General features: G+C 35.4%; 63 protein-coding genes, 3 tRNA genes and 1 other RNA gene (2 of these 67 cut by a window edge). 38 read left to right on the forward strand and 29 right to left on the reverse strand.

The window, feature by feature from the left end:
- The 7 genes from D1868_RS01665 to D1868_RS01695 form a co-directional block, all read right to left on the reverse strand.
- Positions 1-321, reverse strand: the 5' portion of a protein-coding gene (locus D1868_RS01665) for a NusA-like transcription termination signal-binding factor (RefSeq protein WP_156005046.1). 111 nt of this gene lie to the left of the window's left edge; the window shows 321 of its 432 coding nt (coding positions 1-321); its start codon is at positions 319-321; its stop codon lies off the left edge, out of view.
- 8 nt (positions 322-329) lie between these two features.
- Positions 330-641 (reverse strand): 50S ribosomal protein L30e, encoded by a 312-nt coding sequence (locus tag D1868_RS01670; RefSeq protein ID WP_156005047.1) that lies wholly within the window; start codon positions 639-641, stop codon positions 330-332.
- A gap of 5 nt (positions 642-646) precedes the next feature.
- Positions 647-1825: a DNA-directed RNA polymerase subunit A'' gene (rpoA2, locus tag D1868_RS01675; RefSeq protein WP_156005048.1), complete on the reverse strand. Its 1179-nt coding sequence runs from the start codon at positions 1823-1825 to the stop codon at positions 647-649.
- A gap of 6 nt (positions 1826-1831) precedes the next feature.
- Positions 1832-4474: a DNA-directed RNA polymerase subunit A' gene (gene rpoA1, locus D1868_RS01680; RefSeq protein WP_156005049.1), complete on the reverse strand. Its 2643-nt coding sequence runs from the start codon at positions 4472-4474 to the stop codon at positions 1832-1834.
- Positions 4467-7844 (reverse strand): DNA-directed RNA polymerase subunit B, encoded by a 3378-nt coding sequence (locus D1868_RS01685; protein WP_156005050.1) that lies wholly within the window; start codon positions 7842-7844, stop codon positions 4467-4469. Before D1868_RS01685 ends, rpoA1 begins: the two co-directional genes overlap by 8 nt.
- 5 nt (positions 7845-7849) lie before the next feature.
- On the reverse strand, positions 7850-8104 hold the full coding sequence (locus D1868_RS01690) for a DNA-directed RNA polymerase subunit H (RefSeq protein ID WP_156005051.1): 255 nt from the start codon (positions 8102-8104) through the stop codon (positions 7850-7852).
- 62 nt (positions 8105-8166) lie between these two features.
- A complete protein-coding gene (locus tag D1868_RS01695) occupies positions 8167-9438 on the reverse strand; it encodes an NAD(P)-dependent malic enzyme (protein WP_231112516.1) in 1272 nt (423 codons plus the stop codon).
- Positions 9439-9556: 118 nt separating this feature from the next.
- On the opposite strand from D1868_RS01695, the gene infB reads away from it, so the two are divergent.
- Entirely contained in the window at positions 9557-11362 is a 1806-nt protein-coding gene (gene infB / locus D1868_RS01700; protein ID WP_196770290.1) for a translation initiation factor IF-2, read from the forward strand.
- Here infB and ndk read toward each other — a convergent pair.
- Positions 11352-11777 carry a nucleoside-diphosphate kinase gene (gene ndk, locus D1868_RS01705; protein WP_269194909.1) on the reverse strand — a complete coding sequence of 142 codons (426 nt, stop codon included), beginning with the start codon at positions 11775-11777 and terminating at the stop codon, positions 11352-11354. The genes infB and ndk overlap by 11 nt on opposite strands.
- The gene (locus D1868_RS01710; protein WP_156005054.1) at positions 11774-11962 is read right to left on the reverse strand and encodes a 50S ribosomal protein L24e; all 189 of its coding nucleotides are present in this window, start codon (positions 11960-11962) and stop codon (positions 11774-11776) included. Before D1868_RS01710 ends, ndk begins: the two co-directional genes overlap by 4 nt.
- A gap of 64 nt (positions 11963-12026) precedes the next feature.
- Between D1868_RS01710 and D1868_RS01715 the strand changes: the two genes are divergently transcribed.
- The 6 genes from D1868_RS01715 to D1868_RS01740 all read left to right on the forward strand — a co-directional run bounded on the left by D1868_RS01715 (position 12027) and on the right by D1868_RS01740 (position 16580).
- Positions 12027-12278 (forward strand): 30S ribosomal protein S28e, encoded by a 252-nt coding sequence (locus D1868_RS01715; RefSeq protein ID WP_156005055.1) that lies wholly within the window; start codon positions 12027-12029, stop codon positions 12276-12278.
- 4 nt (positions 12279-12282) lie between these two features.
- The gene (gene upp, locus D1868_RS01720) at positions 12283-12933 is read left to right on the forward strand and encodes a uracil phosphoribosyltransferase (RefSeq protein WP_156005056.1); all 651 of its coding nucleotides are present in this window, start codon (positions 12283-12285) and stop codon (positions 12931-12933) included.
- 38 nt (positions 12934-12971) lie between these two features.
- Complete coding sequence (gene gatB, locus D1868_RS01725; RefSeq protein WP_156005057.1) at positions 12972-14399, forward strand: Asp-tRNA(Asn)/Glu-tRNA(Gln) amidotransferase subunit GatB; 1428 nt, start codon at positions 12972-12974, stop codon at positions 14397-14399.
- Between the two features lie 66 nt (positions 14400-14465).
- The gene (locus tag D1868_RS01730; RefSeq protein ID WP_156007915.1) at positions 14466-15194 is read left to right on the forward strand and encodes a phosphoribosyltransferase family protein; all 729 of its coding nucleotides are present in this window, start codon (positions 14466-14468) and stop codon (positions 15192-15194) included.
- The gene (locus D1868_RS01735; protein WP_156005058.1) at positions 15191-15733 is read left to right on the forward strand and encodes an MBL fold metallo-hydrolase; all 543 of its coding nucleotides are present in this window, start codon (positions 15191-15193) and stop codon (positions 15731-15733) included. The genes D1868_RS01730 and D1868_RS01735 overlap by 4 nt, the downstream gene beginning before the upstream one ends.
- A 184-nt stretch (positions 15734-15917) precedes the next feature.
- Entirely contained in the window at positions 15918-16580 is a 663-nt protein-coding gene (locus D1868_RS01740) for a 2,5-diamino-6-(ribosylamino)-4(3H)-pyrimidinone 5'-phosphate reductase (protein WP_156005059.1), read from the forward strand.
- A 35-nt stretch (positions 16581-16615) separates the two neighbouring features.
- Here the strand turns inward: D1868_RS01740 and tes are convergent, their stop codons facing one another.
- The 4 genes from tes to purB all read right to left on the reverse strand — a co-directional run bounded on the left by tes (position 16616) and on the right by purB (position 20872).
- Complete coding sequence (gene tes, locus D1868_RS01745) at positions 16616-18364, reverse strand: tetraether lipid synthase Tes (protein ID WP_156007916.1); 1749 nt, start codon at positions 18362-18364, stop codon at positions 16616-16618.
- Between the two features lie 68 nt (positions 18365-18432).
- Complete coding sequence (locus D1868_RS01750) at positions 18433-19239, reverse strand: thiamine-phosphate kinase (RefSeq protein ID WP_156005060.1); 807 nt, start codon at positions 19237-19239, stop codon at positions 18433-18435.
- A gap of 153 nt (positions 19240-19392) precedes the next feature.
- Positions 19393-19490, reverse strand: a tRNA-Thr gene (locus D1868_RS01755).
- Between the two features lie 32 nt (positions 19491-19522).
- Complete coding sequence (gene purB, locus D1868_RS01760) at positions 19523-20872, reverse strand: adenylosuccinate lyase (protein WP_156005061.1); 1350 nt, start codon at positions 20870-20872, stop codon at positions 19523-19525.
- A 47-nt stretch (positions 20873-20919) separates the two neighbouring features.
- On the opposite strand from purB, the gene D1868_RS01765 reads away from it, so the two are divergent.
- The 5 genes from D1868_RS01765 (at position 20920) to D1868_RS01785 (ending at position 26593) form a co-directional block, all read left to right on the forward strand.
- Positions 20920-21924, forward strand: a complete 1005-nt coding sequence (locus tag D1868_RS01765) for a formate--phosphoribosylaminoimidazolecarboxamide ligase (protein WP_156005062.1) — start codon at positions 20920-20922, stop codon at positions 21922-21924.
- Positions 21924-22979 carry a formate--phosphoribosylaminoimidazolecarboxamide ligase family protein gene (locus tag D1868_RS01770; protein WP_156005063.1) on the forward strand — a complete coding sequence of 352 codons (1056 nt, stop codon included), beginning with the start codon at positions 21924-21926 and terminating at the stop codon, positions 22977-22979. Before D1868_RS01765 ends, D1868_RS01770 begins: the two co-directional genes overlap by 1 nt.
- 143 nt (positions 22980-23122) lie before the next feature.
- A complete protein-coding gene (locus tag D1868_RS01775) occupies positions 23123-24136 on the forward strand; it encodes an adenylosuccinate synthetase (protein ID WP_156005064.1) in 1014 nt (337 codons plus the stop codon).
- 4 nt (positions 24137-24140) lie between these two features.
- Entirely contained in the window at positions 24141-25550 is a 1410-nt protein-coding gene (locus D1868_RS01780) for an NAD(P)/FAD-dependent oxidoreductase (RefSeq protein ID WP_156005065.1), read from the forward strand.
- 74 nt (positions 25551-25624) lie between these two features.
- Positions 25625-26593 carry an Lrp/AsnC family transcriptional regulator gene (locus tag D1868_RS01785; protein ID WP_231112423.1) on the forward strand — a complete coding sequence of 323 codons (969 nt, stop codon included), beginning with the start codon at positions 25625-25627 and terminating at the stop codon, positions 26591-26593.
- Here the strand turns inward: D1868_RS01785 and D1868_RS01790 are convergent.
- From D1868_RS01790 to D1868_RS01815, 6 genes are all read right to left on the reverse strand, one after another.
- Positions 26556-27371, reverse strand: a complete 816-nt coding sequence (locus tag D1868_RS01790; protein WP_156005066.1) for a prephenate dehydratase — start codon at positions 27369-27371, stop codon at positions 26556-26558. The genes D1868_RS01785 and D1868_RS01790 overlap by 38 nt on opposite strands.
- A gap of 94 nt (positions 27372-27465) precedes the next feature.
- The gene (ilvA, locus tag D1868_RS01795) at positions 27466-28677 is read right to left on the reverse strand and encodes a threonine ammonia-lyase (RefSeq protein ID WP_156005067.1); all 1212 of its coding nucleotides are present in this window, start codon (positions 28675-28677) and stop codon (positions 27466-27468) included.
- 27 nt (positions 28678-28704) lie between these two features.
- On the reverse strand, positions 28705-29214 hold the full coding sequence (locus D1868_RS01800) for an HIT family protein (protein WP_156005068.1): 510 nt from the start codon (positions 29212-29214) through the stop codon (positions 28705-28707).
- Between the two features lie 60 nt (positions 29215-29274).
- Positions 29275-30246, reverse strand: a complete 972-nt coding sequence (gene radA, locus D1868_RS01805) for a DNA repair and recombination protein RadA (RefSeq protein WP_156005069.1) — start codon at positions 30244-30246, stop codon at positions 29275-29277.
- Positions 30247-30306: 60 nt separating this feature from the next.
- The gene (locus D1868_RS01810) at positions 30307-30867 is read right to left on the reverse strand and encodes a hypothetical protein (RefSeq protein WP_156005070.1); all 561 of its coding nucleotides are present in this window, start codon (positions 30865-30867) and stop codon (positions 30307-30309) included.
- Complete coding sequence (locus D1868_RS01815) at positions 30846-31850, reverse strand: NOL1/NOP2/sun family putative RNA methylase (RefSeq protein WP_156005071.1); 1005 nt, start codon at positions 31848-31850, stop codon at positions 30846-30848. Before D1868_RS01815 ends, D1868_RS01810 begins: the two co-directional genes overlap by 22 nt.
- 6 nt (positions 31851-31856) lie before the next feature.
- Here D1868_RS01815 and cyaB point away from each other — a divergent pair, with 6 nt between their 5' ends.
- From cyaB to D1868_RS01835, 4 genes are read left to right on the forward strand one after another with little or no spacing between them, the layout of a single operon-like run.
- Positions 31857-32411, forward strand: a complete 555-nt coding sequence (gene cyaB / locus D1868_RS01820) for a class IV adenylate cyclase (RefSeq protein ID WP_156005072.1) — start codon at positions 31857-31859, stop codon at positions 32409-32411.
- A gap of 31 nt (positions 32412-32442) precedes the next feature.
- The gene (locus D1868_RS01825) at positions 32443-33213 is read left to right on the forward strand and encodes an SAM hydrolase/SAM-dependent halogenase family protein (RefSeq protein ID WP_231112517.1); all 771 of its coding nucleotides are present in this window, start codon (positions 32443-32445) and stop codon (positions 33211-33213) included.
- Positions 33168-33686: a nicotinamide-nucleotide adenylyltransferase gene (locus D1868_RS01830; protein WP_156005074.1), complete on the forward strand. Its 519-nt coding sequence runs from the start codon at positions 33168-33170 to the stop codon at positions 33684-33686. Before D1868_RS01825 ends, D1868_RS01830 begins: the two co-directional genes overlap by 46 nt.
- Positions 33687-33728: 42 nt before the next feature.
- Positions 33729-34652, forward strand: coding sequence for an acyl-CoA thioesterase (locus tag D1868_RS01835; protein ID WP_156005075.1), 924 nt, complete (start codon positions 33729-33731; stop codon positions 34650-34652).
- Here D1868_RS01835 and D1868_RS01840 read toward each other — a convergent pair.
- Together D1868_RS01840 and D1868_RS01845 are read right to left on the reverse strand one after the other, a co-directional pair.
- Positions 34641-35204, reverse strand: coding sequence for an endonuclease dU (locus D1868_RS01840; RefSeq protein ID WP_156005076.1), 564 nt, complete (start codon positions 35202-35204; stop codon positions 34641-34643). The genes D1868_RS01835 and D1868_RS01840 overlap by 12 nt on opposite strands.
- Positions 35176-36366 carry a Cdc6/Cdc18 family protein gene (locus D1868_RS01845; protein ID WP_156005077.1) on the reverse strand — a complete coding sequence of 397 codons (1191 nt, stop codon included), beginning with the start codon at positions 36364-36366 and terminating at the stop codon, positions 35176-35178. The genes D1868_RS01840 and D1868_RS01845 overlap by 29 nt, the downstream gene beginning before the upstream one ends.
- A 426-nt stretch (positions 36367-36792) precedes the next feature.
- On the opposite strand from D1868_RS01845, the gene D1868_RS01850 reads away from it, so the two are divergent.
- From D1868_RS01850 to rnpB, 7 genes are all read left to right on the forward strand, one after another.
- Positions 36793-36880 (forward strand) — tRNA-Ala (locus D1868_RS01850).
- Positions 36881-36935: 55 nt separating this feature from the next.
- Complete coding sequence (locus D1868_RS01855; RefSeq protein ID WP_156005078.1) at positions 36936-37301, forward strand: hypothetical protein; 366 nt, start codon at positions 36936-36938, stop codon at positions 37299-37301.
- Positions 37302-37312: 11 nt separating this feature from the next.
- Positions 37313-37504 (forward strand): hypothetical protein, encoded by a 192-nt coding sequence (locus tag D1868_RS01860; protein ID WP_156005079.1) that lies wholly within the window; start codon positions 37313-37315, stop codon positions 37502-37504.
- Entirely contained in the window at positions 37443-37751 is a 309-nt protein-coding gene (locus tag D1868_RS01865; protein WP_156007918.1) for a transcription elongation factor, read from the forward strand. Before D1868_RS01860 ends, D1868_RS01865 begins: the two co-directional genes overlap by 62 nt.
- Positions 37717-38472 carry a phosphoglycerol geranylgeranyltransferase gene (locus D1868_RS01870; protein WP_156005081.1) on the forward strand — a complete coding sequence of 252 codons (756 nt, stop codon included), beginning with the start codon at positions 37717-37719 and terminating at the stop codon, positions 38470-38472. Before D1868_RS01865 ends, D1868_RS01870 begins: the two co-directional genes overlap by 35 nt.
- A 2-nt stretch (positions 38473-38474) precedes the next feature.
- Positions 38475-38657, forward strand: a complete 183-nt coding sequence (locus D1868_RS01875) for a preprotein translocase subunit Sec61beta (RefSeq protein ID WP_156005083.1) — start codon at positions 38475-38477, stop codon at positions 38655-38657.
- Positions 38658-38666: 9 nt separating this feature from the next.
- An RNA gene (rnpB, locus tag D1868_RS01880) (RNase P RNA component) lies at positions 38667-38978 on the forward strand.
- Between the two features lie 238 nt (positions 38979-39216).
- On the opposite strand, the gene D1868_RS01885 is transcribed toward rnpB, so the two are convergent.
- On the reverse strand, positions 39217-39726 hold the full coding sequence (locus tag D1868_RS01885; RefSeq protein WP_156005085.1) for a DUF367 family protein: 510 nt from the start codon (positions 39724-39726) through the stop codon (positions 39217-39219).
- A gap of 55 nt (positions 39727-39781) precedes the next feature.
- Here D1868_RS01885 and D1868_RS01890 point away from each other — a divergent pair, with 55 nt between their 5' ends.
- Positions 39782-40033, forward strand: a complete 252-nt coding sequence (locus D1868_RS01890) for an Lrp/AsnC ligand binding domain-containing protein (protein ID WP_156005087.1) — start codon at positions 39782-39784, stop codon at positions 40031-40033.
- A gap of 8 nt (positions 40034-40041) precedes the next feature.
- On the forward strand, positions 40042-41322 hold the full coding sequence (locus D1868_RS01895) for a TiaS agmantine-binding domain-containing protein (RefSeq protein ID WP_420824484.1): 1281 nt from the start codon (positions 40042-40044) through the stop codon (positions 41320-41322).
- On the opposite strand, the gene D1868_RS01900 is transcribed toward D1868_RS01895, so the two are convergent.
- Positions 41323-41408: transfer RNA gene (locus D1868_RS01900), tRNA-Arg, on the reverse strand.
- A 221-nt stretch (positions 41409-41629) separates the two neighbouring features.
- Between D1868_RS01900 and D1868_RS01905 the strand changes: the two genes are divergently transcribed.
- Genes D1868_RS01905 through D1868_RS01930 form a run of 6 tightly spaced genes read left to right on the forward strand, consistent with a single transcriptional unit; the run spans position 41630 to position 47222 of the window.
- A complete protein-coding gene (locus D1868_RS01905) occupies positions 41630-43450 on the forward strand; it encodes a ribosome biogenesis/translation initiation ATPase RLI (protein ID WP_196770291.1) in 1821 nt (606 codons plus the stop codon).
- A 32-nt stretch (positions 43451-43482) separates the two neighbouring features.
- On the forward strand, positions 43483-44643 hold the full coding sequence (gene fbp / locus D1868_RS01910; RefSeq protein ID WP_156005093.1) for a fructose-1,6-bisphosphate aldolase/phosphatase: 1161 nt from the start codon (positions 43483-43485) through the stop codon (positions 44641-44643).
- Between the two features lie 45 nt (positions 44644-44688).
- Positions 44689-44919: a 30S ribosomal protein S17e gene (locus D1868_RS01915; protein WP_156005095.1), complete on the forward strand. Its 231-nt coding sequence runs from the start codon at positions 44689-44691 to the stop codon at positions 44917-44919.
- A 3-nt stretch (positions 44920-44922) separates the two neighbouring features.
- Positions 44923-45186 carry a Urm1-like protein gene (urm1, locus tag D1868_RS01920; protein ID WP_156005097.1) on the forward strand — a complete coding sequence of 88 codons (264 nt, stop codon included), beginning with the start codon at positions 44923-44925 and terminating at the stop codon, positions 45184-45186.
- A 53-nt stretch (positions 45187-45239) separates the two neighbouring features.
- Complete coding sequence (locus D1868_RS01925; RefSeq protein ID WP_156005098.1) at positions 45240-45581, forward strand: hypothetical protein; 342 nt, start codon at positions 45240-45242, stop codon at positions 45579-45581.
- Between the two features lie 18 nt (positions 45582-45599).
- Positions 45600-47222: a DNA-translocating ATPase CedD gene (locus D1868_RS01930; protein ID WP_156005099.1), complete on the forward strand. Its 1623-nt coding sequence runs from the start codon at positions 45600-45602 to the stop codon at positions 47220-47222.
- On the opposite strand, the gene thsB is transcribed toward D1868_RS01930, so the two are convergent.
- Positions 47219-48880: a thermosome subunit beta gene (thsB, locus tag D1868_RS01935; RefSeq protein ID WP_156005100.1), complete on the reverse strand. Its 1662-nt coding sequence runs from the start codon at positions 48878-48880 to the stop codon at positions 47219-47221. The two genes, D1868_RS01930 and thsB, sit on opposite strands and share 4 nt — an antisense overlap.
- Positions 48881-48948: 68 nt before the next feature.
- The gene (locus D1868_RS01940) at positions 48949-49563 is read right to left on the reverse strand and encodes a TFIIB-type zinc ribbon-containing protein (protein ID WP_156005101.1); all 615 of its coding nucleotides are present in this window, start codon (positions 49561-49563) and stop codon (positions 48949-48951) included.
- A gap of 64 nt (positions 49564-49627) precedes the next feature.
- Here D1868_RS01940 and D1868_RS01945 point away from each other — a divergent pair, with 64 nt between their 5' ends.
- Genes D1868_RS01945 through psmB form a run of 3 tightly spaced genes read left to right on the forward strand, consistent with a single transcriptional unit; the run spans position 49628 to position 51849 of the window.
- Complete coding sequence (locus D1868_RS01945; protein WP_156005102.1) at positions 49628-49930, forward strand: ribonuclease BN; 303 nt, start codon at positions 49628-49630, stop codon at positions 49928-49930.
- Positions 49917-51218 carry a histidine--tRNA ligase gene (gene hisS / locus D1868_RS01950; protein WP_156005103.1) on the forward strand — a complete coding sequence of 434 codons (1302 nt, stop codon included), beginning with the start codon at positions 49917-49919 and terminating at the stop codon, positions 51216-51218. Before D1868_RS01945 ends, hisS begins: the two co-directional genes overlap by 14 nt.
- 37 nt (positions 51219-51255) lie before the next feature.
- On the forward strand, positions 51256-51849 hold the full coding sequence (psmB, locus tag D1868_RS01955; RefSeq protein ID WP_156005104.1) for an archaeal proteasome endopeptidase complex subunit beta: 594 nt from the start codon (positions 51256-51258) through the stop codon (positions 51847-51849).
- 27 nt (positions 51850-51876) lie between these two features.
- On the opposite strand, the gene D1868_RS01960 is transcribed toward psmB, so the two are convergent.
- On the reverse strand, positions 51877-52263 hold the full coding sequence (locus D1868_RS01960) for a DNA-directed RNA polymerase subunit G (protein ID WP_156005105.1): 387 nt from the start codon (positions 52261-52263) through the stop codon (positions 51877-51879).
- A 57-nt stretch (positions 52264-52320) separates the two neighbouring features.
- On the opposite strand from D1868_RS01960, the gene D1868_RS01965 reads away from it, so the two are divergent.
- Both D1868_RS01965 and tgtA read left to right on the forward strand, forming a co-directional pair.
- Positions 52321-52752, forward strand: coding sequence for an Lsm family RNA-binding protein (locus D1868_RS01965; RefSeq protein WP_156005106.1), 432 nt, complete (start codon positions 52321-52323; stop codon positions 52750-52752).
- Positions 52753-52754: 2 nt separating this feature from the next.
- The gene (gene tgtA / locus D1868_RS01970; protein ID WP_156005107.1) at positions 52755-54248 is read left to right on the forward strand and encodes a tRNA guanosine(15) transglycosylase TgtA; all 1494 of its coding nucleotides are present in this window, start codon (positions 52755-52757) and stop codon (positions 54246-54248) included.
- Here tgtA and D1868_RS01975 read toward each other — a convergent pair.
- Genes D1868_RS01975 through D1868_RS01985 form a run of 3 tightly spaced genes read right to left on the reverse strand, consistent with a single transcriptional unit; the run spans position 54192 to position 56597 of the window.
- Positions 54192-54917 carry a proteasome assembly chaperone family protein gene (locus D1868_RS01975; RefSeq protein ID WP_156005108.1) on the reverse strand — a complete coding sequence of 242 codons (726 nt, stop codon included), beginning with the start codon at positions 54915-54917 and terminating at the stop codon, positions 54192-54194. The two genes, tgtA and D1868_RS01975, sit on opposite strands and share 57 nt — an antisense overlap.
- Entirely contained in the window at positions 54910-55416 is a 507-nt protein-coding gene (locus D1868_RS01980) for a PUA domain-containing protein (protein WP_156005109.1), read from the reverse strand. Before D1868_RS01980 ends, D1868_RS01975 begins: the two co-directional genes overlap by 8 nt.
- Positions 55413-56597 (reverse strand): proteasome-activating nucleotidase, encoded by a 1185-nt coding sequence (locus D1868_RS01985; protein ID WP_156005110.1) that lies wholly within the window; start codon positions 56595-56597, stop codon positions 55413-55415. Before D1868_RS01985 ends, D1868_RS01980 begins: the two co-directional genes overlap by 4 nt.
- A 69-nt stretch (positions 56598-56666) precedes the next feature.
- On the opposite strand from D1868_RS01985, the gene D1868_RS01990 reads away from it, so the two are divergent.
- Positions 56667-57161 carry a multiprotein bridging factor aMBF1 gene (locus tag D1868_RS01990; protein ID WP_156005111.1) on the forward strand — a complete coding sequence of 165 codons (495 nt, stop codon included), beginning with the start codon at positions 56667-56669 and terminating at the stop codon, positions 57159-57161.
- Positions 57158-57671: the start of a GTPase gene (locus tag D1868_RS01995; RefSeq protein WP_156005112.1), read on the forward strand. The gene runs 554 nt beyond the window's last position; the window shows 514 of its 1068 coding nt (coding positions 1-514); the start codon lies at positions 57158-57160; its stop codon lies off the right edge, out of view. The genes D1868_RS01990 and D1868_RS01995 overlap by 4 nt, the downstream gene beginning before the upstream one ends.

Raw genomic sequence — 57671 nt, forward strand, 5'->3', positions numbered from 1 at the left:
CGTAATATAAACTGTTTTCTTAGAATTAGACTCTACTAACTTTATGGTTTTAACCCTAGCTGGAGCCATAAGGTTCTTTATTAAATCCTCTAGATTATCACTATAACCTACTATTTCAACTGATTTACCTAGAAGTTTCTCCAGTTTCTTTACATTACTTCCATTTTTACCTATAGCTATTCCCATATTTTCTGGGTTTATAAGAAATATAATCCTGTTGTTTTTCTCATCAATAATACAATCCCTAGCTGTAACTTTAGTTATATCTTGAAAAAGCGACATATATCTTAATTCTTCTGATGTTAATTTTATCTCAGGCACTATTTAATTCACCTCAATTTATTTTGAAAAATTTTTGATTCACCCTCATCAATAACACCTATTGCAGACACAATAAACGGCTTACCACAAAGAGTACCTAATTCTAACGCACTACCCTTATATTCATAATAAGGTATACCAGCAAGTTTAGCATAATGAATTAAATCATCTTTCAAGTCTTGACTTAAGGTGCTAGCAATTATTATACCTTTAACTTTTCCTAACTTTAGCATTTTTAAAGTCCTTTTAGTACCTAGAATAACTTTTCCAGTCCTCAGAAGAGTTCTAAGTTCCCCTTCAAAACTTATACTCTCAGACATCTATATCACCTTACATTAGGTTTCATGGACAACTCCACAATTCCAGTACCCAATCTTATCGGTTGCCCGATTATAATGTTTTCTACTACACCTTTAAATTCTTCGACTTCACCTCTGGCTGAAGCGTCAAGTAAGTGTTTCACCGTGACTTCGAATGCAGCCCTAGCTAGTACACTACTTTTTTCACCAGTTACTCCATGCCTACCTATCTGTCTCACTGTACCTGTTCTAGTCATCACATCAGCTACTAGCAATATATGTCTCATATCTACGTCCAAACCTTGTTCATCAAGTACTTTCTTTATTTCTCTAGCTATTAGCTCCCTCGCAGCTTCAATACCGAATATCTCCGCTATTTCATGAATGTTATTAGTTTGTAACTTTGAAATGTCTATCCCCTTAATACCTATTAGCCCCTCCACATTAGAACCGTCTGTTATTATAACATATTCATCGTCCTTTTTCTGAACGATAGCTCTTTTTATACCTTTAACTCCCTTAATTTTGGAGTTCAGAATCTTCTCTCTCATTTTAAATAATCCGGTTATACTATCTATTTCTTCGAAGTATATAGTGAACGTATTCTCATCGATGTCTTCAGTTCTAATTTTTCCTAATTTCAGTTTGTAAATTGTCTTCTTTACTTCTTCTGCAGTAAGCCCTTTATCTCTTAACATATCTTCATCAAGCTGTAAAGTAATTGACATAGAAGATATATCCAAACTAACTGACGCTATAACGTTCTCTACTTTTGTATACTCGATTTTTCTCGCTATTTCTAGTACTTTCTCCTTGTCATATTTGTACTCATCTGTTAAATAAATTGTCATTATTGGAGTTGAAGGAGTCTTTCTTACGTCCACTATTTCTATTAATCTTGGTAAGCCTAGTGTAACGTTGAGTTCTCTTATACCTGCATAATGGAACGTTCTCAACGTCATCTGCGTCCCAGGCTCACCTATTGATTGGGCAGCGACCACACCTACAGCTTCACCTGGTTCGACTAGTGAGGACTCGTATTCCTTAATAGCTAATTCAATTATACGATCTACTTCATCTTGACTCACTTCGATTTCGAGTTTGTATAAAGTATCTCTCAGATCCTGGATTACTTTATCTGGTAATTTTGATTTAATCTCTTCTAATTTTTTATCAATATAGTTCTTCATTTGTTCGGAAACCATGATTACTCACTTCCTCCAACCTATGACCCTTTCAACTATTCTATTTATATCTACCGACTTACCATGAGCACTATACATTGGATGGACTTCATCATCGCCATAAGATACTTCCATTACTTCACCATATAAAGATCTTACTGTTCCGTCGTATTCAACTCTTAAGTCTGATAGTGCGTTTATAAGTCTTCTTTGCATGTATCCGCTTTGCGAAGTCTTCACTGCAGTATCTACTAATCCTTCTCTACCTCCAGCAGCATGATAGAACATTTCTATTGGCGTTAATCCTCTAGTAAATGAGTTGTGAACGAAACCTCTTGAGTCCGGCGAAATGTCGCCAGCCTTGAAGTGAGGTAAAGTTCTGTTCATATACCCTCTCTTTAATCTTTCTCCTCTAACCGACTGTTGTCCTAACATGGCAGTCATCTGTGTAATGTTTAACTCGCTACCCCTAGCTCCAGTTATGGCCATGATGTAAGCATTATTAAACGGATCTAGATACTTAGTAGCAATTTCACCTGCTATTTTTCTTAATTTGTCTAATGTATCTAGAATATAATCCTCCAGGCTTTCCTCTAACGTTCTACCTGGAATTGGTTCTAGCTTACCTTCATTATATTTCTTAATTAAATCGTTAACTTGGTTATATGCATCAGCTGTACTCTGATCTATTTCTTTTAACGCCTCTGGTGGAATTGTTACGTCATCCAAGGTCATAGTAAATCCTCTTAACTCTATATATCTTATAAACATCTTGAAGACGTTATCCATTATCCACTTACCATATTCTGTACCATATTCTTTAATTAACCAATGTAGAATGCTTTCGGGCTGCTGATTACCTATAGCTTTCTTATCTAAAACGCCCTCTAGTAGAATTCCGTTCTTAATTACAATATATGAATCGTGAGGACATACCTCATTCTTACAAGCTCTAACTCCCTTTGATATATTAGCTACTCCATGGAAGTTAAAGTCTTTAGGTAGGAATAAGCTTATCACTTGTTTTCCAGTATAATACTGCTTAGGTGACAGAATCGCAGGTTCTCCTAGATCGTCATTGAAGTCTGTAACACCTAGTATTGTGGCTACTTCCTCTTTAGTTAGTAAAGTAGTTTTTACTGATAATAAATAAGCACCGCTTATATAATCTTGGCCTCCTCCCATTATAGGTCCTCCATACCTTGGAGTAATGATGTTCTTGTGAACCAGCATAATCTCTCTAGCTTCTGCTATTGCTTCTTCGGACTGAGGTACATGCAAATTCATCTCGTCTCCGTCAAAATCAGCGTTATAAGGTGGACATACTAATACATTTAATCTGAATGTTCTACCGGGTAATACTCTAACTCTATGAGCCATCATTGAAATCCTATGTAGAGAAGGCTGCCTATTAAATAGAACTGTATCACCGTCCACTAGATGTCTCTCTACTATATAGCCTGGAGTTATGCTTGCAGCAAGCTCCTTTCTGTCTTTTACATACCTTAGGTCGATTCTTCTACCGTCGGTTCTAATCACATAATTCGCTCCAGGCCACTTATCTGGTCCATTTATTATATATTGCCTTATTCTTTCAATATTAAATTTAGTAACTCTTTCAGGAACAGTTAAAATCTTAGCTATTGTCTGAGGAACCCCTACCTCATCAATACTTATACTTGGATCAGGCGAAATTACTGTTCTTGCTGAGAAATCTACTCTTTTACCAGATAAGTTACCTCTGAATCTTCCTTCCTTACCTTTTAACCTCTGAGCTAAAGTTCTCAAAGGCCTCCCAGATCTATGTTTAGCTGGAGGAAGCCCAGGTATTTCATTATCAATATAGGTTGATACATGATATTGTAATAAGTCCCATAAGTCTTCTATTATTAGTTGAGGAGCTCCAGCCTCTAAGCTCTCTTTTAACCTTTCATTTATTCTCACTATATCAACTAACTTATGTGTAAGATCGTCTTCAGCCCTGATACCACTTTCTATTGTGATTGAGGGACGTATAGTAATCGGAGGAACTGGCAATACTGTAAGTATCATCCATTCAGGTCTTGCAGTTTTAGGGTCATAGCCCATTAATTCTACATCTGAATCTGGTATTCTCTCTAAACGCTCTCTAATTTCCGATGGAGTTAACCTCACTAAAGATCCGTTTCTTTCTTCATTAAAGTAATAAGGCTTGTCAAGTTTGATCTTAAATTGATGCTCTCCACAATGAGGGCATTCCATGTTTTTCATAGCTACTTTTTTGACATACTCGACTAACCTTCTAGCTGCTGAAGGCCATCTATCTTTAATTGAATTATAAATTCTCCTATATCTTTCCAAATCTTCTTCTTTTATCTTAAGCCTACCACAATGCCTACATGTTGCCCTGAGAAAATCATAAACGTGCTTTACATACCCATAATGAAGAACTGGCTTCACTAATTCTATATGCCCAAAGTGACCAGGGCAAGCTGAAAGTGTGTTTCCGCATACTGGGCATTTTTGACCAGGCTCTATAACCCCGAGTCTAGGATCCATTACCCCTCCTTCAATAGGCGTACCGTCTTCGTCATAAACTTCAGGAGTTATAATTGCGGTAACCGACATCTGCCTAATTTCATTAGGCGAGAGAATACCGAATTTTATTCCTTTAATAACCTTTTCACTCATTTGAACCACCTAAAGCTATTTTATCACCTAATATAAGTTTCGGGGCTATAACCATACTCATTAACTCTTGTAATAATAGTTTAAAGGCGTAAGATACCGTAACAGGATGTAAAGTAGTTTTATCCCCGTGAATAGGACAAACATACTTGTTCTTATTCCTATCGTACCAACCTATATAACCACACTGGTCGCATACATACACCGTTACTTTGTCTGAATTATCTAAAAGTCTATCCTTAATTAGCATAGCTGTTCCGAAGCCTATTAGACAGTCCCTCTCCATCTCTCCAAATCTTAGACCTCCTTCTCTTGCTCTTCCTTCAGTAGGTTGCCTTGTTAGAATCTGTACCGGCCCCCTAGCTCTTGCATGCATTTTATCAGCTACCATGTGATGAAGCTTTTGATAATATACTACTCCAAATAACACTCTGTTCTTTACTTTTTGCCCAGTTCTTCCATCATATACTACTTCAGTACCGTCTGGTAGAAAACCAGATTCCAATATACCTTTCTTGATCTCATTTATCGTCGGACTCTCAATGAATGGAGTCGCATCAGCAATCTTGCCCGTCAGTGCTGCATATTTTCCTGCCAATGCTTCCATAATTTGACCTATTGTCATTCTTGATGGTAATGCATGAGGATTAAGTATTATATCTGGGACAACACCCTTGGGAGTATAAGGCATGTCTGCTTGACTAATCAACATTCCTATTACCCCTTTTTGACCGTGCCTTGTAGCAAATTTGTCTCCGATCTCTGGAATTCTTAAATCTCTTACACGTACCTTAACCAATTTGTTACCCTCTGCTGTCTCCGTAACTAAGACGAGATCAACTGTTCCCATTTCCCCGTGCCTTGTGACTATCGACGTATCCCTCTTGGCTTGCTCAGGAGCTAATTCTTTAAACTCTTGTAAGAATCTTGGTGGACTCACCTTACCAATAAGCACATCTCCTCCTTTAACGTCTACCTCTGGAGGAACTATACCATTATCCTCTAATAATCTGTAATAGTCCTTACCCTTGTATCCCTTAGTACCTGCTTCTGGAACCATTATTTTATCTTCTTGTCCACCTGGGTACTTTACCTCTTCAGTAACATATAATCTGAAGAACGTCGACCGGTACATTCCTCTTTCAACTGACGACTTGTTCATTATTATAGCGTCTTCCATGTTATATCCAGTATATGACATAACAGCTAAGATAGCGTTATTTCCAGCAGGTCTCTCATTATATCCAATAACATCTAGCATTCTAGTTTTCACTAAAGGCTTTTGCGGATAGTGAAGCAAGTGAGCCCTAGTATCTGTTCTTATCTGATAGTTTGCCGCGTATAGCCCTAGGGCTTGCTTAGCCATAGCAGATTGATAAGTGTTTCTAGGAGATTGGTTATGTTCAGGGTATGGTATGATTGAAGCAGTTATTCCTAAGATTGCTGGAGGCCATATCTCCAGATGAGTATGCTCTTTAGTTAGGTCTTCAGGATTAAGTGCGATATATGCATTTTCTTCTTCTTCAGCGTCAAGGAATTCTATTTTCCCTTCCTTTACTAGATCATCAAAGGTGATTTCTCCTTTAGATACTCTTTCTATATCTTGTTCAGTCACCAGAGGTTTACCGTCTTTAACTACTATTAGAGGCCTTCTTACTCTTCCTGAATCACAATTTATTCTTACTTCGTTAATATACTCAGTTACGATATGCGCAACGTTAATTTCATCACTTAACTTATTACTCCTTCTTGCTTCTCGTATCTTTTCCGCTAACTCCTTACCGTCGGGATAATATCCTACTAGTCTCCCGTTAATGTAAACTTTACTCCACGTGAGATATTTCTCTATATCTTCTCCTTCTTCTGTAACTTTCGTTATAATATCTTCTACTTTCAGTACACCTTGTTCATATACGAATTTCTCTACGGTAGATTCGTTTATACCTACTGAGATTTGAGCTAATAAAGCAAGATTCTTGACTAGACCGCTGTTAGGACCTTCTGGAGTTTCAAATGGGCACATCCTTCCCCATTGTGTACCATGTAAATCTCTAGCCTCAAAATTAGGTTGGCCTCTAGCAAGTGATGAAACTATCCTTCTTAGATGGCTTAACATAGAGAGCCAGTTAGTCCTATCTAGCAATTGACTAACTCCAGTTCTTCCTCCTACCCAATTTCCAGTAGCTAATGCATGTCTTACCCTCTCAGTTATAATATCCGCTCTAACGAGAGCTGTTAGAGATAATCTTCTTCCTCTAACCTTTGATTTTTCAAGTTGATAAACCAAATCTTTCATAAATGCTTTGAATGCAACCCTGAATAAACTTGTAAAAAGATCTCCAGCAAGTCTCACTCTCTTATTAGCGTAATGATCCTTGTCATCTGGCTCTCTCCTTCCAAGGTAGAGTTCGAGTAACTTATTTACAGCACTAGCTAAATAGTAACCCTTTTTCTTTCTATCTTCTGGAGAAGTTCCTAAGTGAGGTAAGAAGTATTTATCTATTACCTGCTCAGCCTTTTGTATTCTGTTTTCTCTCTTTTGACCTACAGCGACTCTGTTACCTATAAAATCTAATGCGTCTTCTACTGTAGTTATTGAACTCGCTTGCTCTAATGAAGGTAATAACTCGTTTTGAATCTCTGGATCTAATGACACAGCATATACAATATCACGATCTGTAGTAAATCCTAGAGCTCTCATTAAAATTACAAAGGGGATCTTTCCAGGTACTGTAGCGAAAGATACTTGAATCGTACTGTCCTTTAGCCTTTCAATTACTACTTGTACTCTATATCCAGCAGCTGCAGAGGTTACTTTAGCTACATGTGTAATGTTACTACCAGATTTTCCATAATCAACTAAAACTCTATTAGTCGCTAAGTCTTCCTGAGTGACAATCACCTTCTCTGTTCCATTTACGATAAAATACCCGCCTGGGTCTTTTGGATCTTCTCCTATCTCAATAAGTTTTTCAGGAGGTAGTGTTGCCGTAGGATCTGCAATTGACTTAAGCATAATGGGTAGATCTCCTATGTAGACCTCGACCGGTTCTCCCTCTATATTATTCTCTATTGGGATCATTGTCAAGTACAATGGGATAGAATAAGTTAGATTCCTTAGCCTAGCCTCCATAGGTGTTATTTCTCTTAGAGGGCCTCTGTCAGTCTCTCTTATACCCGGTTTATCGAATCTAATTTTCCCTAGCTTTATCTTTAACCCAGGGATCTCAGTAGTTATTTCTCCTTGCTCATCTATGACTTCTTGAAGTTTATTACGTAGGAAATCGTTGAACGAATCTAAGTGCTGTCGTACTAACCCTCTAACTTTAAAGAAAGACTCTGTTATCATCCACCGTTGTTCTGTTGTTAACAAATCGCTCACCCACTTATCACATATCTATAACTTACACTTTCTCCAGTGAATGGACTTTTCCTAGTTATTCTAACTATGTCGCCAGGCTTTGCACCTATTGCCCGTGCAACGGCATCTGAAGCTCTAATCCAAGGTAATTGTTCTGGTCTTACTCCAAGCTCTTTTAGAACCTTATAGGCTTCTTCGAGAGATAGAACTTCATGTTTCGGAACGAGATTATACTGAAGGGGATCAACTTTCTTTTTCGATGAAGAACGCATCTTAACTTTCACCACTAGAATTTACGTGTAATATGACAATACAAGTTACCAATTTAAAAAAATTACGTTAGTGAGGCAAGAAGCTTTCTCGCATGCTCTATCATTGTTTTTGCCGACTCATATAACTCTTCATAAGATAATTTAAACCTGGCCACGCCTTGCTGTATCGCTTTCATACCTACAGCTGCCGCAACTTTAGGATAGACCTCCCATTCGGTCATTTTAGGGATTATGTAGTTCTCATTAGCCCCTCTCTGTCTAGCGAAAGAAGCTAACTCTCTTGAAGCTTCAATTACCATTTCATCAGTTATAGTCTTAGCCCTTATGTCAAGAGCTCCTCTAAATACAGCTGGGAAAATTAACGAGTTATTTACTTGATTAGGCAAGTCACTTCTACCAGTTGCAACTATTTTAGCTCCAGCCTTTTTGGCCTCCTCAGGCCATATTTCAGGCGTGGGATTTGCTAAGGCGAATACGATTGAATCTTTACTCATTAGTCTTATCCATTCAGGCCTAATTACTCCAGGGCCAGGTCTGGAAGCAGCAATTAGAACGTCAGCTCCCTTAAAAGCGTCCTCGAGTTTCGTAACACCATCTTTGTTTGTCTTTTCTAGAAGTTCGTATTTCCACGGATTTTCTAACTTCATTTCATCCTCATCTTCTCTACCTTTATACAAGGGTCCACGAGAATCTATTACTATCATATTTTCATAAGGAATTCCGTATTTATATAAGAGTCTTGCTGTCGCTATGTTTGCCGCACCTGCACCATATAATATTACTTTTGTATTTCTAGTCTCTCTTCCAGTAAGTTCCAGAGCTATTATTAAACCAGCTAATGTTGCACCAGCTGTTCCTTGCTGATCATCATGCCATACTGGTATCTCTAATTTTTCCCTTAATTTTTCTAGTATATAGAAACATTTTGGTGATTCTATATCCTCTAAGTTAATCCCTCCGAAAGCAGGTTGTAAAATAGTAACAACCTCAACAATTTTGTCTGGGTCTTTAGTGCCTACAGTCAGAGGTACTGCATCTACTCCGCCTAAATACTTGAATAATAGCGCTTTACCTTCCATTACTGGCATCGCTGCCTCTGGTCCTATATCTCCGAGTCCTAATACTCTCGTTCCGTCCGTTACAATTGCAATGGAATTCCATCTATACGTATACTGGAATGAGAGATCCTTATTCTTAGCAATTTCTTTTGAGACTGTAGCAACGCCGGGCGTATATAAAACTGAGAAATCATCTAAGGACTTTATAGGAACCTTAGGGAGAATTTGTATCTTTCCCCTATATTTTGAAGAAATTTCTATAGCTTTCTTATCCAGTTCACTCAAATGAATAGCCCCACTATCCTAACTTTTTTAAAAGATTAAATTTTTTCGAGCTATATTACCGCTACTTTAATTAGTCAATAGAAGGTTAAACCATTAAAGGTGAATAAAAATTACCCAACAATTACAAAAGAAACTGAGACAACCAATAGTAGTGGTACTTGGCCACGTAGACCACGGAAAGACAACATTACTAGATAAAATCAGAGGTACAGCCGTAGTTAAAAAAGAGCCCGGAGAGATGACGCAGGAAGTAGGAGCAAGCTTTGTTCCAACAAGTGTAATTGAAAAACTAGCAGAACCACTAAAAAAGATTTTCCCTATAAAACTAGAAATTCCTGGATTATTATTTATAGATACACCCGGACATGAACTCTTTAGTAATCTAAGAAAAAGGGGAGGGAGCGTAGCAGACATAGCCATATTAGTTGTAGACATAACCGAGGGATTTCAAAAGCAAACGATTGAATCAATAGAGATATTAAAAAATAGAAAAGTTCCGTTTTTAGTTGCGGCAAATAAAATAGATAAAATCCCAGGGTGGAGAGTTCAGAACACATATTCGTTTTTAGAGAGCTTCTCTAAACAGAGAGAAGATGTAAAAAATTATTTAGACGGACTAGTTTACAACTTAGTTTCACAACTAGCAGAACAAGGATTTAGTTCCGAAAGATTCGACAGAATAAAGGATTTCACTAAGACTGTAGCTATAGTCCCAGTATCTGGAAAAACAGGTGAAGGAATAGCCGAACTTCTAGCTTTACTTGCTGGGCTTACTCAAAACTACATGAAAAACAAACTGAAGTTTGCTGAGGGACCAGCAAAAGGTGTTATACTTGAGGTTAAAGAAATTCAAGGTTTAGGACATACTATAGATGTAATCATTTACGAGGGGGTACTCAAAAAGAATGATATAATAGTATTAGGAGGTATAAATGGACCAATAATAACAAAAGTTCGTTCTATCTTAGTTCCCAAGCCTTTACAAGATATAAAAGTAGTTAAAACGGACTTAACTCCTATAGATGAAGTCTACGCTGCAGCTGGCGTTAAGATCTATGCTCCTGATTTAGAGAACGCATTGGCTGGCTCTCCCTTATTCGCAGTAGATGATGAAAGTAAAATTGAGGAATTCAAGAAAATCATACAAGAGGAAATATCCAGTGTAAGGTACTATAATGCAAGCGTAGCGGGGGTTGTAGTTAAGGCAGATAGCTTAGGTAGTTTAGAAGCTATAGTTACGGCGCTCCAGCAGAAAAAGATACCTATAAGATTAGCAGATATTGGACCAATTAGCAAAAGAGATATTACAGAGGCAGAATTAACGAGCCAAGAAGCAAAAGAATACGGATTAATTGCTGCCTTTAGAGTTAAACCTCTACCTGGAATAGAGATACCTGCTAAAATTAAGTTAATTTATGGTGAAATTATCTATCAGTTAATTGATGATATAGAAAAATATATTATTGATGTAAAAGAAAGCGAAAAACGTAGAACTTTAGACTCTTTGGTTCTGCCCGGAAAGTTCAGGATTTTACCAGGGTATGTCTTTAGGAGAAGTGACCCTGTAATCGTCGGAGTAGAAGTATTAGGGGGGATCATAAAGCCTAAATCTTCTTTAATTAAGAAAGATGGTAGAAAAGTCGGAGAGATTCAGCAGATCCAAGATAACAAGAAGACAGTAGAGAAAGCCACGAAAGGAATGGAAGTAGCAGTTTCTATAAAAGGTAATGTTATGGTAGGACGCCAAATTGAAGAGGGAGACGTATTATATACTGACGTGCCCAAAGAGGACTTAGAAATTCTGTTAACTAAATATAAGGATATTATAACAGACGATATGAAGGAAGTAATAAAAGAGATAATTAATATTAAAAAGATTTCCGATCCAACATACGGATTGGGTATTACATTATAGCAACAATCTCATTTTCTACAAAGAATATGCTCATTTCTCTTTTAGCCTTTTCTTCGCTATCCGATGCATGGATTACATTTTCTGCTTTCGTTAAAGCATAATCCCCCCTTATAGTACCTGGTGGTGCCTCTTTAGGGTCAGTGTTCCCAATCATTTTTCTTACAACAGTCACAGCTTCTTCTCCCTCAACTATCATACATACTACCGGTCCAGATGTTATGTAATTTATCAACTCTTCAAAGAAAGACTTCCCCTTATGTTCTTCATATAATCTTTCTGCTGTAGTTCTATCTATATGAACCATCTTCATTGCAACTATATTAAAACCTCTCTTCTCAAATCTGGAAATTATCTCGCCTATTAACTTTCTCTTTACACCGTCTGGTTTAATCATTACAAAAGTCCTCTGTTTCACTTAGCCCCACCCATGTAAGCCTTGGTCCACTTTAACTTCTTGGGATCCCTATGTAACTTTAGCATAGATTTTTTGCACTTGTTAGAACAAAACCACAATATTGAACCATCGTTTCTGACGTACATTAATCCAGTACCCGGCATTATTTCTTTTCCGCAGAAACTACACTGCCTTATTGAGACCATGATTGATAATACACATAGTGAAGTATTTAAGTGAATTGGTAGTGTGATCTTTTGGGTAATAAGAGTGAGCGAGAAATCGAAACAACCAACTCAGTCACCAATAATAGAAGAATTCGGCTTTCCGGCTGAAGTAATACAGATTTTAGATAGAACAGGAGTTACAGGCGAAGTTACTCAAGTTAGAGTAAGAGTTCTAGAAGGGAGAGACAAGGGAAGAATACTAACAAGAAACGTTAAAGGACCAGTAAGACTTGGAGATATCCTCATACTTAGGGAAACTGAAAGAGAAGCGAGGAAATTAAGCAGTAAGAGGTAAAGCTATGCCTTTATTTTTGCTCTCTAAGCCAGTTACTCTTCATTTTTTAACTCAATTACGTTCTAAAACGACAGATCAAATTAACTTTAGAAAAACAATGGTTAGATTAGGTAGAATTATCGGCTATGAGCTTTTAAATACGTTAGATTACGAAACAGTTGAAGTTGAAACACCCTTGGGAACAAAAGCTAAGGGTATTAGAATTTATGATTTAGAGAATATAGTAATAATAAACGTTCTAAGGGCAGCTACGCCTCTTGTGGAAGGGCTTTTAAAAGCTTTACCTACAGCTAGGCTAGGTGTAATCGCTGCTAGTAGAAAGGAAAAAGAAGTCAAGGAAGAATTCCCAGAAGAAATGGAGGTTGAAATATTCTATTCAAAGATACCTAATATAACTTCTAAAGATAACGTCATAATAGCCGACCCAATGATAGCTACTGCAAGTACTATGAAAAAAGTAATAAGCATTATTAAAAATTATAGTCCAAAAAGAATCTATATAGTTTCCGTGATTATATCTGACTATGGAGTCAGAAAACTTCTTGAAGAATTCCCAGATATCTACTTGTTTACTATCTCAATAGACCCAGAATTAGACAATAGAGGTTATATAATACCAGGTTTAGGTGATGCTGGAGACAGAGCGTTTGGATAAGATAAAGTATAAATGGAGATTTTTATAACGTATTAGCTATGGTAAAAATAGGCTTAGAGGTTCACGTTCACTTAACGGCGTTAAAAACCAAACTCTTTTGCTCTTGTCCAACGGACTACATAGATAAAGAACCAAATACTGTCGTATGCCCTGTCTGTCTAGGCTTACCGGGAGCTATACCAATAATCAACGAGAATGCCTTAAAATACGCAATAATGGTATCATTGGCACTTAATGGGGAAGTTGCTGATAGGCTATCTATGGTAAGAAAACATTATTTCTACCCAGATATGGCTAAGAATTATCAGATCTCTCAGTATGATGGTCCCGGAAGTATTGCAATAAGTAAAGGTGGTTTTGTAAAACTGAGAGATGGTAAAACTATAAGGATAAGGAGAATAAACATAGAAGAGGATCCGGCGAAAATTATTTACCCAACCGGGTCTATGTTGACCAGCAAATACACTCTTTTAGATTACAATAGGTCTGGTATGGCATTGCTAGAAATAGTAACTGAGCCTGACATGACAGAACCTAGAGAAGCAAGAGAATTTCTGGAAAAACTACGATCTATACTAGAGCATTTAGGTGTATGCAATTGTGACTTAGAAGGAGCTATGAGGGCTGACGCTAACGTATCCGTTGAGGGAGGAGAAAGAGTGGAAGTAAAGAATATCGGATCACCGAAAGAAGTTGAAGAAGCAATAAAATACGAAATAGCTAGGCAAAGAGCCGCAATTGCTCAGGGACTAAAAGTGGAGAGAGAGACTAGACATTGGGATGCACAAAGGAAAGTAACAGTACCAACTAGAACTAAAGAACAAGAGGAAGATTATAGATACTTCCCCGACCCAGATTTACCACCTTATCCTGTAAGTAAACAACTAGTAGAAGAAATAAGAAAAAGCCTCCCAGAATTACCAGATATTAGAATACAAAGGTTGGTGAAACAATACGAAATAACAGAATACGACGCAACAGTTTTAGTAACGGATAAAGTACTAGCTGACTTGTTTGAGGAGACGGCTAAGCATTACTTTAACTACAAGAAACTCGCTAATTTATTAATTAACGACTATCTAAGGTGGCTAAACGATAAGAACCTAAGACCGTCCCAATCGAAAGCCACTCCATCACATCTAGTAGAGTTACTTAAACTTCTCGATGATGGTGTAATTACAATAAAGATAGCTAAAGAAATCTTACCTGAAGTAGTTTTAGAAGGTAAAATGCCAAGTCAGATAATTAAAGAGAGGGGACTTACGGCAGTAAAGGACGAAGAATTCCTCGTCCAGATAATAAGAGAAGTAATCAAAGAGGAACCAGATGCAGCTGAAAAAGCTAGAAGAGATCCTAAAGTGATTAACTACCTAGTAGGGAAAGTTATGAAAAAGACGGGTAAAAGAGCCGATCCACAATTGACCAACGAACTCATAAGAAAAATTCTTAGCGGCGAGGGTAAGTAATCACGGCGTGGGTTTATCTTCACCGTTCAGTTCTTAAGACCGCGTTCATCTAAATATGAATACATGGTGGTGATATTTATTTCCACTTACTCGAAATACAAGGAACTGAGAATTAGACTACTTGTAGTTGATTTGCTTAAGGAACTGAAGAACGCGTATACCTACAAGGAGTTATCTAAATTACTTAACATCCAGGAAAGTTTACTATGTAGGTATGTCAATGGTAATACCATACCTAGTGAAATACATTCAAAGGAAATTCTTGATAAAATTAAGAATGAAGAGTTTCTACTAAAGTTCTTTTACAACAAAATCTCATTTTACGAAGATGGATTTGTAGATACTTCTTCACTACTATTTTATCCTAACATGTTAAAAATGCTGGTAGAAATTTATTATCAGAAATACATTGGAAATAAAGAAGTAAACAAAATAGTTACTATAGCTGTAAACGGAATTCCATTTGCAACACTTGCAGCTTCGGCTTTAGCTAAACCATTACTAGTTATGAAAAAACACAAGGATTCTATCCACTTAGAGTATATAGACGAAAACCTTAAAGAGTCACAGGGAATGGTAACGACCATATATCTAAGAAAAGATTATATTAATAGAGGAGATAAGATTCTGCTTATTGATGACGTAATAAGAACTGGAACTACTATTTATGCAGCTTATAAATTGCTAAATAAGAGCGGAGCTGAAGTCGTAGGTGCTATAACTATTGCATCTGTTGGCCGAGAATGGATTAAACACGTTAACACTATAAATATCTATCCTATTTTTAGGCTATGATAAGCAAGCTAGTCAATAACGTATACGCAATAAAAGGAAATTTCCTAGTTTATTTAATAGACGTAGGAGAAAATTTTATCCTGATAGACTCAAGTGATGGGAGTGACTCATCTATAATTATAGATGGAATTTATGAGATCTTAGAAAGAAATTCAAAAAAACTGAAATGGATAATATTAACTAGTTATAAACGTGAGGTAGCAGGAGGAGCTAGTGTATTATCGAGGTTATTCTCTGCATTAATCATATCTAGTAGGGAAGTAGCTCCTCTACTGAGAAAAGGAGGTGATAAAAATAGTAATTATGAGCCTTTGAACGTAACTGTCGAATTATCTGAGTCAAACTTGAAATATATCAACGAGATTTTAGGTGTAGATCCTCGTCACAAAATTACCGTTATTAAGAGCAATACCCCAGTTAGTGGGTCAATATTCATAATGCTCGATCCTATACTGTTTACTGGAGCTAGTAGAACCAGTGGCATTAAGAATAAAATTAGTTATATATGTAATGCTTACAATTTTGAAAAAGTGATTTAACATGGTATTCGAAGAGAAATGTGACAGTTGTGGAAGATTTCTTCAAGTTAGATATTGTAGTATAAGAAAAATTAATGTGTGTGTAGACTGTTGCTTATTATGCAAGCAAAGAACAACTTGTAAAATAAGAGTTTGGTCATTTAATTTATTACCAAAAAAGCAGACCGTTAAATTAGCCTGAAACATGGTAGACAGACCTTACATTATAATATCCTGCACTATGAGTATAGACGGTAGATTAGCTTCAAAAGATAGATATAGCCAATTAAGTTGCCCATCTGATAAAAGGAGACAACATATCCTTAGAAGCGAAGTAGATGCAGTATTAGTGGGAGCTGAAACAGTAAGAATTGATAATCCTAAACTGACACTTAAATACGCACATGGAAAAAATCCTATTAGAGTAATAATTTCAAATAGTTTAAGATTTAATGTAAATAATACAATTTTTACAACTCCTCCTCCTACAATAGTTTACACATCTAAACTAAATGAAGAGAGTTCTGAAAAGAAACAGATAATTCAAGCTTTAATTCAAAAAGGTGTTGAAATTAGATACGTAAATGATATGTCAATTTGTTCTATTATGAGAGACCTTTACATAACTAAGAACGTTAAAAAAATTATGGTAGAGGGCGGTGGAACTACAATTTGGAACTTTATTAAGGAAAATTGTTTCGATGAAATTAGAATCACAATCTCTCCTAGAATTTTCGGAAACGGAATATCTTTCGCTCAAGGAGAAGGCTTTACAGGCTCTAGCGCACCCAGACTACAATTGGTCAATGTAAAACTATGTGAATGCGGGCAAGAAGTTCATATTATATATAGAAAAATTAGTAATTAAAAATCAATATTATATTTTTAATTTAAAATAAAAAATTATTGCATAAAAGGCTTATATGTTGCCTTGTATACTTCTCCTTCTTCTAATTTACTCGCTATTCTTCTATACTTCATTTTATCTCCTATGCTATCTTCTCCATGGACTTTCTTCCATTCTTCTATAGGTATCTGGTATTCCTTTAACACCTTGTCTCTGTATAAGTCATTTAGTACATTGTATGTGCAGAACGGTATTACTCTACCATCAGGAGTAGTATAGTGTATATCACATCTCATTACTCTTTCGACGTCATAGTTATATAGATCCATGAAGTGCATAGTCCCTAAGAATAAAGTCCTATAGTGCCATTCTCCTAACGCTTCATAATTATGGTTGACTATAATATTACGTAGCATTTCATAAACGTCAAAGTCTTTAGGTCCTTTCTCCTTATCAATAAACTTCCTCAAGTTGTATAATAGTTTTACACCTATCCAGATCTTATTTCCTCCTTCTTTTAATTCTTCTGTTTTCTCTCTTAGATACTCCAGTAAACCTTCTAGATCTATGAACTTAGAAAGCGGTATGAAATGAGGTTCTCCGTTTCTCCACTCTATGAATACGTAAGTTCCGGCTCCGCAGCTTGGGTGATTAGCCATTTCAAATTGCTCTTTTCCAGTTATTGCTTCTACTAGCTTGGAGAATACAACCGAAGTTCCTATAGGATACCAACTGTCTCTAGTAATCTCTCCATTTGTCTGCTCCTCTATTGCCTTTAAAACCTCAGGAATCGTTATTCTGAACTTATTTCTCATATTGCGTTTCATCATTCCGGTTAAGCTGACAGGTTGGAAGTTAATTGCCCTTACCACATCCATGTTATATGCTGCGAATTTCACTATATTCCCTAAATCTTGATCGTTTACAGTTCTGATAACAGTAGGTACTAGAACTACGCTAGTCATTCCAGCTTTTCTGAAGACCTCTAAAGTGTATGGGATTTCCCAGTGATTTTTAGTATTGGTTCTTCTATTTACGCCATCAAAACTCATATATATGGTGTTAACACCAGCCTCTCTTAACTCACGGGCATACTTTATTGCATATTCTGGATCTTCGAGGTACATCTTAGCAAAAGTTCCGCCCCAAGTGTTAAGCTGTATGTGTTTTACACCGCTCTCTCTCATGATTCTTACGATTTCAATCAAATCTTCGCGTAGTGTAGGTTCTCCACCGGTTAATTGTATGACGAGAGTAATATCTTGCCTTTTCAATTGTTCTACCATGAACTTTATCTGTTCTCTAGTAGGTTCGTATACATAACCCGCCTTCTCAGCGAAGAAGAAACAGTACCAACAAGATAAATCACATCTGTTCGTAATTACCATGTTTACAAGAGCTGAATGCTGATGATGCATTGGACAAAGCCCACAGTTAAAAGGACAAGGCGATTTAAGATCTACATATGGAACCTTAGGTCCTTTACCTTCATATTCCCAATAGTCGAACTTGTAGTATAGATTTACATCACCATAATATAGATCTTCAAATTCACCATGATCTGGGCAAACTTTTCTTATGTATAATTTGTCTTCTTTTTCAAATATTACTGCAGGTAACAGTCTATAACAGGCCGGACACAAGGAACTAGTAACTCTCACCAATTTTTCATTTTCTGCGATCTTAGGTAAAGGACCTCCTATCTTAATTTCCCTATCTCCAAATTTAACTACCCCGTTATCAAATTTAGATGGAGCTGGTAATAATCTAAATCTTTCCTCGCTCTTCTGAACTGTTTCTGTCATTTTTATCTTCATAAAGTGTATGACTAGCCTATTTATAAGCTCTTTCACCATTATAACTGCATATTTGGTTAAAACCATCCTAAGAAATTATCCCATCCAGTATTTTCTATAACTTCACCCTTGTATAATACATTGTTTCTCTCTTCAGAGTTTTCATTTTTAATTACTTCTCCTATAACTATTGGGTTTAAACCATATTTTCTCATTTCTCTCATAACTTCCTCAACTACGCTTTTTCTAACAACTAGTAATGTCTCGAACTCTTCTCCTGAATACTTTAGGATATCTTTGATTTCGACCCCTAAAGAATCAGTCATTTCTTTTACTTCTGGGTCTATGGGTATTTGCTTCAGTTCTACTGTTACATTCTTTCTTTTTACGATATTGTATAAGGAGATAATGAGACCGTCGCTGACATCAGTTGAATACGAAATATTTGTACAATATTTTTCAATAGTTTTAACTATACCTTTATTAACAATAGGATGACGAATCTTATTGATCACTTTGTTAGGTAAATGAATATTCCAAGAACGAACATAAGATAGAAAAACTAATGATGTGTATCCTATTGAATTAGATATAATTACTACGTCACCGTCATTTATGTCCTTATTAGAATTGCACGTAGACAACCCAATTCCCATTATATCAATCCAACCGCTTCCGTCACTGGAATTAAGATCTCCACCAACGTACTTGCCATTGTAATACTTAATAGCGTCTGCTATGCCTTCAATTAAACTCTCAAGTTTATCTAACTTTGATTTAGGTATGCCAATCGACGAGAAGAATAAACTAGGAATTCCGCCTTTAGATATAATATCGCTTACGGTTGAAATTACTGCTTTCCAACCGAGATCATATAAATCCATGAAAGGAAAAGTATAAGATAATTGAAAACCGTCTATTTTGTAAATGAGATTTTTTTCAGTGTATACGTCATCTTTTATAGAATTAAAAACCACATACTTAGATATTATATTATTTATAAATTCATGTTCTGAATACAACTTTAATCACCAAAAAGCCGCCGCGGGGACTTGAACCCCGGACCACCGGCTGTACCGGATCCTCATACTATACCTTACGAGGCCGGCGCTCTACCAGTCTGAGCTACGGCGGCATATATTCTTTGTATCTAACCTTTTTAAAATTTTAAATACAAGACGATATTACTTTCATAACATAGTCTCTAGTTCTATCTATTAGAATATTATATGAGCCTAAATACCCTTTAGGATCTAGAACTCGTCTCAATTCCTCTTCAGTCATATACTGTCTAACTATTTTATTTTCTAAAGCTACCTCATAAAGAGACTTATTCTTGGCTTCTGCTTCTCTAGATATATTCATCGAAAGCTCATGAGCAACATGCCTGGGAAGACCTTTTAAAGTTAAATTAACCATTAAACTCTCCGCCATTATAAGACCTTTAGTCAAGTTTAGATTCTTTTGCATATTTTCTGGAAATATTCTTAATGTTCTCATCAATCTAATCATACTATCTAACATTTCATCAATTGTAAGGAAGGAATGGGAAATAATTATACGTTCGGAAGAGCTATTGGTTAAATCACGCTCGTGCCATAATGGTATGTTTTCAAGTTCAGCTATAACGAAGCCGCGTAAGACTTTTGCTAACCCACTTATCTTCTCTGCTGTAACTGGGTTTTCCTTATGAGGCATCGTACTACTCCCTACTCTCTCTACAGCCTCACCTTCTGCTAGCTCCAATATTTCTGGTCTCATAAGTTCACGTATTTCTAAAGCAAATCTATCAAGTTGAGATCCTAATATGGCTAAATCTGAGATCAATTCGGCAAATCCATCTCTCGGTGCTACTTGAGTTGAAATTACATGAGGAGGTATTCCAAGATTTTCTGAAACATACTTCTCGATTTCCACCCCTTTATCTCGCCAAGCTGCCATCGTGCCTACGGCTCCCGCCATTTTTATTCTTACTAATCTCTTTTCCAAGTCACATAATCTCTCTAATGACCTAGAAAATTCGTACGCGTAATTGGAAAATTTAAAACCTAAAGTAATTGGAAGTGCATGTTGCCCATGAGTCCTCCCTACCATCACAAGGTCTTTGTATTTTGATGAGTAGTCAAGTAAGATCTGGAGAATATTTCTCAGTTTCTGTTTAATTATATTCAATGCCTTTGAGAAAATTATGGCGTATGCTGTATCTATTATATCGTAACTGGTTGCTCCGTAATGAATATACTTAGCCCCTGAAAGTTCGGCCAGATGAACCGTTAAAGCCATAACATCATGACCTAATTTTTTCTCTAGTTCGTTAATTCTTTCTATATTTATTTTTTCTATTACTTCTTTTACCCGCTTTGACTCATCCTCATTAATAACTCCCGCTTTAAATAAAGCATGTAATAGTGCTACCTCCACTTCTGCCATGGTTTTAACTACATTTTTTCTTGAAAATAAATCTCTCATTTCTTTACTTCCGTATCTCCATTCAAAAACGCATATTTCATTACTCATAATTTTAAAAAGACATTTATTAGCGTATTAAGTCTTCGTATATTGAGATGGACACGATACTAACAATTGGCAGTCATTCGTCACTACAAATTCTTCACGGTGCCAAAAAAGAAGGTTTCAAAACAATACAAATAACACCAGAAAATAGAGTTAAGTTTTATTCACAATTCCCTTTTATTGATAAGGTAATCGGGTATAGGAATGAAGACGAGGCTGTGAATTATATTAATGACTATAGTGATAACGGAATCTTGATTCCTCACGGAAGTCTTGTAGAATATATAGGTAGCGAGAGAGTAAAGAAAATCTCTACTAAGATCTTCGGAAATAGAAACTTGTTCGAATGGGAAGCAAATCAAAGGAAGAAAATGAGCTTGCTAAAAATGTCCAATATACCAACTCCCATGGATTTTGAAAGCCCTGAAGACGTAGATAGAATGGTAATAGTAAAACTACCCGGAGCAAAAGGAGGTAAGGGGTATTTTGTAGCAAAAAATAAGTCCGAAGTTAAGGAAGGCTTAAACAAAGTACTCTCTGCTAAACTGATTAAATCTATCGACGAAGTAATAATTCAAGAATATGTTATTGGAGTACCCATGTATTTCCAATTCTTTTATAGTCCCATTTTAAATAGATTGGAAATAACGGGTATTGATATACGATACGAAACTAACGTAGACGGGTTGAGAAGACTTCCTTTCAACTTAAATATTGAACCAACATTCGTAGTGGTAGGTAATTTACCTGCTGTTGCAAGAGAGAGTTTATTACCTAAAGTGTTTGACTACGGTATGTCATTTGTTAATACAATAAAAGAGAGAGTCCCGCCTGGAATGATAGGACCTTTCTGTCTGGAATCTGTCGTTAAAGACTCAGGAGAAATAGCAGTATTCGAATTCTCTGGGAGAATTGTAGCTGGTACTAATCTGTATATAAACGGAAGCCCGTATAGTTGGTTATATTGGGATGAACCCATGAGTGTAGGCAGAAGAATAGGAAGAGAAATCAAATTAGCTTTAAACGAAAATAGGCTTAACGAGGTGTTAACTTAATGGATAACGTGATACAAATAGCTGCTTTAGCAAGCCATTCAGCATTAGACGTTTTCGATGGTGCTAAAGATGAAGGGTTTAAAACAATAGCATTATGTAAGAAGGGTAGAGATAGAGCTTATAGAGAATTTAAAAGAATAGTAGATAGATGTATAGTTTTAGACGACTTTAAGGAAATATCGTCTGATAAAATTGACTCGATGCTTTACAGCGAAAATGCGATCATGGTTCCTAACAGGAGCTTAGCTGTTTATGTAGGTTACGATAACTTAGAAAGAATGAAGACAAAATTCTTTGGTAATAGAAGAATGCTCAGATGGGAGGAGAGGAGTGGAGATAAGAACTACTATAAATTACTAGATGAAGCGAAAATAAGAAGACCTAGAACGTTACGACCTGATAATATAGACGTTCCAGTAATAGTCAAACTTCCAGAAGCAAAAAGGAGAGTAGAAAGAGGGTTTTTCATTGCTGTAAACCAAAAGGATTTTGACAATAAAATAGATGAACTGAGGAAAAAGGGGATAATAGATGATGAAAGTATAAAATCGATGGTTATTGAAGAATACATATTAGGAGCCCATTTTAACATTAATTACTTCAATTCGCCAATTTATGATAGAGTAGAACTCCTAAGTATCGATCGTAGAATTCAAAGTGATTGGGATTCATTTTACAGATTACCCGCTGAAATTCAATTGAAACTAAATAGACTACCACGATTTATAGAAGTGGGACACGAGCCAGCAACTATAAGGGAAAGCTTACTGGAGAAAATATTCGAAATAGGTTACTCTTTCGTAGAAACTACGAAAAAGCTGGAACCACCGGGTATTATAGGACCATTTACTTTACAGTTAATGGTAACGCCCGAACTCGATTTGGTAGTATTTGATGTAGCTCCTAGAATAGGAGGAGGGACTAATGCCCATATGGGAATAGGAAGTCAATATTCTAAACTATATTTTGGCAAACCTATGAGTCTAGGAAGAAGAATAGCTCATGAAATAAAAGAAGCTATTTCACGTAACTCGATTGACTTAATTATAACTTAAAGATTTTTAAGTGGAATTTTTATAATTATAGATTGACGTAAGAGCTGATTATAAATAGACGGGTCTTTTACCAGATTATAATTATAGATTGACGTAAGAAATATTTAAATATCATACATCAACATTTATCAAAACGGTGTTTAATGCTAACTATTTTAGTAGGAGGATTTTTTGGAGACGAAGGAAAGGGTAAGATAGCTGCATATATAGGAATTAATGATTCTCCAAAACTAGCAGTCAGAACTGGATCCATTAACGCTGGGCACACAGTAACTTATATGGGGAAGCAATGGAAAGTTAGAATTATTCCATCAGCCTTTATAAATAAGTCATCTAAATTAGTTCTAGCTCCGGGTGCTCTCACGTCTATTCAATTACTATTTAATGAGGCTAGAGAAACCGATAGTACGGACAGACTATTAGTAGACGAGCACGTAGGGATCATAACTCAGGAAGAAATTGATGAAGAAAGGAAAGATGAATATTTAATGAAAGTAATAGGAAGCACCGGTCAAGGAGTGGGATATGCTGAAGCTAAAAGAATCTTAAGAAAATTAAAGCTCGCAAAAGATTATGAAGAACTTAAACCATATTTAACTAAAGTTCCTAATTTAGTGTTAGACGAATTAGATAAAGGTAACGACGTATTAGTTGAAGGTACACAAGGACATTATTTAAGCCTTTATCACGGAGAATATCCCTATGTAACGAGCAGGAATACTACGTCGTCTGGAATCCTGAGCGAATTGGGAATAGGACCTAAGTACGTTGATCATGTGTTAATCGTATTCAAATCATATGTGACAAGAGTAGGAGGAGGTCCTTTAGAAGGAGAAATACCTTGGGAAGAGGCTGAGAAAATGGGAATAGCTGAAACTGCAACTGTTACTGGAAGAAAAAGAAGGAGTGCACCTTTCAATGTGAAGTTGGCTAAAGAAGCAATAAGGATTAATTCAGCAACCCAGGTAGCAATAACCAAATTAGATTCTCTATTTAAGGAGGCAAGAAATGTAAGAGAATTTAATAAACTACCTAGAGAGGCTAGAAAATGGATAGAGGATCTAGAAGCCGAATTAAAAGTACCAATTACGATAATCGGAACTGGAGAAGACACATTAGCTACAATTGATCTAAGACGAGAGAAAATAGGAGAGTGAGAATATGGTTTACGACATAGTTATAGTGGGAGCAGGGCCGGCTGGACTGTTTGCTGCTTACGAACTAGCAAACTTAAAGAATACAGAGAACGGCAAGGACCTGAAGGTCTTATTAGTAGATAAGGGTCTAAGACCTTTGAAAAGAACGTGTCCATTACTGACTCCTAAGGAAAAGTGTACCTTCTGCGATCCTTGTAATATAACTTACGGTATAGGTGGGGCTGGAACTTATAGTAGTGGAATAATAAACCTCAGACCGGATATTGGTGGAGAACTTCATGAAATATTAAGGAGTTGGGATAAGGCACAAGAGTTAGTAGATTATGTAGACGAAGTTTTGGTAAAGTTCGGAGCACCTAAGGACAGGTTCTTCGAACCCAACATGGAAAAAGTTAAGGATATTCAAAGAAAAGCAGCTAAGGTAGGTGCGGAATTTATACCTATTAGGCAGAGGCACATAGGAACTGATAAAACTCCTTTAGTTATAGAGAATATTCTCAACTATATAGAGAAGAATGGTGTAAAAGTAGAAGAATTAACAAACGTGCTAGAAATACAAAAGAAGGGTGATCATTTCCTTCTCAAGACTAACAGAAAAGAGGAAATAGAAACTAAAACCCTGCTTGTAGCACCTGGTAGAGCTGGTGCTAAGTGGTTCTTAGAACAAGCTAGGAACTTAGGCGTTGATATGGTACCGGGACCTCTAGATATTGGCGTAAGAGTTGAGGTAGAATCCTTTGTAATGGAAGAACTAACTTCAGCAGTATGGGATCCTAAAGTAGTACTATACACCAAAAAATATGATGATAAAGTTAGAACTTTCTGTGTAAATCCAAGAGGTTATATTATGAAAGAAGTTTACGATGACGGGACTATAGGCGTTAACGGGCAAACCTTCGCTGACAGGAAAAGCAATAATACGAATTTTGCCTTCTTAACTACAATAAAACTTTCTGATCCTCTGGAAGATACAATTGAGTACGGAAAAAGCATTGCGAGACTAATGACCAGATTGGGTGGAGAGAAACCAATAATACAGAGACTTATTGACTTCGAAAAAGGAAGAAGAAGTACGTGGGAAAGAATTAACAGATCTACAGTAAGGCCTACTTTAAGAGACGTAACTCCAGGTGATATAAGCATGGGACTCCCATATAGAGTAGTTAGTAACTTAATTGAAGGTCTAGAGAGACTTGACAACATTGCACCGGGATTATATTCTTCTAACACCTTACTATATGCACCTGAAATAAAGTACTATAGTATGAAAGCTGTAGTAGATAGTAATATGGAGACTGTAGTAGATAACTTGTTTGTCGCTGGTGATGGAGTAGGTTTATCAAGAGGAATAAACATTGCAGCAGCTACTGGTATACTTGCAGCAAGAGGTATAGCTAGAAAGTTAGGAATTTAATCTTTTCTTCCAGATTTAATCAAATCTTAGAAATAATAAAAGAGTTTTTAGCTTCTGTGATTACTTTATCTTATATGAACAACTTAAACGAGATTGAACAAAAAGTAATAATGGAGCTTGAATACAACTTTCCCTTTGATGAGAAACCCTTTCAGTTAATTGGTGAAAAACTGGGAATTAGTGAGAGAGAAGTCATAGAAATAGTAAAGGGTCTTATAGATAGGGAAATTGTCAAGAGAGTAGGAATGTATGTCAGCTTTAGAGCTAAGGGGATGGAGAGCGCGTTAATTGCGGCTGCAATTTCTCCCGAAAATTTAGAAAAATTTAGAAAAATAGCGTTAGGAATAAGAGAACTCACTCATAATTTTATTAGAAATCATCCCAGATACAATGTATGGTACGTATTAAAAGCTGAAAGTAAAGAGTCTTTGGACAAAAAGATTGCCGAATTGATGAGTGAAGTAAAATGTAAGGAATACGTAATTTTATATTCTAAAAAATCTTTAAAATTAAGTGTTAAATATGACGTTATAAGAGGGGTCTCATATGCTGATAACCAGCCAGTTCACGAAAAAATTCCTACTGCAGAAGAATTAGGAATACAGAAGGAGTTATTAAAAGACCTCTCATACCCGTTACCTATTTCTGAAAGACCTTTTCAAAAGATAGCAGAAAAGTATAACATGAAAGACAGCGAATTGGTGGAGCTTATTAAAGATTTATACGAAAAAGGTGTGATTAAAGATTACGGAGCTACAATAAACGGGGAAAAAGTGGGTATAACTGAAAATGCAATGATGCTGATTAACTCAGAGGATATAGAATCCTCATGTTACAATATTGCAAATAAGTTAAAAGAAGCTACTCACGTAGTACTAAGGGAATCCAACACAAAATGGGATTACTTATGTTATGCAATGATACATGCAAGGTCGAGGGAAATTATATCAGAAGTCGCAAAAAAAGCTGTGACTTTGGCAAATGCTAAGAGTTATATGTTACTATTTAGCCTAGAAAATTTGAAGCCTGGTATTGTAATTTAGAATAAGAACCCTTTATTTTAATATTAGTTACTACAGATTTGAGCTCTTCTATTAAATCAATTGTCTTTGAGTCCCTTAACTCTCCTTCAAACTCTAAGTAGAAGTAATATTGCCATGGTATTACTTTAAGAGGTCTCGAATATATCATAGTTAGATTTATGTTATATTTATAGAATTTTTCTAAGGCTCTATATAGGGCGCCAGGCTTATGGGGAACATTAAAGAATATCATAGTTCTCTCTCCGCTTGTAGTGAGACTCTTGGATATTGTAACGAACCTTGTAATATTCAAATTATCTTGTATATTATTCAAAAATATTTTAAGGCCGTAGACTGAGGCTGCATATTGTGAGCATATTGCTGCCCCATACTCATCTTTCGAGGCATATAAGGCGGCTGCAGAAGTACTTTCTACTGGAATTATGTTTTCAATTTTAAGCTTTTGTAAAGTCTCTCTGGCCTCTTGAAGTGCATGGTTATGAGAATATAATCTTTTTATATCTTCTATTCGTTTTACGTTAGTATTAACAGCCAGAACTAGCTTTATTTCCTTTTCTATATAGGAATTCACATAGATTTCATCATATTTGTATAAGTTATCTAAAGTCTCATGAACAGGACCTTCTATACTATTCTCTATTGGAACTACACCTATCGCGTTATTATCAGTGTAAACCCTACTAAATATCTCTGATATTGACCTTAGCGGAATTTTGTTTCCGTTTACCATATTTGCTACTTCGTTCGAAAAGCTCCCTTCAGGGCCTAAATAATAAATTCCATTTGGATCGACGTCTAAATGGTAACTCTATCTTATAAAGTTAAGTAGAAATTATGTTGATATCCAGAGATTATTAATACTGACTACTCTTTTACTCAACTAATGTGGCTTCAATACCGTCTAATGCTAATGCATATAGAAAATCAGACAAAGCATCTCCTGAAGGAATCTCAAACATGACATAGATTTTAGTGTATCCAGGTTTTACGTCGCTACTAATTCTATCATGAATTACGTCAATTACGTTTCCCCTTATTTGGGCTATTCTGCTTAAAACCTTATTTAGATAACCCGGTTTATCGGGCACGAGGACTTTAACTTTTACTATTCTCTTTGTTTTGTATAACATTTTATCAATGATTCTTGCCAATAAGGAAAGATCTATATTCCCACCACTTATTATTGGGACAATTTTCTTTCCATTGTAACTAACCTTACCAGAAAGTAATGCAGCAACTGTGGCTGCACCAGCTCCCTCAGCTACTGTCTTATTTCTCTCGAGCAAGAACATAATCGCATTAGCTATTTCATCATCATCAACTAGAACTATATCGTCAACTAATTCACTTATAATTTTATAGGTTAACTCTGAAGGTGATTTAACCAAAATCCCATCTGCTATTGAGAACGAAGGCTCTATCTCCACTAATCTACCTAAATCTTTAGAGACCTTTAATGAAGGAGAAGCTGATGATTGAACCCCAATTATTTTAACGTTAGGTAACTTATACTTTATCGCTAAGGATATGCCTGAGATAAGCCCACCTCCTCCTATAGGAACTATAACCACATCAGGTTTCAAATCCAGTAATTCTAACCCTAAAGTTCCCTGCCCTAATATTACATTCAAATCACCGTAAGGATGAACTAATATTGCTCCTGTTTCTCTAATGATTTCCTCTGCTTTTTTCATACTTTCATGAAGAAACTTTCCATATAATATTACATTTGCCCCATAAGATTTAGTAGCTAAATACTTAGATATTGGAGCAGTTTCGGGCATTACAATCGTTGCCTTAATTCCTAAAGCCTTAGCGGCATAAGCTACACCCTGTGCGTGGTTACCAGCAGAGACTGCTATTACACCTCTTTTCCTCTCTTCTTCCGATAATCTAATTAACCTAGAAAATGCACCCCTTACTTTAAACGAACCAGTCTTTTGTAAGTTTTCCATTTTTAGATATACGTCTGCATTAGTAGTCCTTGATAAGGTATTGGAATAATCTAAAGGAGTCTCATGAATATACTTTCTGATTAGCTCTTTGGTCTTAACAATTTCATTAAAATATTCATACCATGTCATTCAGGCAAACCCTACCCTCATCATTTTTCAGCGATCGAAGGCCTCATCCTCGTTATTGAACTCCTTGTATAACTTATTAAAGGTATCTTCTAATAGTTCTGGAAGTACCTTTATCCCGCCTATCACTGGCATGAAATTAGCATCACCGTTCCATCTCGGAACTATATGAACGTGAACGTGCTGATCTATACCTGCTCCGGCTACCCTCCCAATATTTATACCTAGATTAAATCCGTCCGGGGAATATACCTTCCTAAGGATTTTTATGGCTCTTTTTACTATAGAGAAGAGCTCTAAAGCCTCTTCATCAGATAATAACTCAATACTACTAACATGCCTATAGGGAACTACCATGATATGACCCGGATTATATGGGTAAGCGTTCAGTATTACAAAATTAAATTTGCCTCTATAAACTATTAAGTGTTCTTTATCATCAGTTGATTTTGGAAAATCACAGAAAATGCAAGAGTCATCTTTCTTTTTAGAAGCTTCTGAGATATATTTTGACCTCCAAGGAGCCCATAATACGTCCATACTTACCTAAACAATAAAAAGTAATGAGTAAATAAATAGTTTAAACCTTAATTTTGTAGTTTACTCCTCAGCATCTCTTATTCCTTCTTCAGTTATGGCAAATACAACTTCTCCTTCAGGCAAATGAGGAGCGTCTACTACTCTAGCTATTCTCTTATTTCCTCTACTCTTCTTTATTTGAATTCTGATACCTGGAACATGATATAAGGTATGACCTCCAACAGCTACAGTCGGATCTCCGTAAAACATATCTGGTCTCGCCATAACTTGATTGGTAATTATTGTAGCTATGTCATACATTTCAGCTAACCTAACTAGCTGGTGTAAGTGTTTGTTGAGCTTTTGCTGTCTTACAGCCAAGTTTTCTCTACCAGGGTACTCAGCCCTGAAATGTGACGTTACCGAATCTACAATTACTAATTTGATTGCTGGTTCTTTTGTAATCAGTTCTTGCAAATCCTCTACTATAGCCATTTGATGATCTGAATTAATAGCCCTCATATAGTATATGTTATTCATTGCAGTATCCGGATCTAATCCCACTGCTTTAGCCATAGCCTCTATTCTCTCCCATCTGAAAGTACCTTCAGTATCTATGTATACAGCCTTGCCGTTAAGACCGCCTTTTTCGGGCGGTAATTGAACATTAACACTAAGCTGATGACACAATTGTGTCTTTCCAGAACCGAACTCTCCAAAAAATTCCGTCATAGTTCTCGTTTCTATCCCTCCGCCTAAAAGTCCGTCTAATGCTTGACTGCTTGTTGTAATTTTCTTAGTATTCATTCTTTCTTTTTTAACCTCAAGAGCTGTCTTGAATCTAATATCTAATGCTTCTCTAGCTTCTTTTATTATTCTTTGTGCTGTAGTTTGTGGAATTCCAGCAGCTACACTTAAGTCTTGTGGTGATGCTACTGCTACTGCTTCTAGTGTGGAATAACCCGCCTCTATCAACTTATTAAGTATACTTTGTCCTATTCCAGGTAAATCGGATAGGCTCTTTACTTTCTTTCCATCACCGTTTGTTGACATATACCAAATCACCAACCGTAAAATCTAAAGTATATACTTTCTACAGATACCTAATAAACATTATTTTCCCTCTCTTAAATACCAACCTATATCTAAATCAGGTATTATCTCTATGAATTTTTTCTTTATTTTAACCCTAGCAAAAGCTACAAAAATACCGTCTTCTGAGTATATTAAATATTTTTTATTATCTGTCAACTCACAAGTGGCTTTAACATCCCTAAAATTAATCAATACGGATTTACCGTAGGTAAGTTTCTCTACTAACTTTGAATTATTTAAGAAAATTTTATTTTTACAAACTTGCGATAAGTACTCAGACATAAGTAAAAGTGGATACGCCTTTCCTTTCACGACCTTTGCGATAGGTTCTCCTATTGAGTAAGGATATAGATCAACTTCCCTAAGTTTAGTAAGAATTTCATTTAATTTATCATAGTTTTTACTAGAAAAAACCTCTATCTGATCAAAGCTGGAGGAAAAGAGAAATATCTCCTTGTCTTTAAAAAGCTGAGAGAACCTTAGATTATCACAATTGTAACTTTTAAGTATTTGTTCTACTATGGAAAGAAACTCATCAAGAGAAATACGCCTATAGTCTAGTTTTTTCTTAGCCTGCAAACAAAAAACCCCTCTGTATGTGATTTATGCGGGTAAAACCTTATACAATTTTTAACTTCAGAGCTGAATTTCACATTCATGAACTCTTCTAATCCAGGATTAGCCGGGTACCCTTCAATTTTATCCGTCTTCATCCCTAGTTCTTCAATGGCAAAATTTACTACCGCCTCATCCTCTTCTGGGGCTATACTACATGTGGAATAAACTAATATACCTTCTTCCTCAAGAAGTAAATAAGCAGTTGTAATAAGCTTAAGCTGCTCCTCGAAAAAGATTTTCAAGTCGGACATACTCGTCTTTGTCTTTCTACTAGGATCTTCAGGAATTAGACCCTCCCCACTACATGGAGCATCCAGTAATATTTTTGAAAATTTCATTGAGGTTTTAATTAAGTTTTTAGAATCTGTCCGAAGTAAAATAACATTCTTAGCCTTCATTCTATTAATATTAGACATTAAGCTTCTAATTCTATCTCTAGATTTTTCTACTGCTAGAATTAATCCTTTATTACGCATTAACTGTGACAATTGCGTTGTTTTACTCCCCGGTGAAGCTGCCATATCAAGAACTAGGTCATTTTCAAGCGGAGATAAAACATAAGGTGGAACCATTGAAGCAAGACCTTGTATATAATAATATCCGGACAAATATTCTATTGTAGCGCCTAAAGAGGGAGTTTTTGGTTGTTTTATAACTTTATAACCATGTGGAAGCCATTTAACTTTCTCCAACTTAAAGCCCTTATTTTCTAGTCTTGATACAAGTCTCTCACAATCTATCAAAAGGTCATTACATCTAATACTCTTTACAAGCGGTACACTACAATGATACAGAAAATCTTCTAGCTCGTCTTCCATCATATGAATATATCTTTCAATCATATAATCTAGGAAGCCGTACTTTCTAGCTAATTGTTTCGCTCTAAATGAGGGTGAGACTATGAATAACTTCTCGTACCTTTTTATATACTCGTTAATATTCATTTTTTGATGGCACACATAGAAAGGGAAGTTAAAATAAAATTATTTAGCCCACCTTTAAGAGTCTTACTAACAAAGCTAAAAAATAAGTATATTTTTCTAGGAGAAGAGACCCAAAAAGACATATATTACAATAGTCCAATTAGAGATTTTCGCCAAACCGACGAGGCCTTAAGAATAAGGAAAAGTAACGGAAAGATAGAACTTACCTACAAAGGACCTAAACTATCCTCACAAAGTAAATCCAGGTTAGAAATAAACGTCGAGATCTCTAGCCCTGAGGATATGGACAGAATTTTACAGAATTTGGGATTTAAAAAGGTAATAGAGCTAGAGAAAACCAGATGGAACTTTAAGGCAAACAATTACACAATTTCTCTTGATAGTGTCAAAGGATTGGGAGATTTCTTGGAGATTGAAGGAATTGACGTCGACGAGGAGAGTTTGTTAAACTTTGTTAATAATTTCTTACACGAAAACGATATAACAGGAGAGCGTACACTTAAATCTTATCTCGAACTTATGGTGGAGAAAATTGAGAAAACAAATAGCAATCCTAACTGACTTTGGAATTTCCGATAATTATAACGGAGTGATGGAGGCAGTAATTAGAAAGTTTAACCCAGAGATAGAAATTACTTATATCACTCCTCAAGCAAAGGAATTTAACATTTATAGTGGAGCATACTTACTCTACACTGCATATAAATACTTTAGAAGGGGAACAATATTTCTAGTAGTCATAGATCCCGGTGTTGGTACATCTAGAAAACCCCTTATTATTAAATCTACTAATTACTTCTTTGTAGGACCTGATAACGGAGTCCTATTTCCTGCAGCTAACGAAGATCGAATAAAATCGATTATATGGATAAAAAATCCCAGATTGTACCTTTCAAAAAGGATTTCCAATACTTTTCACGGCAGGGATATCTTCGCGGTAACGACGGCTCTATTGTCCCTAGGAGTTGATATGAAGATATTCGGTGAGGAAATAAGTCAAATCACAAATCTAGATTTTGAATATAAATTAGAGAAAATAGCTGAAAATAAATTGAAAGCCTGTGGTAAAGTCATTTACGTAGATCATTTCGGAAACGTCACTACATCAATAAGGATAGATAAGGATCTTTTAGTGAACATAAACGGAAAACTAATACTTAAAGACGGGCAAGAGTATGAATTACACCAAGTAAAGACTTTTGGAGAAAGTTATGGACAAGAACTTTTGGTATATAAAAACGGATATTCATTTATTGAGATCGGAATTAATAAGGGGAGTGCCTTTCATATTCTTAATCTGCGAGAAGGTGATGAAGTCTGCGTAGAGGTCTTTACCCAGGTAGATTTCAACCCTTCCACTTAGGACATCTCCAGGTGGTTAAATGGACTCTTCAGAGAGTTGACGAGCTTATAATCGTTATTGGTAGCGCTCAGGAAAGTCACACACTCTCTAATCCTTTCACAGCTGGAGAAAGAATGGAGATGATAAGGAGAGCCCTAGAAGGTAGTAACATTGATCTATCTCTCATATACTTTGTTCCTATACCGGACATCTTAATGAACAGTGTATGGGTTTACCATGTAAAATCTTTCTCCCCTAAATTCGATGTTATTATAAGTAGGAATCCTCTAGTTATGCGACTATTCAAAGAAGCTGGTTATGAGGTTATTGAACCGCCTGCATATGACAGGAAGATATACAACTCGACTTTTATCAGAAGGTTAATAATAGAAAACAACAACGAATGGGAGAAACTAGTTCCAGCTGAAGTATCTGCTTACATTCATGAGATAAGAGGGGATGAAAGATTAAGGTCTATTGCGGGTTTCTCCTAATCTTTATATACACCAGTAAGAACTATGAAAATGGGAATCTGAATGTATAAGATTGACACTTATTACAACGTTTTCCCTTGGCATGCAAATCATTTCGGAAGCTTACATGGTGGCATATATATGAATTGGTTAATCGACACTAGCGGGCTCTTAATGTCAAATGTGAGCCGCGGTAATTATTTACTCGCATCTGTTGATTATATTTATCTGTTTAAACCTGCAAGAGTAGGAGACGTTATAAGAGTAGTAGCCGAGACTACAGCAGGTTGGGAGAGCTCTGTTGAAATTAAAGTTAAAGCATGTATAAAGAGGGGAGAAAAAGAGGAATTAGGAGCACTAGGGCTCACTACTTATGTAGCTGTTGACGAGAATGGTAGACCTAGAAAGTTACCTGTGAAAATAGGCTCAGACGAAGAGGCAAATAAAAGAAGGGAGAAAAGGATAGAGAAAAAGAAAAAGGACATTTTAGATCAAGAGGATTTGTTACCTGGAATGACCTTCGGTAAAAGTTATATAAGAACAATATATCCGGAACACGGATTCGGAAATGGAATACTTTATGCAGGTAAAATGTACACAATGTTGGATGAAGCACTTGCAATAGTAGCAAAACTTTACAGCAGAGGAAATGTATTCACTGGAAGCGCGGGAGCCGCAAACTTCTTGTCCCCCGTTAGAATAGGGGATATATTAGAGATTCAGGCTGCTGTAGAGTATACCGGAAATACATCCTTGGACGTAGGTGCTAAGGTTTTCGCCATAAATCATTATACAGGTGAAAAAAGATTAGTCACCAGAACAGTATTCTCATTTGTAGCCATAGACGAAAATGCCAAGCCTAAACCTATCCAAAAAATAACGCCTGGAACTGAGAAAGAGAAGAAAATATTTGAGGAAAGACTTAAGGAAAGAGAAGAAAGGATAAAATTATCAAAGGCACTTCAAGAGACAGAACTATGTCAATAATTTTTTAGTAAGAAGGAACCTTGAAAGAGAACTTGCAATAGTATGTGCAGTCCTAAGTGGCTCCGGCTCTTTAACGTAAATTTGATAATAACTAATCAATTTAGAAGCGTAAGGTAAGCTAAGATTAGTGCTAATGTATACGTTTCCTTTTTTAGTAGGTAGTAAAACTAAATTTTCTAAAACATTTAAAATAATACTAGTCCTTTTATCACCGCTAAAATGCTTTAAAAGTGCATGTGTCACGTCCTTTATATCGGGTATCCTAGAATAAAATATTATGTAATTGATACCATAATTCCTTAATTCCTCTGGATCCAAGTAATTAAACCCGCCTAGGGTTATCCCATCTGTGAAGACTACTTCACAACCTTCTAAAATGTTCCTAAGCTTTGATGTCCCATCATCACCATCAACTAAAATTAAGTCAAAATCAATCCCTATGAGCCGTTTGCCGTTATATTTTGAAGATAAAAGAACAGTTTTTCCTTTACCACCCTTAAACTCAAGCGGAAAATAACCATCGTCAACTCCACAAACTTGCAATTCTCTCATCACTTTCTACAATAGCTTTATAAATAATGTCTTCGCTGACAGCCAGGTTTATTTCCTTAGTTTTACCATATCTTCCTCTATTAACTACTTTAGCTGTAATTATCCCTACCATATCTAACTCATTTAGAATATCACTTACTCTCCTTTGGGTCACGTTTTCTACTCCTATCTTATTTGCTAACTTAAGATATATCTCATAAACTTCTCCAGTAGTCAACGTAGATTTACTCTTTAACCCCTTTAGAATAGCTGTCAAGACTAATTTAGAATGAAAAGGAAGAGTAGAAAGAACTTCATAAACCCTATCCCTCTCTATTTCCACTCTAGCCTTCTCAACCTCAGTAACCGTTATTTTGTCTTTACCTTCTCTTTCTGCTATTTCTCCTGCAACCCTTAGAAGATCAAGAGCTCTTCTCGCATCACCGTGATCTCTTGCTGCCAAAGCTGCACAAAGTCTTATTACCTCGTCACTTATAGCTTCCTCGTATATGGCAAATTTGGCTCTTTGTTTAAGAATATCTTCTAATTCTTCTGCGTTATAAGGGGGAAATACTAATTCTTCTTCACTTAAACTACTTTTAACTCGTGGATCCAATGTTTCAATAAACTTAACATCGTTAGTGATCCCTATCAACGATATCAATGACTTACCGAGTTCATTATTAGCACGTGTAAACCTGTAAAGTATATCATCACCGTGCTTTTTTACCATTGCATCGATCTCATCAAGCACAATTACTACAATGGAATCAATGTCATTTAATTTTTTTAGTAATCTTCTAAAAAGTTCAGCTGTAGAAAGTCCAGTAAACGGTACCTTACTGTTTAAGCTTTCTAATATATCCGCTAAAATTCTGTATGGAGTATCACTTTGCCTAGTATTTACATAAACATAAGTGAAGTTAGAAGGAAATCTCTTGTGCAGATTCTTTAATACGAACTTTGTAACAGCAGTTTTACCTGTTCCTGTTAAACCATATATAAATATGTTACTAGGCTTTTCAGACCTTACCAAAGGAGACATTATTTCTACTAATTTTCGTATTTGAGTTTCTCGGTGAGGTAGAGTTTCGGGAACGTAATCTGGTAGGAGTAGTTCTCTGGCTTTGAATATCTTGCCCTTGCTCAGAGACGATAACACTTGGTCGATTATATCACTCATTATTTACTGTAATTACGTCAATATTTCTTTTAACCTTTAACTCCCCGGTAAATCACCCCTCTATTTCCACTGGAGACAATAAAGTATTATGATAAACATCTCCCCCTCTATTTCCACTGGAAATGAAGATTAGACTAAACTATGATGATTACAGATTGTAATTTACTGCAGTTTGTATAATAGCATGGATTTTTACAACGATTTTGTTTTATAGGATGAAATAATGTGTCCAGTTGAAACACAGGGGTAGTGATGACCTGGGTTTATAATAAATAAATCTAATAAAGTACGTAAAGTTGTATTATTTTCATGTCGATTATCAATTTATTTCCTTTGTTTTCCAACTCACTTTGTTACTAAACGAACAACTCTATGACGAGGTTAAGGAAGAAAGATTTAATTATTAAGATTAACACTTTTGATAATGGGCCGGTAGCTCAGCCTGGAAGAGTGCTCGGTTGGCATCGATAAGCCAAAATCCGAGAGGTCCCGGGTTCAAATCCCGGCCGGTCCACCTTCTATCTATGATGTAACATATAAATATAATTACCATCGTCAGAATACTTATAGTGAAAAGTTTAACAGTAAAGGCAAAAGAAGCTGCTCTCATAGAGAATAGGATTATTAAAATAACTTTAACGAATTCATTATTTGCCATATATGTATTCATGGGTAAGGATAAGGATTATATACTCTCTGAGAATTATTGCTCTTGTCCTCACTTCTATTACCGCATCTTCAGAAAAAATCCAATTGTAGAAAAACGAGTGAATATAGAGAACTCAAAATGCTATCATTTACAGGCTTTGGAATTGGCATTAGAAAAAGATAAGGTAAGGTCTATTTATGTCGATCTAGTTACTATGAGAGAGATTTTATTAGAGATTTATAGTATGGATAAGTCATTTATACTAAGAAAGCTAGTTATGAGATGAGGTTATATATCTTGGCTTTATCTCCGTTAGAGTTAGCATATCTTGGTGTTATAGGTACGTTAATAGCAGGGATCGTATATGTTATCTTTGTAGAAGTGTTTAATACTGGAATTAGGATAAAGATAGGTGGTGAAGGGAAGAGTGGGAGGAAGAAGGAAAAAAAGAAAGCAACTCCTTCAAAAGCCAAAACCAAAAATACCTGATATCTTTGAGTGCCCCAGATGTGGAAAAGTAGCTCTCAGCGTTACAATTAAAGATGGAAAAGCTAAAATAAAGTGCGGTAGTTGCGGATTACAAGCTGAGTTTGATGTTCCACCAGTTTACGATCAAGCTAATGCATATGGTAAGTTTATCGATTTATATTATGAGGGAAAGATTGAAATTTTATCAAGTAGTAGTGAGGAGAAGACTGAAGATGAGACTAAAGGGGAAAGTGAAGAGTTACATTAGAGAGAAACTTAACGATGGTAAAGTTATTCACTTTTCATTGTTCGATCCCGACAAGGTAGATGAAAACCAAGTTTATTATTTGGGCAAAAAATTAGTGGAAGCCGGAACTGATGCTTTTCTAATAGGAGGTACTCTAGGAGTTTCACAGGAGAAATTAGATAAAATCATATCGAGCTTAACAGAATTTGGTTTACCTACGATTATATTTCCAAGTAACGTAAATCTGATCTCAAGTAAAGCCGATGCAATTCTTTTTATGTCGTTACTAAATTCTGATGATTTATATTACGTTGTCGGTGCACAATTAGTAGCTGCTCCAATTATAAAGAAATTAGGACTCGAGGTTTTACCTACAGCATACATTATTATAGGTCATGGTGGAACTGCTGCACATGTTGGTAAAGCTAGAGTAATACCATATGAGAATATTGAATTAATTTTAGCTTACTCTTTAATGGCCAGGTATATGGGGATGGAGTTCATATATTTGGAAGCTGGATCTGGAGCTCCAAAGACAATTAATCCTTTAGCTATTAAAGCTGTAAAAAGCAATGTAGATGATGCTATAATCATAGTAGGAGGCGGTATAAGAGATGAAGAGAGCGGAAAACTTCTAGCAAGCGCTGGTGCAGATATTATAGTTACTGGTAATATTATTGAACAAGATTCAGAGAAAGCCTTAAAAATTATAAAAGAAATCAAAAGTATGAGGAGAAAATAGATATGCCTTCTAGTAAAAAGAGAAAGAAAGAAACAGTACCTTTGGTTTCAATGGCAGGTTTGATTAGATATTATGAAGAAGAAAGAGAGAAGGTTAAGGTATCTCCTACAATTCTAATTATAGCTTCTATTGCCATAATAGCAGGAGTAATACTAGCGTCAATTTTAATTCCTCCTCCAGTGTAAAATATAAGGGGAGCCTACCAGGGGGATACGGGGTAATATACCCTGAGGAAACTCCGGCCTCCAGATCCCCAGGGAAGTCGTATAAGACAAGGGTAGAACCCTTGGCTACGGAACAGAAACGAGACCGGTATAATGGAAGATGAAAATGAGATAACCCCTAGCTTAGGTGACTAAGCTAGGGGATCGAGATCCATTATACCGGTTGAAACGGCCGACCTTCTCGGAGCAAGTAGAGAAGGAGATGAATAGGGGATCTGATCCTTCTCTTGACGCTAAGTCGAATTCCCCCTAAATACAGAAGCCGGGTTATTGGTAGGCTCCGTTTGTCCCTACACTTTCATTTCACTCATTTTATGTTCGTGATCAATGTAGGGACTTAGCCCTCAACCTTGTGGACACATAGTCCGCAAAGGTCATGGGTCTCCTTCGAGCCAAAAGGCATTTGCTCACATCTCCGTGTAAGCCTGCAGGGCTTGTGGCATTGCCACCATCACCCTGCAGGGTTTGAGCATCTCGTTCAAATTAATTCAGGATAAACGAACATAAAAGATTTCCATTATTACGAAAAAGGATTCAGCCCTAAGATCTTATCTATTATTTCCTTCTCTACCTTAAGTATTTCCTTCTCTTTTCTACCCCTATAGGCTTCAAGTATTTCCTTGTTTAATTCTAAAAAAGTATGCCCCCATTTTATAGTATTTAATAGCTTCATTGCTTCATTTACTTCATCTAGAATATATAGTGCTGAAGCAAGAGCCTCCAACGTCGACAATTTATATGCTATTGCGTAATGAGTGGGGTTTCCTGCGAAAAGAACAGGTAATCTCCTATGTGTATTTTTCTTTATAAAGGTTTTCTCATTAATAATGTTCCACGACGCATCTAAAGCAGTAATACCCTCTTTAAGAGCTAGTTCTTTATCATCTATAGATAAAGTTGTTCTTGAAAAAGGATCTAGAACTATTCCCATTTCATGTTTAGTTAACTTAGCAAAACCTAAACGTACTAGTTTTTTACCGGTGCATTTCTTAGGATCATCTTGGTCATAATCTATAATAAATAGCTTCATTAATTGTCATAAAATTATTATAACTTTATTGCTAATAAACCTTCTTGGGTCAAAATTGGCATCTGCGATAGTTCTCATTAATACGGATGCTGGAGGAGAAGAAGAAGTGTTCGATAAATTAAAAAACATGAAAGAGATAACTGAGGTTCATGTAGTTTATGGAGTGTATGATATAGTTGCTAAAGTTGAAGCTGATTCATTAGATAAATTAAAGGATTTTGTAACTAATACTGTAAGGAAATTACCTAAGGTGAGATCAACATTAACAATGATAATAGTGGAAGGCAAGAGCGTAGTAAAGAAGTAATTTTAGGTATTGATGATCATGATTCTCCAGTAGCAGGATGTACTACACATTTTTCTGTGTTGTTAATGCGTTATTTGAGAGAAAAATATAACGTGATTTTTACCGATTTTCCCTATCTTGTTAGATTAAATCCAAATATACCGTGGAAAACCAGAGGTAACGCAAGTATTAGACTATCCTTTAGAACTGACATAGACATTAAAGAGATAGCTGAGGAAATTTGGCAAAAATCATTAGAGTATGTGGAAGAGATATCAAAGGCTGTGAAATTTAATAGGAAACCTGGGATTGCAATTACATTTGCCGAGACTGCTAACTATTTAAATAAATTTTACGAGAAGGCTGTAAAAGATGTGGTAACGATGGATTTAGCCAGAAAGATTGCCGAGAGATATGGAATAATAGTGAAGGGGGACAGAGGGATAATAGGAAGTATTGCATCTTTAGGTTTTAATCCAGCAGTAAGCGGTTATACATACGAGATATTAACGTATAGGAATGATAACGAGCCTCGTAGAGTTGATGAGAAATCTGTAATAGAATTCGATGAAAAGAATTTTCCTCATACCTTTGCAAATTATGATTATATAGAAAAGAAGATTCAAATAGTATCGCACGGTGAAGATCCTGTATTATATGGGGTTAGGGGTACAGATGCTAGAATCCTTATAAAAGCTTTAGAACAAATTAAAGTTTCTAGCAAAATTTTTGGAGCTATGTTATTTAAGACAAATCAAGCTACTAATTCTCACATTTCTAGAAAAGGTACATATTATCAGACTGTACAAATGTCTGTGACTGTTAAATCGGTCAAAATCTTACAAGGAGGTGACGTTCTAGTTAATACTAAGGAGAACACACCAATAATATTTTATAAAGAAACTGGGGAGTTAAATGAGGCTTCCAAACTACTAAGAGAAGGAGACGAAGTATTGGTTACAGGTTGCATAAAACCATCAAGCTATTTTAAGAAAGTAATTGAAGCCGAAAGTATTAAGATTATAAACCTAAACTCATTTGAACCTGTAAACCCTAGGTGTCCTAAGTGCGGTAGTTCTACAGAGTCTTTAGGAAAGAATAAGGGATTTAGATGCAGAAAATGTGGATATAAATTTCCTGGAGATAAACAGAAGAAAGAGATACGAAGAGGGTTATTAACTGATGTCCTCTATCAATCTAGGAAATATAGACATCTTACCAGACCTATTTTTTTAGAGTCTAGTAGTGATCCTTACGATATTACTACTAAAAACGATCTGATAAACTATCTATTGTACTATCATAATTAACGGGCCCGCCGGGATTTGAACCCGGGACCACCGGCTTTCTTCAAGTTCCGGAGGCCGGTGCTCTATCCTGGCTGAGCTACGGGCCCAATAATTAATTTTCTAAGAGAAAGTTAATAAGCTGAAGTAAATAGGAAATTTTTTAAGGATATTGTAAGTGTGATGTTTTGGTGAATAGATTGGTATTTGAAGAGGATTGGGAAGAAGATTTTGACGAGTTTGACGAAGAGGAGGATTGGGAAGAAGAGGAGGATTGGGAAGAGGAAGAGTGGTAATTTCATAATTTTTTATTATCCTATTTTAAGTGGGGATTGTAGTGCGAGTTGCGGTATTAAACTACGATTATTGTAAGCCTGATAAGTGTAATACCGAATGTATTACCTTCTGTCCTATTAACAAATCTGGCAGTAAGGCAATCGAATTATCAGATCTCGTAAAAGGAAAGCCGGTAATATATGAAGAGACTTGTATTGGTTGTGGTATTTGCATTAAGAAATGTCCGTTTGGAGCTATTGATATAGTAAACTTACCTGACGAGTTTGGTAAAGAAGAGATCCATAGGTACAAGGTTAACGGTTTTAAGTTATTCGGGCTTATCACTCCTAAGAGGGGTTACATAATAGGTCTTTTGGGCAAGAATAGTACGGGGAAGTCTACGATTTTACGTATCTTAAGTGGGGATCTAATACCAAACTTTGGTGATCCTCAGGCTAAATTGACTAAAGAGCAAGTGTTGGAGAGATTTAAGGGGAAAGAGCTTTACGACTACTTTTACTCTTTATATAATGAGAAACTGAGAGTAATACATAAAATTCAGTACGTTGAATATGCCAGTAAATTCTTAAAGGGAACTGTTAGCTCTCTACTATCTAAGATCGATGAAAGGGGTAAATTAGATGAAGTAAAGAGATTACTAAACCTCACCCCTTTCTGGGAAAAAGACGTGAAATATTTAAGTGGTGGAGAGCTACAAAAGCTCTTAGTAGCTGCTGCATTAGTAAGAGAAGCCGATGTTTATCTCTTTGACGAACCTTCCTCATATCTGGACATAAGAGAAAGAATAAACATGGCTAATTCAATCAGGGAACTCACAAAGGGAAAGTACGTAGTCGTAGTCGAACATGACCTTATAGTACTAGATTATCTAACAGATCTAATAAACATAGTATATGGTAAAAGTTCAGTTTACGGCAGAGTGTCAAAGACCTATACCAGCAGAGTAGGAATAAATAATTTCCTTAAAGGGTATTTGCCTGCTGAAAACATGCAAATAAGACCAGATGAAATAAAGTTTAACTTGAAAGAGTTAACAGATTTAGACTTAAACGCTAACGCTCAACCTAAGGTAATTTGGACTAATATGTTTAAGAAGTTAGAGGGATTTAGCCTTGAAGTTGATGAAGGTTATGCTAGAGAAGGTGAGGTAATAGGCATAGTGGGGCCAAATGGCATAGGAAAGACAACTTTTATGAGAATTTTAGTTTCGGAGATAAAGCCCGACGAAGGGCAAGTTCTAACTGAGGGTTTATCATTATCATATAAGCCGCAAAGAATAGCTCCGAATTTTGACGGTACTGTTCAAGAGTTCTTAGAAAACGTTAGGAAGGACGTTCTATCTTCATCTAATTGGTTCTTTGAGGAGGTAGTCAAAAGGCTTAACTTACATAGAATATTAGAATCGAAAGTTTCAGACCTTAGTGGTGGAGAGTTACAAAAATTATATGTAACAGCGGCATTAGCTAAAGAAGCTGATGTATATGTAATAGATGAACCTTCTTCGTATTTAGATGTAGAGGAACGATACGTGGTAGCAAAGGCAATAAAGAGAGTCACTAGGGAGAGAAAAAGCGTAACTTTTATGGTAGATCACGATCTAGCTCTTCATGACTATATCGCAGATAGAGTAATGGTATTCTCAGGGATTCCGGGTTTGAGAGGGCATGCTAAAAAGCCCCAAAGCCTTAGTTCCGGTATGAACGAGTTCCTTAAAGAGCTAGGAATAACATTTAGAAGAGATATGGATAGCGGTAGGCCTAGAGTAAATAAGCCAGGGAGTTATCTAGATAGAATTCAGAAGGAAAACAATGAATATTACTCAATGAAATTAGTTAGAGAGGAAAGTAATACGTAAAATTTTTTATATCGTTTAAGTATTAAGGCATGATGAGAACTACTATAAGTGTTATAAAAGCAGATATTGGAAGCTTAGCTGGACATCACGTAGTGCATCCAGACACTATGGCAGCTGCAAGTAAAGTATTAGCGGAAGCAAAAGCTCAGGGGATTTTAATAGATTATTATATTACACACGTAGGTGACGATTTACAATTAATAATGACTCATACTAGAGGAGAATTAGACCCGAAAGTCCACGAAACAGCTTGGAATGCCTTTAAAAAAGCAGCGGAAGTGGCAAGGGATTTAGGCTTATACGCAGCAGGTCAAGATCTTCTATCAGATTCATTCTCTGGTAATATTAGAGGTTTAGGGCCAGGTGTTGCAGAAATGGAAATTGAAGAAAGAGTTTCGGAACCGATAGCTATATTTATGGCTGATAAGACTGAGCCCGGTGCTTTTAACTTACCTCTGTATAAAATGTTTGCTGATCCTTTCAATACACCAGGGTTAGTTATAGATCCTACAATGCACAACGGGTTCAAATTTGAGGTTCTAGATGTATATGAGGGAGAAGCAGTAACTTTAACTGCTCCTCAAGAATTATATGATCTATTAGCATTAATTGGCACACCAGCTAGATATGTAATTAGAAGAATATATAGAAATGATGATAATTTATTAGCTGCAGTAGTGGCTATAGAAAGACTTAACTTGATAGCAGGAAAATATGTTGGGAAGGACGACCCAGTTACAATAGTTAGGTTACAGCACGGTTTACCTGCACTTGGTGAAGCACTTGAAGCGTTCTCATTTCCTCATTTAGTTCCTGGTTGGATGAGAGGTAGTCACTACGGCCCTTTAATGCCTGTATCGCAAAGAGATGCTAGAGCTACTAGATTTGACGGTCCTCCAAGGCTAGTAGGTCTAGGATTTAACGTAAAGAACGGTAAGTTAGTAGGTCCGAGCGATCTGTTCGATGATCCTGCATTTGATGAGGCAAGAAGATTAGCAAATGTTATAGCAGATTATATGAGAAGACACGGCCCATTCATGCCCCACAGATTAGAGCCTACAGAGATGGAGTATACAACGTTACCTTTAATTCAAGAGAAGTTAAGACCGAGGTTTAAGAAAGAGGCAGACATGTATAAGACGAAAGAAAGTATATATACTAAAGGTAAATCGAGTGGAGAAACACATGATTAACTTTTTCTTTCTTAGTACTTTTTAACACTATGGAGGTAAATTAACGTGGGAAATGTTTATACGAAAGACATAAAGAGAGTTGCTCAAGAATTATATGAGAAATTTAAGGATCAAGTTACAGCAGATTTTTACTTAAATAAGAAATTGGTTGACATGTACGTGGATGTTCAATCCAAAAAGGTAAAGAATAGAATAGCAGGGTATTTAACTAGATTTGCTAAATTAAGTAAAGAACAAGCCACTAAAGAAGTGGCCGAAGAGGAAAGTGAAGAGTAGAGCATGAAATTAACTATAATTTTTAGGGGACCTTTAGCCGTCACTTTAGGCAATGAGAAAATAGAATATAATGGCGAGGAGAAGTCTATAATCGAGGTTATAAAGAAACTAGATAATAATAAAGGTATTTTATATGATTATAAATTAAAAAATATTAAATCTGGATATATAATACTAGTTAATGGCAAAGATTACAGATTATTAGAAGATAATAAAATAAAAGACGGAGACATTATAGAAATAATTCCGATAAATCATGGTGGTTAAAAATAACAGTCAAGGTCATTAAATTGAATAGTTCTATTAACGATATTAAGTCTTTGGTTAAATATGAAAACGATTGTGTCTCCCAAATATTGCCTTATCTACCTAGCGATATAGAGTTAGAACAAGCTTGTGAGGTATTTATGTACTTGTTATCCAAAGATGAGATAAAGAAAAGATTTAAGTCACTACCACTACTCTTTCTCCTTCTTTTAACTCATGATAGAAATATCAATGAGGCTTTAAGTAAAGTAAAATCTGAAAATGAAAAAGTAGAGGTTGTATATCAAATTATATGCTGTAAGGATAGGGAGAACAAAGAGTTTAAAATACGTTCAAGAGAGGACAGAATAAAATTGTCAATAAACGCAATACATTCAATGGAGTGGCTCTCTTAAATTTTAACATTCTATGTCATGAATAGTAGAGTTTTTTCTCCAGTTCTTATGGCTGTGGGTATTCTAATTCTGGTTAATTCACTTCACATAATTAATATTTCAATAATTTATTTACTACTAATATCTGGAATTGTAGGTATTTTATTGCTAATTACAACTAAACTGAACTATCATAAGGTTAAAGACGTAATAGTTAGAGCCGAAGTTAAAGGCTCTATACATAGGATTAAGTACAACTCCAAGGAATTCGTTTACGTTTCATTTAAAATAATTGGTAAGGAGACGGGTAATCAGATCGACTACTCAAAAGAGATTTCCCAAGCTATAGAGGTTATTAAAAGGCATAAAGAACGTAAGGTTAATGTAGCTATTTTAACTACTCTAGACCCTTTTCCTGGAAGTGGATTCATTTTTTATAGAGAGGTTCAAAACGATTACGATGAGACAGACTTCATTACACAAGTTTTAAGTTTAAAAAATGTAGTAGAAAGCATTGCTCCTCATATCTCCTTAGAACCTGTATCCATTAACGATAGTGTTTTTTTGCCATTTCCTAAAGTGATGGGTAGTGTAGTCTTTTCAGGTCATATTTTTTATAAAAGATTTAGCGTTGAAGAATCCGATTTCTTGGATTATAAGTATGATATCGAGATAGGAAAAACGATAGATAATTATCAGATTCCTGTAGGGTTTTTGTCATCAGATGTGTTTAAACATATTGCAATATTTGGTGCTACTGGAAGTGGCAAAACACACACTGCTTCAGTGATAGCTAAGGAGTTATTTGATAAAGGATTTAATGTAGTAGTATTAGACTGGCATGGTGAATATAAGAATTACTTATCTGATTTTAACTACTATGGTAAAGATAATATTATTCCGCTTAATCCTATAGCTTATGAAGAGCAAGACACTGAAGATATAATAGAGATAACAAAAGAAGCACTAGAGTTAACCGAACCGCAGACATTTCTAATGTACTTGGTATTAGAGCAACTAAAACGAGTTAGAAGGCTTGACTCTACTTCTTTAAAGCTAATTCTAGAATCAATAAACGCTGAATCATACATGATTAGAGATATAAAATTTGCATTAGGCAGAAAATTGTACGTTTTAACTACTCCACAAGGTAGGAAGTTATTTTCAATAGATGGGGGTGACTCATTTATCGATTTAGGAGAGAGATTAAAAGGAGGGAATATTATAGATCTAAGTACTATATATAACATAAAGTTGAGAAGATTATATGCGTTATATTTAATGAAATTTTTATTCGAATATTACCAGAGATTCAGGGATCCAGACAAAAAGGCTGTTATAATTGTTGAGGAGGCTCAAAATTATTTTAATGGTAATAATGAGATATTGAAAAGGGCATTACAAGAAATTCGAAAATTCAACATAGGCTTATGTATAGTATCACAATCTCCTTCTAGTGTAGATCCAGAGGTTATGAAAAATACTAGTATAAAGATTATTCATTCTATTAAATCCAACTTAGATAAGAAGATAATATCAGATTCGATAGGCTTAGATAAAGAACAAATTAATATATTAGACAAATTAGATATAGGAGAAGCTGTTTTCATAGCTCCTAACATAAGGAAAAATATATTAATTAAAATTAAAAAAATCGGTTAGTCTTCTTCGGAGGGCTTACTTTCTCCTCCTTTTTCTCCTCCTTTACTTTCACTCTTCTTACCAGCAGCTATTAAGTCGTCTATTCTTAAGATTAATGTAGCAGCTTCTGTAGCAGCTTTTATAGCATTAATCTTAACTAGTGCCGGTTCAATTACTCCTAGCCTCCACATATCTTCTATCTGTCCAGTGTAAACGTTAATTCCCACCCACTTATTTGTTTCATTCTCGTGAGCACTTCTTAACTTTACTATTAGGTCTATTGGATCGTATCCGCCGTTCTCTATGAGTATCATAACTAAGCTCTCTAATGCGTTAGCATAAGCTTCAATGGCTAGTTGCTCTTTTCCGCCAACTTGAGGAGCGTACTTCCTTAATCTCTTTGCTATCTCTATTTCTACTGCTCCTCCACCGGCTACAGCTCTACCATCTCTTATCACATCCGCTACAGTACCTAGTGCGTCTCTTAAAGCTCTTTCAGTCTCGTCAACTACTCTTTCTAAACCTCCTCTGATCAATATGCTTACGGCCTTGGGGTTCTTTGCTCCTTCAACGAATACCATTTTATCCTCTCCTACTTTCCTCTCTTCAACAAGTGCAGCATATCCTAAGTCTTGAGGTGTTAGTTCGTCAATGTTAGACACAACTCTACCTCCAGTGGCTCTTGCTAGTTTTTCTAGGTCACTCTTCTTAGCTCTCCTTACTGCAAGAATTCCTTTCTTAGCTAAATAGTGCTGAGCTACTTCATCGATGCCTTTCTGGCATATAACAACGTTAGCGCCAGTTTGGGCTATTTTCTCAACTTTCTCTTTGAGTATGTTTTCTTCTTCTTCTAGGAACTTCTGCATTTGAGTTGGGTCATTAATTCTAATTTCAGCGTCAAGCTCAGGCTTTTCGACCTCTAGTGAGGCGTCTAGCAAAGCTATTTTAGCGTTTTCAACTCTCTTAGGCATTCCAGGATGTACTACTTCTTTATCAACTACAATACCGTACACTATTTGCGTATCATTTATACTTCCGCCATGTTTCTTTACTATTTGTATGTTATCTAGATCAACGTACCACTTATTTCCTCTTAACTCGGCTACCTGAGTTACAGCCTTTACTACTATGTCTGCTAAGTACTCTCTTGCACCGGCTACAGCCTTACTATATAAAGATGTTATTGCTACCTTTCTTAGAATGTCAGTATCGTTTATTGAGACACTGGTAGCAATTTCTTGTATTGTTTTCAAAGCTTGTTCTTCAGCTTTCTTAAATCCGCTGACAATTATCGTTGGATGAATTTCCTTATATAATAGTTCTTCAGCTTTTTTAACTAACTCTCCTGCTAATATTACAGCTGTCTTAGTACCGTCTGCAGTTTCCTCGTCTTGCCCTTTTGCTATCTGTACTAGGAGCTTAGCGGCTGGGTGTTGTAGATCCATTTTGTCTAGTATGGTAGCGCCATCATTAGTAATTGTTATATCGCCTAGGCTGTCTACTAGCATTTTATCCATTCCTCTAGGTCCATAAGTAGTCTTCAAGGCTTCTTCTACTGCTTTTACAGCAGCTATGTTTATTCTTAGTGCCTCTTTACCATAAGTTCTACTTGATCCTTCCTTTAATATTATAACTGGGATACCTTCAGGAGTGGTTGCTACTGTAGCTGTGGATGCCATACCCTTTATCACCTGTTCGTTTTTCCATTAGAAGAGGTTATATAAAAATTTTTCTCAAAGCTATTTCCTTATTGATTGGTTAACCTCTCAGATATCATGCTATGTTCTGCCTTAGAAAATAGTTCTTCAATTTTACTCCTTATAATAGCACGTTCTTTAGATTTAACGGTAGATAAAATTTTTCTAAAGTATTTCTTACTAATACCAAGCATAGGTTCTATCTTATTAAACAATTCTATATCATAGAAATAAAGAGCTAGGGCTACCTTGTATTTTATGTGCTTATCCTTAAACTTAGGTATCCGATCAATGAAATCATATACTATAAATAATTTCTCATTATTTTCTATATATTTTAAAGATATAAGCGAGGATTCTCTTATTATACTTCCGTTATAAAATATTAATTTTTCTTCGAAATTTTTTCTAGATTTTTTCACTCTATTTACCTTTATATTTATATCTAATATCTTGTTTGTTTTACTTATAAAATTTGATGATTTATTTAAGAAAATTTCTTGTGGTGTAATGTATTTACTGCTAGATATATTTTCTATTTCATAATCATTATATGCGCTTTGATCAAAAATTTGATCCACTACCAGTCCGCAACTACTACACACGATTACGCCGTTCTTATAATCCCATACTAAGTTTTTACTTTTACAGTATGGACATTCCATAGGATATTACATGCCTCTACATTATACTTTTTAGTTAGTTCTAAAACTAAGAATACTGACTCAGATGACAGAAAATAATGATATTGATAAATTTATAGTTATTAATGATTTAAAACAAAGGGGCAAGAAGGGAAAAATCTCTGGAAAATATATTTATTTAGAATCTGGGAGTAGGAAATATATAATTAAGACTTTAAATGAGAATAACAAAGTTAGCGTAAAAGAGATAGAAGATTTTGTAGAATTTTCCTCGAAAGTAGATAAGGAAAGTGTAATAGCTATAGTTGATAAATACGGGGATGTAAGTTACTATTTTTTGTCAGAAATAAAATTAAATAAGAAGGGGGGAAGTGTTGATATCATATGAACCCATAAGAGGAATGAAAGATTATTACGGGAAAGAACTAGAGAAGATTAAGTTCATCGAAAATACTTTCAGAGAAATTGTGACTAAAGCTGGTTACTCAGAAATTTATACTCCAGTAGTAGAAGAGTTTGAACTGTTCTCACTAAAAGGTGGTGAAGAGTTAAGAAATACGATGTACGTATTCAAGGATAAAGCAGGTAGAGAAGTAGCACTAAGGCCTGAGTTTACTCCTAGTGTAGTTAGAGCTTATCTAAACGGAATGCAACATCTTCCAAAACCCCTCAGACTGTTCTATATTGGAACAGTATATAGGTATGATGAACCTCAATATGGTAGGTATAGAGAGTTTAGGCAAGCAGGGATCGAACTTATAGGATCTAGTAACATATTATCCGATATTGAAGTTCTTAACTTATTGATTGAAGTCTATTCTTCTTTAGGTTTGATTAATGAAATAGAAATTAAAATTAATAATATTGCAATTTACAGAAAGATTTTTAATAATATGAATATTGACGAAAGTAAACAAGAGCATATTCTCCACTTAATAGACAAGGGTAGAAAAGACGAAGCTATAAAGGAATTACGTGGATCCGAATTTACAAGTTTAATACAATATTTATTAGAGCAAAATAAAATGGACGAGAATTCTTATGAAGAAGTAATAAAAGAGGTCTCTAAATATGAATATTTAGGGCTTAAAGAGGAGATAGAAAGAATAAGAATTATTAATAATATAATAAGTGAATTAAAAGTAAAGACAAAGGTTGATTTAGGGTTTGTAAGAGGTTTAGCATATTATACTGGAGTTATTTTTGAAGTTACACATCCTAAAGTTCCATTTAGTATTGCTGGAGGAGGACGATATGATGGATTAATAGAACTATACGGAGGAAATGATACGCCAGCAATAGGTTTTGCTGTGGGGATAGAAAGGACATCTCTCGTGTTAAATTCTGTAATATCACAAAAGTCGCCTAAAAAAGGCGTATTGATTATACTTTCTGAGGACAGAAGCAACAATAATTATGACGAAGGCATTATATCTTACGGACTTAAAACTCTTGAAAAACTGAGGCGTTTGGGTCTTGTAACAACGTTAAACCTAAAAGAACAGTCGTTATCTAAATTAATTCCTTCATACTTGGAAGAAGGATATTCTTTCTTGGTAATAATAGGTAGAAAAGAATTTGAGGAAAGAAAAGTCACTATTAAAAACCTAGAAAACAAAACTCAGGTAACGGTACCAGAAAGTAACATAGAGGATTATGTTAAGCAAATAATTTAAGTGATAAAAGGGTTTTGTTGAATAGGGTTATTTTGTTATGGAGGAATTACCTGCGACTGCTTTAGGTGTGAGATTAAGTGATAGCATAATTCTTGCAGGAGAAAGAAGGCTAAGTTATGGAAGCTTTGTATTAAGTAGGTCTGCCAAGAAAGTGTTTAAAATAGGTCGTTTTGGAATAGCTGGTGCAGGAATAATAGGAGATGTACAAACGTTAACAAGGATTATGGACGTTGAAATACGATATTATGAAATGTATAATAATAGAAAAATCAGCACTAAAGCTGCAGCTCAATTATTATCAGTGATCTTATACCAGAATAAATGGATGCCATACATTTCAGAACTATTATTTGGAGGGTTTGACGAAGACGGACCGAAAATGTATATACTAGATCCTATAGGGTCATTAATAGAAGATGATTACGCTGCGGTAGGATCTGGGGCAAGAGTAGCGATTGGTGTTTTAGAAAGTGAGTATAAACCGAACCTATCAATAGACAAGGCTAAGGAAATAGTAATAAAAGCTATGAAAGCTTCTATAGAGAGAGATGTAACATCTGGAGATGGTATAGATTTACTTATAATTAAAAAAGGAGAAATTAATGAAGAATTTATAAAGATAGTGGAGTAGATATTTATCTTAATTATTTAAAAATATTTAGCTTCTCTTTATACAATAATATACATGATCCATCATTTTAAACAAGTTTTCCTTTATTAAGCCCAAGTTTTTGGAAGAAATTTTAACTATTAATCCGTATAGTGAGATTTGATCTAAAATTGTGCCGTCATCTTGTAGTTTCTCATAGAAGAGATAACCGTGAGCACAAAAATCTTTTTCAGTATATGAAGGTTTCTCAATCGATATTTCTACTGTAACTTTTTCTCCCTCCTTGAATAGATTTATTTCCTCTACTATATCAGTCTCAATTACTATATTTTGTTCACATTCAAGTTTTAGAATTAATAAGTTCTTTAAGTTACCGCGTTCAATCTTGCTAGTCGTACAAGAGAGGTACAGCTTACCTGGCTGTATAGACTGCATATTTCTAATTGAAATGCTGGATTAAATATTATTAACCATTTTGAGATACGTATGGATATGAGCAGTAGAAGAGTAAGTGGAGATCTAAACACTTTAATCGATAAAACTATAATTGTAAAACTATCTAATAATAAGACATATTCTGGAGTTTTAAGCTCTTTCGAACTGTCTCCGTTTATGATATCATTAACAAACGCTAAAGATAATGAAAATAACACTTATTATAAAGTAATAATAAACGGTTCATTGATTACTGAGATCTTAGTCAAAAATGCACCGATTTTTGATCCTAGGGAATTTGCTGAACTAGTAGCAAAAGAATTAAACATCAGAACAGCAGATATTAAAGTCTATGAAGAAGCTGGCATAGTGACTATTCTAGACAAAATAAAAGTATCTGAAAACGGAGTAGAAGGAAGTGGACCCCTAGCCCAAAAAGTGTATGACATTTACAATAGTTATGTTGAAAAGAAAAAGAAAGGAGCATAAAGATGGTAGGAGAATTTGAAATAAAAGATGAGGATCTAGCTGGTAGAATAGGAGTACTTAATACAAGGCACGGAAATATTGAGACTCCAGTTTTTTTCCCTGTGATAAATCCTTTAAAATCTGAGATAACAATAGAAGATATAAAGAGTGTAGGATTTAACAATATAATAACTAATGCTTATTTACTTAAGAAGAATTTTAATCTTAAGTCTTCAATTCATGAGTTTTTTAAATTCAATGGAGTAATTATGACTGACTCAGGTGCATATCAGATATTACAATATGGTCAAGTAAACGTTACCAATAAAGAAATCGTAGAGTATGAAAACACCATAAAACCGGATATTGCTGTAATTTTAGATGTACCAACTGGAGATGTAAGAAGTGAAGAAGAGGCTAAGTACACTGTGGAAGAGACTATAAATAGGGTTAATGAGTCCTTATCTTACATAAAGAACTCCTTAGATGAAATCATATGGGTTTATCCTATCCAAGGTGGTAGATATCTCAACTTGTTATCTTACTCAGCCAGGTATTCTCTAAAGATCGATGAATTTAAAATTCTTGCATTAGGTAGTCCCACTGTTTTAATGCAAAGATATGATTATATTCCCTTAATAGATATGATATATACTGCAAAGTCAAACGTAACTAGAGGTAAAGTATTCCACTTGTTTGGAGGTGGACTCCCTCATATAATGCCATTTGCTGTCGCATTAGGTGTTGACTCTTTTGATTCAGCTTCATATATTTTATACGCTAGGGATAATAGATACATGACTAGGGACAGAGTATATCGTTTAGAAGAACTAGACTACTTTCCTTGCTCATGTCCAGTATGTACTCGATATACGCCTAAAGACCTTCTAGAAATTGATCAAAAATCACGAACTAGGCTTTTAGCTCTTCACAATCTTTACGTAATTAAAGAAGAGATTAATGCTATAAAACAATCTATAAAAGAAGGAAGACTCTATGAGTACCTTCAACAAAAGGCTTTTTCGCATCCAAGGGTTTATGACGCTTTTAAATCCTTATTAAAATACTCCGAATATTTGGAAAAATTTGATCCAAGAACTAAAGGGGAAATAAAGGGTATATTTCTCTATAATAAAGATTCTTTAGAGAGACCCGAAATAAAAAGGCATCAGTTGAGGTTAAAGGAAATTATTTCACTAAAGTTATCAGAGCATAAAAAAATCGTTATAACATGTGAGGATTCTTACAACAGTTCAGATCCTAATATAGGAGTATATTTATTCAATCCTTTCTATGGACTTATACCATATGAATTAAGGGAGACCTTTCCTTATTCTCAACACGAAATGCCTAAGATAATAGATGAGGAAGTTCTTCAAGATACTAAGAAGAGAGTTAAAGAATTTCTGAATACTTTAAAGGACGAAGACATTACGTTATCAATAGTTGGATGTGAAAAATTACATATAAACTCTTCCAGAGACGTTCCTATTAAGTTCTTTCTGGATCAGTTCTAGTTGTTTTTGAAGTTCTTCCTCTATCTTTTTAGCGTCTTCATATAGTTCTCCTACGTCTATCTTCATATTAAAGATTCTACCTACCTCTTCAACCGCTATAGCCGCAGCTGCAGGGTCTATTCTGTCTCTATCAGCATATGGTAGTAATATAGTAGCGGGTAAATCCTCGATCTCTGAATATATAGTAAATAGCGCCAGTGGTCCAATCATTAATAACTGTTTCTCCATCATCGGGTAACTTAGGTTTAGCTGACTTTTTGAAGTCTTAAGCCAACGTAAATTACAGTTAGAGGTTCTATATCTTTTATCGAGACCTCCTATTAAGATAACGTTAGTCACGTTTAGTTTTTTCAGCCATTTTACTATTGTTTCTGAAAATTCATTAGCTTCTCTCTGTAAAGGTAATAAATGGCTTAAGAGAACTAAAAGGTGGTTCTTATCATCATAAAATAGTTCAAAAGGGGTAGCTATCCCGTACTCATCTAGAAAAGTGACATCACGTAAATATTTAGTAAGTACAAATCCAACTCTTTTCATTCCTAGTTTTAAGGCAATGTATCTAGTAGCTATATATCCGACTTCTCCTAATGTTCTAAAACCTGTTATGAAGTTAACTCCTTTTAACTGATCCTCATTAATTCCTTTAAGTACAATCTTGATATTATTCATCTTTTACCTCCCTCTTAACAATTACAGCAATACCCCTTTTATAATGTTTTACTTCCTCTCCCGATACTCTCGCCCTTCCGATAGCCAACAGTTCATCATCTTCGTTAACAACGAGTACTTCATCTCCAGCCCTTATACTCTCGTCTGCTTCCAATACGAATTTACAGAAAACATTTCTACCTTCTTTTATGAATTGTGATATATCATTAAGGACTACAAACCTAAACTTAGGTTTATCACTACACTTTTTTATGATTTGTCCGCTTATTTCAGTTAAAGAAAATAAATAATCCTGTGCCCTTAAGACTAAGAATAATCTAAGGTTATGATCTAAAATATTACGGATTTTATTCGTAGCCATTGAATACTGTATAAAAAATTTCTCATTAGGTGGAAATAAACAATCTGCTATTGTGGAAGAAAACTGATAAGACGCTATAGTTTTTAACTTTCTAATTTCCGCATAAGATGCTGGCTTAGCTTGGGTTAAGTTAATCATACATACTTTTCAGCTCTCTCTGAGATTTTATTTTTGAATCTGCTTTTTTTCACTTTAGTTATTGCACCGATTATATCATTATAAGTTACAAACTTTCTTCCGTCTCGTATAGCATTATACCCAGCCTCAGTACATATGTTTTTAATATCAGCTCCGCTCAAACCTTCTGTTAATTTAGCTAACTCCGAATAATCTATTGTTGAGTCCACTTTCATTTTAGACAAGTAAATCTTGAATATTTCTTCTCTTCCTCTAAGATCTGGTAACGGAACCTCTATTAGTCTGTCAAATCTACCTGGTCTAAGTAATGCAGGGTCTAATATGTCAATTCTGTTAGTAGCTGCTATTATCTTAACATTATCAAGAGGTTTAAATCCATCTATTTCAGCTAAGAGTTGCATTAATGTCCTCTGAACTTCTCTCTCCCCGCTAGTTCCCATATCTATCCTTTTAGCACCTATGGCATCTATTTCGTCTATAAATACGATTGCTGGTGCTTTTCTCCTAGCTAACTCAAATACTTCCCTTACAATTCTAGCTCCTTCTCCAACGAATTTTTGAGCGAATTCAGATGCAACAACTTGTATGAATGTTGCGTTACTTTCAGTAGCAACTGCTTTAGCTAGCATTGTTTTACCTGTCCCAGGCGGACCGTAGAGTAAAACTCCTTTAGGCGGCTCTATTCCTATTTCCTTAAATAACTCTGGATTTTTTAACGGCATTTCGACTACTTCTCTTAACTCCTGGATTTGGGCCTCTAATCCACCTATATCTGAGTAATGAATGCTAGGTTTCTCAATGACCTCAAAGGATTTTACTAATACATCCTCTCTATTGGGTAAAATTTCAACAATCGCAGATCCTCTTTGAGTTAATGCAACTGATATGCCAGGCTTTATTTTCTTTATATCTATAGACGAAGTCACATTCACTACTAAATTAGGACCCGAAGAACTTCTTACTATTACTCTCCCATCCGGTAAGACGTCTAGTACAGTAGCTTCGATGTAAGGAGGTGCTAGTAATTTTTCTAACTCTCCTTTATACCAGTTAAGATCTTGCCTTAATTTTTCTAACTCTTTGGTAAGAGATTCTATCTTTTCTTCAAGAAGTCTCACAATGGCATCATCATTATTATTAGAATAATTGCGAGACTTATAGCTATCAATTTCTCCTGACAACTGACCTCAGTATTATTATTGATTAAAAACCCTAAAAATGTTTAAGAGTGGATATTGAGTATAGATCCTATGCAAAGTCAAGCATTAAAATACTGTGAGCTATGCGGATCACCTATTAAAGGTAACGGGATTACAGTGTCTTTTGAAGGGAGTATAATTACAGTATGCCCTGCATGTTATGCAAAAATAAAGAAAAGTGCAAAAATTACAGATTTACCTAAACAGACACAGCCTAAGAAAAGTATAAAACCAGCAGTACCAAAGATAAGTAGTGAAGTGGAGCTAGAAGTAGTAGATGATTATTATAAGTTAATTAAAGAGGCAAGGGAAAAGTTAAAGCTAACACAACAACAACTTGCACAACAGCTCAAAGTTTCGGAAAATATAATAAAAAGGTTCGAAAGCGGAAAATTAAAGCCCACGATTCAACAAGCAAAACAATTAGAAAAGATCTTAGGAATTAAGTTGCTAATACCAGTTGAGGAGGGAGGAGAAGAAGAGGAAGAAGGAGACTTCACTCTAACCTTGGGCGATGTGGCACATATTAGAGAGGGTAAAAGTTGAAGGCGATATTATTCGTTAATGAAGAATTTGAAGATGAGGCGGTAGCTCTAGCAGAATCTGCTTTATATGAGATAGCAAAAGTTTATCCTTTGCCAAGGAAACCTAATCCAGTTTTTTATTTACAGAAAGATAAACTTGAACAAATAAAGAACGATAATAGCATAGAAGCTATAATAATTTTTGATTTAGTAAAATCGAGGCAATTCATAGGGCTGTATAGGGAAATTCCTTACAAAAAAGTTCTTGATAAAGTATTATTATTATTAGAGATTTTCGCTTTACATGCAGGTTCGAAAGAAGCAAAGCTTCAGATAGAGCTAGCAAAATTACGTTATGAGTTACCTATAATCAAAGATATGTATAAAAAGACAAAGATAACGGAGCAACAAGGACCACTAGGAGCTGGGGTTTACGGTGTAGAGGCAGCGATTAGATTATACCTTAGGAGAATAGTTAAAATAAGGCAAGAATTAGAGCAGTTACGTAAGGTTAAAGAAGAGCAGATTAAAA

The sequence above is a fragment of the Stygiolobus azoricus genome, assembly GCF_009729035.1.
Classification (GTDB): domain Archaea; phylum Thermoproteota; class Thermoprotei_A; order Sulfolobales; family Sulfolobaceae; genus Stygiolobus; species Stygiolobus azoricus.

Coding starts and splice junctions, on each gene's coding strand:
- D1868_RS01670 (WP_156005047.1), bottom strand. CDS start 641: ATGTCTGAGAGTATAAGTTTTGAAGGGGAACTTAGAACTCTTCTGAGG.
- rpoA2 (WP_156005048.1), bottom strand. CDS start 1,825: ATGGTTTCCGAACAAATGAAGAACTATATTGATAAAAAATTAGAAGAG.
- rpoA1 (WP_156005049.1), bottom strand. CDS start 4,474: ATGAGTGAAAAGGTTATTAAAGGAATAAAATTCGGTATTCTCTCGCCT.
- D1868_RS01690 (WP_156005051.1), bottom strand. CDS start 8,104: ATGCGTTCTTCATCGAAAAAGAAAGTTGATCCCCTTCAGTATAATCTC.
- D1868_RS01710 (WP_156005054.1), bottom strand. CDS start 11,962: ATGGTCTCAATAAGGCAGTGTAGTTTCTGCGGAAAAGAAATAATGCCG.
- upp (WP_156005056.1), top strand. CDS start 12,283: ATGCCTTTATTTTTGCTCTCTAAGCCAGTTACTCTTCATTTTTTAACT.
- gatB (WP_156005057.1), top strand. CDS start 12,972: ATGGTAAAAATAGGCTTAGAGGTTCACGTTCACTTAACGGCGTTAAAA.
- D1868_RS01735 (WP_156005058.1), top strand. CDS start 15,191: ATGATAAGCAAGCTAGTCAATAACGTATACGCAATAAAAGGAAATTTC.
- D1868_RS01740 (WP_156005059.1), top strand. CDS start 15,918: ATGGTAGACAGACCTTACATTATAATATCCTGCACTATGAGTATAGAC.
- tes (WP_156007916.1), bottom strand. CDS start 18,364: ATGACAGAAACAGTTCAGAAGAGCGAGGAAAGATTTAGATTATTACCA.
- D1868_RS01750 (WP_156005060.1), bottom strand. CDS start 19,239: ATGGATTTATATGATCTCGGTTGGAAAGCAGTAATTTCAACCGTAAGC.
- purB (WP_156005061.1), bottom strand. CDS start 20,872: ATGAGTAATGAAATATGCGTTTTTGAATGGAGATACGGAAGTAAAGAA.
- D1868_RS01765 (WP_156005062.1), top strand. CDS start 20,920: ATGGACACGATACTAACAATTGGCAGTCATTCGTCACTACAAATTCTT.
- D1868_RS01770 (WP_156005063.1), top strand. CDS start 21,924: ATGGATAACGTGATACAAATAGCTGCTTTAGCAAGCCATTCAGCATTA.
- D1868_RS01775 (WP_156005064.1), top strand. CDS start 23,123: ATGCTAACTATTTTAGTAGGAGGATTTTTTGGAGACGAAGGAAAGGGT.
- D1868_RS01780 (WP_156005065.1), top strand. CDS start 24,141: ATGGTTTACGACATAGTTATAGTGGGAGCAGGGCCGGCTGGACTGTTT.
- D1868_RS01785 (WP_231112423.1), top strand. CDS start 25,625: ATGAACAACTTAAACGAGATTGAACAAAAAGTAATAATGGAGCTTGAA.
- ilvA (WP_156005067.1), bottom strand. CDS start 28,677: ATGACATGGTATGAATATTTTAATGAAATTGTTAAGACCAAAGAGCTA.
- D1868_RS01800 (WP_156005068.1), bottom strand. CDS start 29,214: ATGGACGTATTATGGGCTCCTTGGAGGTCAAAATATATCTCAGAAGCT.
- radA (WP_156005069.1), bottom strand. CDS start 30,246: ATGTCAACAAACGGTGATGGAAAGAAAGTAAAGAGCCTATCCGATTTA.
- D1868_RS01815 (WP_156005071.1), bottom strand. CDS start 31,850: ATGAATATTAACGAGTATATAAAAAGGTACGAGAAGTTATTCATAGTC.
- cyaB (WP_156005072.1), top strand. CDS start 31,857: ATGGCACACATAGAAAGGGAAGTTAAAATAAAATTATTTAGCCCACCT.
- D1868_RS01825 (WP_231112517.1), top strand. CDS start 32,443: ATGGAGGCAGTAATTAGAAAGTTTAACCCAGAGATAGAAATTACTTAT.
- D1868_RS01835 (WP_156005075.1), top strand. CDS start 33,729: ATGTATAAGATTGACACTTATTACAACGTTTTCCCTTGGCATGCAAAT.
- D1868_RS01840 (WP_156005076.1), bottom strand. CDS start 35,204: ATGAGAGAATTGCAAGTTTGTGGAGTTGACGATGGTTATTTTCCGCTT.
- D1868_RS01845 (WP_156005077.1), bottom strand. CDS start 36,366: ATGAGTGATATAATCGACCAAGTGTTATCGTCTCTGAGCAAGGGCAAG.
- D1868_RS01870 (WP_156005081.1), top strand. CDS start 37,717: ATGAGACTAAAGGGGAAAGTGAAGAGTTACATTAGAGAGAAACTTAAC.
- D1868_RS01875 (WP_156005083.1), top strand. CDS start 38,475: ATGCCTTCTAGTAAAAAGAGAAAGAAAGAAACAGTACCTTTGGTTTCA.
- D1868_RS01885 (WP_156005085.1), bottom strand. CDS start 39,726: ATGAAGCTATTTATTATAGATTATGACCAAGATGATCCTAAGAAATGC.
- fbp (WP_156005093.1), top strand. CDS start 43,483: ATGAGAACTACTATAAGTGTTATAAAAGCAGATATTGGAAGCTTAGCT.
- urm1 (WP_156005097.1), top strand. CDS start 44,923: ATGAAATTAACTATAATTTTTAGGGGACCTTTAGCCGTCACTTTAGGC.
- D1868_RS01930 (WP_156005099.1), top strand. CDS start 45,600: ATGAATAGTAGAGTTTTTTCTCCAGTTCTTATGGCTGTGGGTATTCTA.
- thsB (WP_156005100.1), bottom strand. CDS start 48,880: ATGGCATCCACAGCTACAGTAGCAACCACTCCTGAAGGTATCCCAGTT.
- D1868_RS01940 (WP_156005101.1), bottom strand. CDS start 49,563: ATGGAATGTCCATACTGTAAAAGTAAAAACTTAGTATGGGATTATAAG.
- D1868_RS01945 (WP_156005102.1), top strand. CDS start 49,628: ATGACAGAAAATAATGATATTGATAAATTTATAGTTATTAATGATTTA.
- psmB (WP_156005104.1), top strand. CDS start 51,256: ATGGAGGAATTACCTGCGACTGCTTTAGGTGTGAGATTAAGTGATAGC.
- D1868_RS01960 (WP_156005105.1), bottom strand. CDS start 52,263: ATGCAGTCTATACAGCCAGGTAAGCTGTACCTCTCTTGTACGACTAGC.
- D1868_RS01965 (WP_156005106.1), top strand. CDS start 52,321: ATGAGCAGTAGAAGAGTAAGTGGAGATCTAAACACTTTAATCGATAAA.
- tgtA (WP_156005107.1), top strand. CDS start 52,755: ATGGTAGGAGAATTTGAAATAAAAGATGAGGATCTAGCTGGTAGAATA.
- D1868_RS01975 (WP_156005108.1), bottom strand. CDS start 54,917: ATGAATAATATCAAGATTGTACTTAAAGGAATTAATGAGGATCAGTTA.
- D1868_RS01980 (WP_156005109.1), bottom strand. CDS start 55,416: ATGATTAACTTAACCCAAGCTAAGCCAGCATCTTATGCGGAAATTAGA.
- D1868_RS01990 (WP_156005111.1), top strand. CDS start 56,667: ATGCAAAGTCAAGCATTAAAATACTGTGAGCTATGCGGATCACCTATT.